The 57102-nt window shown below is 63.2% G+C and carries 49 protein-coding genes and 1 tRNA gene (2 of these 50 only partly in view); 22 read left to right on the top strand and 28 right to left on the bottom strand.

The features are described 5' to 3' along the window. From GQ59_RS03105 to GQ59_RS03090, 4 genes are all read right to left on the bottom strand, one after another. Positions 1 to 175, bottom strand: the 5' portion of a protein-coding gene (locus GQ59_RS03105) for a transglutaminase family protein (protein WP_037077257.1). 707 nt of this gene lie to the left of the window's left edge; 175 of the gene's 882 nt are visible here — the first part of the coding sequence; the start codon lies at positions 173 to 175; its stop codon lies off the left edge, out of view. Next, positions 175 to 2586, bottom strand: a complete 2412-nt coding sequence (locus GQ59_RS03100) for a circularly permuted type 2 ATP-grasp protein (RefSeq protein WP_037077255.1) — start codon at positions 2584 to 2586, stop codon at positions 175 to 177. The genes GQ59_RS03105 and GQ59_RS03100 overlap by 1 nt, the downstream gene beginning before the upstream one ends. A gap of 8 nt (positions 2587 to 2594) precedes the next feature. Further along, positions 2595 to 5921, bottom strand: coding sequence for a transglutaminase family protein (locus GQ59_RS03095; protein ID WP_037077254.1), 3327 nt, complete (start codon positions 5919 to 5921; stop codon positions 2595 to 2597). 104 nt (positions 5922 to 6025) lie between these two features. Next, entirely contained in the window at positions 6026 to 6988 is a 963-nt protein-coding gene (locus GQ59_RS03090) for a quinone oxidoreductase family protein (protein WP_037077253.1), read from the bottom strand. 61 nt (positions 6989 to 7049) lie between these two features. On the opposite strand from GQ59_RS03090, the gene GQ59_RS03085 reads away from it, so the two are divergent. Then, entirely contained in the window at positions 7050 to 7547 is a 498-nt protein-coding gene (locus GQ59_RS03085; protein WP_037077251.1) for a MarR family winged helix-turn-helix transcriptional regulator, read from the top strand. Here the strand turns inward: GQ59_RS03085 and GQ59_RS03080 are convergent. Genes GQ59_RS03080 through GQ59_RS03065 form a run of 4 tightly spaced genes read right to left on the bottom strand, consistent with a single transcriptional unit; the run spans position 7544 to position 11230 of the window. Continuing rightward, positions 7544 to 8704, bottom strand: coding sequence for an ABC transporter permease (locus tag GQ59_RS03080; RefSeq protein ID WP_051903749.1), 1161 nt, complete (start codon positions 8702 to 8704; stop codon positions 7544 to 7546). The two genes, GQ59_RS03085 and GQ59_RS03080, sit on opposite strands and share 4 nt — an antisense overlap. After that, positions 8701 to 9651: an ABC transporter ATP-binding protein gene (locus tag GQ59_RS03075; protein ID WP_037077248.1), complete on the bottom strand. Its 951-nt coding sequence runs from the start codon at positions 9649 to 9651 to the stop codon at positions 8701 to 8703. Before GQ59_RS03075 ends, GQ59_RS03080 begins: the two co-directional genes overlap by 4 nt. Continuing rightward, positions 9648 to 10613, bottom strand: a complete 966-nt coding sequence (locus tag GQ59_RS03070) for an HlyD family secretion protein (protein ID WP_037077245.1) — start codon at positions 10611 to 10613, stop codon at positions 9648 to 9650. Before GQ59_RS03070 ends, GQ59_RS03075 begins: the two co-directional genes overlap by 4 nt. Further along, positions 10610 to 11230, bottom strand: coding sequence for a TetR/AcrR family transcriptional regulator (locus tag GQ59_RS03065; protein ID WP_037077242.1), 621 nt, complete (start codon positions 11228 to 11230; stop codon positions 10610 to 10612). The genes GQ59_RS03070 and GQ59_RS03065 overlap by 4 nt, the downstream gene beginning before the upstream one ends. A 381-nt stretch (positions 11231 to 11611) precedes the next feature. Here GQ59_RS03065 and GQ59_RS03060 point away from each other — a divergent pair, with 381 nt between their 5' ends. From GQ59_RS03060 to GQ59_RS03050, 3 genes are all read left to right on the top strand, one after another. Further along, on the top strand, positions 11612 to 13390 hold the full coding sequence (locus tag GQ59_RS03060; protein ID WP_037077240.1) for an ABC transporter ATP-binding protein/permease: 1779 nt from the start codon (positions 11612 to 11614) through the stop codon (positions 13388 to 13390). A 1-nt stretch (position 13391) separates the two neighbouring features. Next, entirely contained in the window at positions 13392 to 14114 is a 723-nt protein-coding gene (locus tag GQ59_RS03055; protein ID WP_084682953.1) for a DUF1003 domain-containing protein, read from the top strand. A 167-nt stretch (positions 14115 to 14281) separates the two neighbouring features. Then, positions 14282 to 14779: a hypothetical protein gene (locus GQ59_RS03050; protein WP_037077237.1), complete on the top strand. Its 498-nt coding sequence runs from the start codon at positions 14282 to 14284 to the stop codon at positions 14777 to 14779. Between the two features lie 66 nt (positions 14780 to 14845). Here the strand turns inward: GQ59_RS03050 and GQ59_RS03045 are convergent, their stop codons facing one another. The 3 genes from GQ59_RS03045 to GQ59_RS03035 all read right to left on the bottom strand — a co-directional run bounded on the left by GQ59_RS03045 (position 14846) and on the right by GQ59_RS03035 (position 18909). Next, a complete protein-coding gene (locus GQ59_RS03045) occupies positions 14846 to 15556 on the bottom strand; it encodes an alpha/beta fold hydrolase (RefSeq protein WP_037077234.1) in 711 nt (236 codons plus the stop codon). Positions 15557 to 15674: 118 nt separating this feature from the next. Further along, the gene (locus GQ59_RS03040; protein ID WP_037078139.1) at positions 15675 to 16727 is read right to left on the bottom strand and encodes a dipeptidase; all 1053 of its coding nucleotides are present in this window, start codon (positions 16725 to 16727) and stop codon (positions 15675 to 15677) included. A gap of 112 nt (positions 16728 to 16839) precedes the next feature. Continuing rightward, positions 16840 to 18909 (bottom strand): ATP-dependent helicase, encoded by a 2070-nt coding sequence (locus GQ59_RS03035; RefSeq protein WP_037077231.1) that lies wholly within the window; start codon positions 18907 to 18909, stop codon positions 16840 to 16842. Positions 18910 to 19232: 323 nt separating this feature from the next. Here GQ59_RS03035 and GQ59_RS03030 point away from each other — a divergent pair, with 323 nt between their 5' ends. From GQ59_RS03030 to GQ59_RS03020, 3 genes are all read left to right on the top strand, one after another. Further along, positions 19233 to 20246 (top strand): iron ABC transporter substrate-binding protein, encoded by a 1014-nt coding sequence (locus GQ59_RS03030; RefSeq protein WP_037077229.1) that lies wholly within the window; start codon positions 19233 to 19235, stop codon positions 20244 to 20246. A 72-nt stretch (positions 20247 to 20318) separates the two neighbouring features. Further along, positions 20319 to 21887 (top strand): ABC transporter permease, encoded by a 1569-nt coding sequence (locus GQ59_RS03025; protein ID WP_037078138.1) that lies wholly within the window; start codon positions 20319 to 20321, stop codon positions 21885 to 21887. Beyond that, a complete protein-coding gene (locus GQ59_RS03020; protein WP_037077226.1) occupies positions 21884 to 22933 on the top strand; it encodes an ABC transporter ATP-binding protein in 1050 nt (349 codons plus the stop codon). Before GQ59_RS03025 ends, GQ59_RS03020 begins: the two co-directional genes overlap by 4 nt. Positions 22934 to 22996: 63 nt before the next feature. On the opposite strand, the gene GQ59_RS03015 is transcribed toward GQ59_RS03020, so the two are convergent. After that, a complete protein-coding gene (locus GQ59_RS03015) occupies positions 22997 to 23800 on the bottom strand; it encodes an inositol monophosphatase family protein (protein WP_051903748.1) in 804 nt (267 codons plus the stop codon). Positions 23801 to 23957: 157 nt separating this feature from the next. Here GQ59_RS03015 and GQ59_RS30890 point away from each other — a divergent pair, with 157 nt between their 5' ends. Then, positions 23958 to 24131, top strand: coding sequence for a DUF1328 domain-containing protein (locus GQ59_RS30890; RefSeq protein WP_037077225.1), 174 nt, complete (start codon positions 23958 to 23960; stop codon positions 24129 to 24131). A gap of 234 nt (positions 24132 to 24365) precedes the next feature. On the opposite strand, the gene GQ59_RS03005 is transcribed toward GQ59_RS30890, so the two are convergent. From GQ59_RS03005 to cpdR1, 3 genes are all read right to left on the bottom strand, one after another. Beyond that, the gene (locus GQ59_RS03005) at positions 24366 to 24605 is read right to left on the bottom strand and encodes a hypothetical protein (protein ID WP_037077223.1); all 240 of its coding nucleotides are present in this window, start codon (positions 24603 to 24605) and stop codon (positions 24366 to 24368) included. Positions 24606 to 24775: 170 nt separating this feature from the next. Beyond that, a tRNA-Val gene (locus GQ59_RS03000) sits at positions 24776 to 24850 on the bottom strand. Between the two features lie 105 nt (positions 24851 to 24955). Further along, positions 24956 to 25318 (bottom strand): response regulator CpdR1, encoded by a 363-nt coding sequence (gene cpdR1, locus GQ59_RS02995; RefSeq protein WP_037077221.1) that lies wholly within the window; start codon positions 25316 to 25318, stop codon positions 24956 to 24958. Between the two features lie 184 nt (positions 25319 to 25502). Here cpdR1 and GQ59_RS02990 point away from each other — a divergent pair, with 184 nt between their 5' ends. Next, positions 25503 to 26387 carry an N-formylglutamate amidohydrolase gene (locus GQ59_RS02990; RefSeq protein WP_037077218.1) on the top strand — a complete coding sequence of 295 codons (885 nt, stop codon included), beginning with the start codon at positions 25503 to 25505 and terminating at the stop codon, positions 26385 to 26387. Between the two features lie 348 nt (positions 26388 to 26735). Continuing rightward, the gene (gene hisN, locus GQ59_RS02985; protein WP_037077215.1) at positions 26736 to 27515 is read left to right on the top strand and encodes a histidinol-phosphatase; all 780 of its coding nucleotides are present in this window, start codon (positions 26736 to 26738) and stop codon (positions 27513 to 27515) included. A 19-nt stretch (positions 27516 to 27534) separates the two neighbouring features. Here the strand turns inward: hisN and GQ59_RS02980 are convergent, their stop codons facing one another. Next, complete coding sequence (locus tag GQ59_RS02980) at positions 27535 to 28503, bottom strand: alpha/beta fold hydrolase (RefSeq protein WP_037078136.1); 969 nt, start codon at positions 28501 to 28503, stop codon at positions 27535 to 27537. A gap of 251 nt (positions 28504 to 28754) precedes the next feature. Between GQ59_RS02980 and GQ59_RS02975 the strand changes: the two genes are divergently transcribed. From GQ59_RS02975 to mazF, 4 genes are all read left to right on the top strand, one after another. Beyond that, positions 28755 to 29138 carry a YciI family protein gene (locus GQ59_RS02975; RefSeq protein WP_037077213.1) on the top strand — a complete coding sequence of 128 codons (384 nt, stop codon included), beginning with the start codon at positions 28755 to 28757 and terminating at the stop codon, positions 29136 to 29138. A gap of 352 nt (positions 29139 to 29490) precedes the next feature. After that, positions 29491 to 29973: an Hsp20 family protein gene (locus GQ59_RS02970; protein WP_037077212.1), complete on the top strand. Its 483-nt coding sequence runs from the start codon at positions 29491 to 29493 to the stop codon at positions 29971 to 29973. 150 nt (positions 29974 to 30123) lie between these two features. Continuing rightward, a complete protein-coding gene (locus tag GQ59_RS02965) occupies positions 30124 to 30366 on the top strand; it encodes an AbrB/MazE/SpoVT family DNA-binding domain-containing protein (protein ID WP_037077211.1) in 243 nt (80 codons plus the stop codon). Further along, the gene (mazF, locus tag GQ59_RS02960; RefSeq protein WP_037077210.1) at positions 30363 to 30701 is read left to right on the top strand and encodes an endoribonuclease MazF; all 339 of its coding nucleotides are present in this window, start codon (positions 30363 to 30365) and stop codon (positions 30699 to 30701) included. The genes GQ59_RS02965 and mazF overlap by 4 nt, the downstream gene beginning before the upstream one ends. A 16-nt stretch (positions 30702 to 30717) precedes the next feature. On the opposite strand, the gene GQ59_RS02955 is transcribed toward mazF, so the two are convergent. After that, positions 30718 to 31719: a bile acid:sodium symporter family protein gene (locus tag GQ59_RS02955; protein WP_037077208.1), complete on the bottom strand. Its 1002-nt coding sequence runs from the start codon at positions 31717 to 31719 to the stop codon at positions 30718 to 30720. Between the two features lie 88 nt (positions 31720 to 31807). Here GQ59_RS02955 and GQ59_RS02950 point away from each other — a divergent pair, with 88 nt between their 5' ends. Continuing rightward, positions 31808 to 32662 (top strand): LysR family transcriptional regulator, encoded by an 855-nt coding sequence (locus GQ59_RS02950; RefSeq protein ID WP_037077205.1) that lies wholly within the window; start codon positions 31808 to 31810, stop codon positions 32660 to 32662. Positions 32663 to 32671: 9 nt separating this feature from the next. On the opposite strand, the gene GQ59_RS02945 is transcribed toward GQ59_RS02950, so the two are convergent. Next, positions 32672 to 33724: a threonine aldolase family protein gene (locus GQ59_RS02945; protein WP_037077203.1), complete on the bottom strand. Its 1053-nt coding sequence runs from the start codon at positions 33722 to 33724 to the stop codon at positions 32672 to 32674. 479 nt (positions 33725 to 34203) lie between these two features. Here GQ59_RS02945 and gltB point away from each other — a divergent pair, with 479 nt between their 5' ends. Then, the gene (gene gltB, locus GQ59_RS02940) at positions 34204 to 38925 is read left to right on the top strand and encodes a glutamate synthase large subunit (RefSeq protein ID WP_152564198.1); all 4722 of its coding nucleotides are present in this window, start codon (positions 34204 to 34206) and stop codon (positions 38923 to 38925) included. A gap of 64 nt (positions 38926 to 38989) precedes the next feature. Continuing rightward, positions 38990 to 40444 carry a glutamate synthase subunit beta gene (locus GQ59_RS02935; RefSeq protein ID WP_037077197.1) on the top strand — a complete coding sequence of 485 codons (1455 nt, stop codon included), beginning with the start codon at positions 38990 to 38992 and terminating at the stop codon, positions 40442 to 40444. A gap of 251 nt (positions 40445 to 40695) precedes the next feature. Here GQ59_RS02935 and GQ59_RS02930 read toward each other — a convergent pair whose 3' ends face one another. Both GQ59_RS02930 and GQ59_RS02925 read right to left on the bottom strand, forming a co-directional pair. Then, positions 40696 to 41988 (bottom strand): SGNH/GDSL hydrolase family protein, encoded by a 1293-nt coding sequence (locus GQ59_RS02930; RefSeq protein ID WP_084682952.1) that lies wholly within the window; start codon positions 41986 to 41988, stop codon positions 40696 to 40698. Positions 41989 to 42054: 66 nt separating this feature from the next. Next, positions 42055 to 43275, bottom strand: a complete 1221-nt coding sequence (locus GQ59_RS02925; RefSeq protein ID WP_037077194.1) for a lytic murein transglycosylase — start codon at positions 43273 to 43275, stop codon at positions 42055 to 42057. A gap of 200 nt (positions 43276 to 43475) precedes the next feature. Between GQ59_RS02925 and galU the strand changes: the two genes are divergently transcribed. Continuing rightward, positions 43476 to 44363: a UTP--glucose-1-phosphate uridylyltransferase GalU gene (gene galU / locus GQ59_RS02920; RefSeq protein WP_037077192.1), complete on the top strand. Its 888-nt coding sequence runs from the start codon at positions 43476 to 43478 to the stop codon at positions 44361 to 44363. A 92-nt stretch (positions 44364 to 44455) separates the two neighbouring features. Further along, the gene (locus tag GQ59_RS02915; RefSeq protein ID WP_037077189.1) at positions 44456 to 45352 is read left to right on the top strand and encodes an ornithine carbamoyltransferase; all 897 of its coding nucleotides are present in this window, start codon (positions 44456 to 44458) and stop codon (positions 45350 to 45352) included. Here the strand turns inward: GQ59_RS02915 and GQ59_RS02910 are convergent. After that, the gene (locus GQ59_RS02910) at positions 45336 to 46871 is read right to left on the bottom strand and encodes an outer membrane beta-barrel protein (RefSeq protein ID WP_037077186.1); all 1536 of its coding nucleotides are present in this window, start codon (positions 46869 to 46871) and stop codon (positions 45336 to 45338) included. The genes GQ59_RS02915 and GQ59_RS02910 overlap by 17 nt on opposite strands. A gap of 146 nt (positions 46872 to 47017) precedes the next feature. Between GQ59_RS02910 and GQ59_RS02905 the strand changes: the two genes are divergently transcribed. Then, the gene (locus GQ59_RS02905; RefSeq protein WP_037077183.1) at positions 47018 to 48013 is read left to right on the top strand and encodes a KpsF/GutQ family sugar-phosphate isomerase; all 996 of its coding nucleotides are present in this window, start codon (positions 47018 to 47020) and stop codon (positions 48011 to 48013) included. A gap of 49 nt (positions 48014 to 48062) precedes the next feature. On the opposite strand, the gene GQ59_RS02900 is transcribed toward GQ59_RS02905, so the two are convergent. Continuing rightward, complete coding sequence (locus GQ59_RS02900; protein ID WP_037077181.1) at positions 48063 to 48521, bottom strand: NfeD family protein; 459 nt, start codon at positions 48519 to 48521, stop codon at positions 48063 to 48065. A 3-nt stretch (positions 48522 to 48524) separates the two neighbouring features. Then, positions 48525 to 49562, bottom strand: coding sequence for an SPFH domain-containing protein (locus GQ59_RS02895; RefSeq protein ID WP_037077179.1), 1038 nt, complete (start codon positions 49560 to 49562; stop codon positions 48525 to 48527). A 193-nt stretch (positions 49563 to 49755) separates the two neighbouring features. Between GQ59_RS02895 and queC the strand changes: the two genes are divergently transcribed. Beyond that, on the top strand, positions 49756 to 50466 hold the full coding sequence (queC, locus tag GQ59_RS02890; protein ID WP_037077177.1) for a 7-cyano-7-deazaguanine synthase QueC: 711 nt from the start codon (positions 49756 to 49758) through the stop codon (positions 50464 to 50466). An 87-nt stretch (positions 50467 to 50553) separates the two neighbouring features. Continuing rightward, positions 50554 to 51309, top strand: a complete 756-nt coding sequence (locus GQ59_RS02885) for an MBL fold metallo-hydrolase (protein WP_037077175.1) — start codon at positions 50554 to 50556, stop codon at positions 51307 to 51309. Positions 51310 to 51362: 53 nt separating this feature from the next. Here GQ59_RS02885 and hemH read toward each other — a convergent pair whose 3' ends face one another. The 5 genes from hemH to GQ59_RS02860 form a co-directional block, all read right to left on the bottom strand. Further along, a complete protein-coding gene (gene hemH, locus GQ59_RS02880) occupies positions 51363 to 52397 on the bottom strand; it encodes a ferrochelatase (protein ID WP_037077173.1) in 1035 nt (344 codons plus the stop codon). A 130-nt stretch (positions 52398 to 52527) separates the two neighbouring features. Next, positions 52528 to 54600 (bottom strand): 5'-nucleotidase C-terminal domain-containing protein, encoded by a 2073-nt coding sequence (locus GQ59_RS02875; RefSeq protein ID WP_037077170.1) that lies wholly within the window; start codon positions 54598 to 54600, stop codon positions 52528 to 52530. A 212-nt stretch (positions 54601 to 54812) separates the two neighbouring features. After that, entirely contained in the window at positions 54813 to 55172 is a 360-nt protein-coding gene (gene omp10 / locus GQ59_RS02870; protein ID WP_037077168.1) for an outer membrane lipoprotein Omp10, read from the bottom strand. A gap of 196 nt (positions 55173 to 55368) precedes the next feature. Next, positions 55369 to 56820 carry a homospermidine synthase gene (locus GQ59_RS02865; RefSeq protein WP_037077167.1) on the bottom strand — a complete coding sequence of 484 codons (1452 nt, stop codon included), beginning with the start codon at positions 56818 to 56820 and terminating at the stop codon, positions 55369 to 55371. Between the two features lie 245 nt (positions 56821 to 57065). Next, a protein-coding gene (locus GQ59_RS02860) for a nuclear transport factor 2 family protein (RefSeq protein ID WP_037077166.1) crosses the window boundary here: on the bottom strand, positions 57066 to 57102 show its final stretch. 341 nt of this gene lie beyond the right edge of the window; 37 of the gene's 378 nt are visible here — the last part of the coding sequence; its start codon lies beyond the right edge, outside the window — the gene reads right to left on this strand; its stop codon occupies positions 57066 to 57068.

Here is a 57102-nt window from a genome sequence, read left to right as displayed (position 1 = left end):
CGAAAAAATCGATGAATGTGGTCCGCTCGTCGGCCTGCGGGCCGACGGTGATCGAGCCGGCGATCAACCGCTGCCGGTCGGGCAGGGAGAGCGGCAGGAGGCGGATCACGTGGCGGGCGCCCGAGGCCGGCACGTCGTAGGTATAACCCATGTGAAGGGAGAGATCGTAAAGCATCAGCTGAAATAAGTCTGGCCGAGGATATCGGACAGCTTCTCCATTTCCAGTTCGATCTTCTGGTAGGTATCGTCGTTCATGGCCTCCGGGGTCATCACCGCAAGGCCGGAATGCAGCCGCATCGCCTCGCGGTAGAAGGGCGACATCTGGCCGTTGACGAAGGCGTTCGGCAATTGCTCCACCTCGGTGCGGATTTCGTTCAGCTGGAACAGGATCGAGCGCGGGTTCAGGGGATCGAGCGCCAGGAGGTCGGCGACCGTCAGCCTTGCCGTATTGACGTTGTAGCGGCGTCGGTGGGTCATGACGCTGTCGCCGATCTCGAGCAGCATGTCGAGCGAGCCATCCGGCGCGTCGGGGCCTGACATGTGGCCGAGCAGCCGGGTCATGTGCATGCCGCGCTCCAGGTGGCGGCCGATCGACAGGAAACGCCAGCCGGTGAAACGGTACATGTTTTCATGCACCAGACCGGCAAAGCCGGCAAGCTTGCGCAGGAGCACGGTCATCGCATGCGAGGCGTCGTCGCCCGCATGGACGATTTCGTGGAAGCGGCGGGCGGTCTTGGCAAGGTCGGTCAGCGCCAGCCAGCCGTCCGGGGAGAAACGGTCGCGAATGTTGCTCGCCGAATAGATGGCGCTGTCGATGTTGCGCAGAAGCGATGCCGGCACCGCCTTGGTCATCTCGACATCGATGCCCTTCAGGTAGCGGGTGACATCGGCCAGAAGCGGTGCGTTGGGATCGGCAGACTCCGCATACCGCAGGTGCCAGGCGCGCAGAATGCGCAGGGCGCCTTCGGCCCGCTCGATATACCGGCCGAGCCAGTAGAGATTGTCGGCCGCGCGGCTCGGCAGGCTGCCCGGCATGTTGCGGGTGAAACTTTCCTCGGGCGGCAGGAGCGTCGCCCTTGCGACCGGCTTGTCGCTGACGATCCAGACGTCGGCGGCGGCCCCGCCCGACTGCATGGCGATCGCCGCCACGTCGTCGCCGGCGCCGATGCGGGCAAAGCCGCCCGGCATGATCTGCCAGCCGTGTTCCGTGCGGGCGGCAAACACCCGCAGCGACATCGGCCGAGGAGTGAGCTTGCCGTTGACGTAAGCGGGCGTGGTCGAAAGCGTCACGACCTCCTGGCCGACCAGCTTGGCGCCTTCGGTCGCAAGCCAGTCGCCGACCGTGTCCCTCGCCGTCTTGCGCAGCGACGAGCCGAGTACCGACTGGCCGTTGTCGTCGAAGAAGGGCAGCCGGGAATAGGCAGGCCCGATGACCATGCGCTCGATATTCTTGGCGACGTGCTCGCGTTCCTTTTTCTGCCCGCACCACCAGGTGGCGATCGAGGGCATGATCAGGTCCTCGCCGATCAGCCGCCGACAGACGGTCGGCGCGAATGCCAGCAGCGCGCGGGTCTCTAGAATGCCGGAGCCGAGCGCGTTGACGAAGGTGAGCGCGCCGGCACGCAGCGCCTGCACCATGCCGGGGGTGCCGATATGGGAGTGCTGGTTGAGCTCGAGCGGATCGGCGTAAGCCGCGTCGAGGCGGCGCCAGAGTACGCCCACGGGCTTGAGGCCGGCCACGGTGCGGACCATGACGCGGTCGTTGACGACGGTAAGGTCTTCGCCTTCGAGCAGCATGAAGCCGAGATAGCGGGCGATATAGGCGTGCTCGAAATAGGTCTCGTTGGCAGGGCCCGGCGACAGGACCGCGATGCGGTCCTCCGGGTTCTGCTTGTGGGATTGCAGCGCATCGCGGAAGGCGCCGAAGAAGGAGGCGAGGCGGTGGACATGCGATTCGGCATAGATGTCCGAAAAGGCGCGGGTGGTGGCGACGCGGTTTTCGAGCGCGAAACCGGCGCCGGACGGCGCCTGGGTGCGGTCGGCAAGCACCCACCAGTTGCCGTCCGGTCCGCGGCCGATCTCGAACGAGCAGAAATGCAGGTAATGGCCGCCGACCGGCTTGACGCCCACCAGCGGGCGGAGGAATTCGGCGTTTCCGGCGATCAGCGCCGGCGGCAGGAAACCCTCCTGCACCAGCTTGTTGTCGCCGTAGATATCGGCGATCAGCGCCTCCAGAAGATCGGCGCGCTGGGTCAGGCCCTTGCAGACAGTCTCCCATTCTCGGCCGTCGATGAGGACAGGCACGTGGCTGATGGGCCAGTTGCGCTCGCCGCTGCCCTGGGCGCCGTACGTGCGGTAGAAGACGCCCGCATCGCGCAGGTAACGGTCGGCACGGGCGAAACGCTCGCGGCGCTCGTGCTCGGTCATGCGGCCGAGATGGGAGATCAGGTTGCGCCAGACCGGCCGGATCTGGCCGTTCGCATCGAGCATCTCGTCGGCAACGCCGGGCAATGCGGCATAACCGAGAAGGGGATCGCCAGCGATCCCCCCTTTTGCCTTGCGTTCGGTTGCCGGTGCCTTGGACATCGGGCGTTTCAGACTCCTTGCGGCCGGCGCAGATCGAGCGTCAGCGGAAATTCGGGCGAGGGCGTTTCGGCCAGAAGCGTATAACTTCCAGCGGTATGACCCCATGGTTCAAACCGGGCGAGTCGGCGTGCTTCCGCCTCGTTGCCGTTGACCGGGAAGGTGTCATAACTACGCCCGCCCGGATGGGCAACGTGATAGATGCAGCCGCCGATCGAACGGCCGGACCATGTATCATATATGTCGAATGTCAGCGGCGTATTAACCGGCAGGACCGGGTGCAGGCCGGCCGACGGCTGCCAGGCCTTGAAGCGGACGCCGGCAACCGAAACGCCGGACGTGCCGGTGCTCTTGAGCGGCACGGCGCGGCCGTTGCAGGCGACGGTGTAGCGGGACGGATTGGCGGTTTCGAGCCGAACCTGGAGGCGTTCGACCGACGAATCGACATACCGCACGGTGCCGCCAATCGCACCCTGTTCGCCCATCACGTGCCAGGGCTCGAGAGCCTGGCGAAGTTCCAGCTTTGAGCCTTCGTATTCGACCTCGCCGAAGAAGGGGAAGCGGAATTCGAGTTGTGCCTCGAACCATTCGGGACGCAGGTCGAAGCCGTTTTCGCGCAGGTCCTGAAGGACGTCCATGAAGTCGGCCCAGACATATTGCGGCAGCATGAAGCGGTCGGCGAGCGCCGTGCCCCAGCGCACGAACCGGCCCTGCAGCGGGTTCTTCCAGAAGCGGGCGATCAGCGCCCGGACCAGCAATTGCTGGGCAAGCGACATGCGGGCATTCGGCGGCATCTCGAAGCCGCGGAACTCGACGAGGCCGAGGCGGCCGGTCGGGCCGTCCGGCGAGAACAGCTTGTCGATGCAGATTTCCGACCGGTGGGTATTGCCGGTGACATCGGTCAGAAGGTTACGGAAGAGCCGATCGACCAGCCATGGAAGCGGTGGCACGCCCTGGCCGGGGGCCGGCACCTGGGCGAGCGCGATTTCCAGCTCGTACATCGAATCGTGGCGGGCCTCGTCGATGCGGGGCGCCTGGGAGGTCGGGCCGATGAACAGGCCGGAGAACAGGTAGGAGAGCGACGGGTGGCGCTGCCAGTGGAGCACCAGGCTCTTCAACAGGTCGGGGCGGCGCAGGAACGGGCTGTCGTTGGGATTGGCGCCGCCGACCACGACATGGTTGCCGCCGCCGGTGCCGGTGTGGCGGCCGTCGATCATGAATTTGTCGGCGCCGAGGCGGCTCTGGCGGGCCTCCTCGTAGATCGCGGTGGTGGTCGCCACCGTTTCCTTCCAGCTCGCGGCCGGATGGATGTTGACCTCGATGACGCCCGGATCGGGCGCGACGCGGATGACGTTGATGCGCTCGTCGTGGGGTGGCGCGTAGCCCTCGATATGGACGGCGAGACCGAGTGCGGTCGCGGCGTTTTCGGCAGCGGCGATCAGTTCGAGATAGTCCTCGATCTTTTCCACCGGCGGCATGAAGACGCAGAGCCGGCCGTCGCGGGCTTCGACCGAAATTGCGGTGCGCACCGCGCCGCCGATCTCGCCGAGGGTTTGTTCGACGCGGCCGGGATTGGCCGCGTCACCCGCCTTGAAGGAGGATTCGGGCATGGCGCGGCCGGCCGGGACGATCACGTCCGGCAGTGGCTGGCGGGGGATGGAGGGGTCGGCCTCGTGGATATAGGGAAATTGCGAGGGCGGGACGTAAGGCAATGTGCCGAGCGGCAGGCGGTAACCGACCGGGCTGTCGCCGGGCACCAGGAAGATGCGGCCGCGGCGGGTGCGCCATTTCTCGCTGATCCAGCGCTTGCCGGTCGCCTTCGCGTTCCAGGCCTGGACCGGCAGGACATAACCGCTCGGGCTGGTCAAGCCGCGTTCGAAGACGCGGGCGATGCGGTTGCGCTCTTCCGGGTCCTTGAGCTTGGAGTTGGACGGATCGACATTGTCCGGCAGCGAGCCTTCCTTGATGATCCATTCGGCCGGGTCCTCATAGGCCGGCACGACCATGTCGGGGGTGATGCCGAGTTCGGTGGCGATGCCGGTGAGCAGCCTTTCCGAATCCTGCTCGCCGACGCCGTAATTGCGGCCTTCCTCGGCGACGAGGTCCGGATTGCTCCAGATCGGCCGGCCGTCCTTGCGCCAGTAGAGCGAGAAGGTCCAGCGCGGCAGGCTTTCGCCCGGATACCACTTGCCCTGGCCGTAATGCAGGAAGCCGCCCGGCGCGAAACGCTCGCGCAGCTTGCGAATCAGGATGTCGGCCTTTTCGCGCTTGGTCGGGCCGACTGCATCGGTGTTCCATTCGCCGGATTCGAAATCGTCGATCGACACGAAGGTCGGCTCGCCGCCCATGGTCAGGCGCACGTCCTGCGCCTTCAGCACGCGGTCGACCTGTTCGCCGAGGTCGTTCAGCGCATCCCAGGACTCGTCGGAGAAGGGTTTGGTGATGCGCGGATGTTCGGCGACCCGGTTGACCTTCATGTCGAAGGCGAAGGAGGTTTGCGCCTCGCCGAAATAACCGCCGGAGATCGGCGCCGCGTTGCGGAAATGCGGCGTGGCTGCCAGCGGGATATGGCTTTCGCCGGTCAGAAGCCCGGAGGTCGGGTCGAGGCCGACCCAGCCGGCGCCGGGAAGATAGACTTCCGCCCAGGCGTGCAGGTCGGTGAAATCGACTTCGGTGCCGGAGGGGCCGTCGAGCGCCTTGAGGTCCGGGGTCAGCTGGATGAGGTAACCGGAGACGAAGCGGGCGGCGAGGCCGAGATGACGCAGGATCTGCACCAGCAGCCAGCTGGTGTCGCGGCAGGAGCCTAGTGCCGAGGTCAGCGTCTGTTCCGGCGTCTGCACGCCGGGTTCCATGCGGATGACATAACCGATCGCCTGCTGCAGGCGGGCGTTGATGCCGACCACCATATCGACCGTCGGCTGGCCGGGGGACATGTCGAAGGTCTTCAGGTAATCGACCAGCGCCGGTTCCGGCGGCTCCGGCACCATGTAGATCGACAGGTCCTCGACCAGTTCCGGCGGATAGCTGAACGGCCATTTCATTGCATCCTCTTCGACGAAGAAGTCGAAGGGATTGTAGACAGTCATGTCGGCGACGAGATCGACCTCGATCTTGAACTCGGTGACCGGATCCGGAAAGACGAATCGGGCGAGGTAGTTGCCGTAGGGATCCTGCTGCAGGTTCACGAAGTGGTTGGACGGCGTCACCTTCAGCGAATGGCTGAGCACCTTGGTGCGCGAATGGGCGGCCGGTTTGAGGCGGATGATCTGCGGTCCGAGACGGACGGGCTTGTCGTACATGTAATGGGTAAGGTGGTAGATACTCGCCTTGATCGACATACTGCCCCTTTGGCTGCCCCTTGCCGGCCTTTACGCTGGCCGATCGATGATCGTTGCACGGATTTTGTGCGCTGCACGAGAATAATGCAAGGCGGATTTGGAGCTTATCCTGCACCCGCGATCAACACGGTGCGTGCATTGCTGTCGTTCCACGTCCAGGCCTGCGCGACGTCGGACAGGGCAGCCGTCCTCGTTGCGATGCGGAAGCCGCCGGTCAGGGTGGCGCCGAGCAGCCCGTCGATCGAAGCGAAAAGGCGGTCGAGCGGAATGCTGCCGATGCCGCTGCCCATCAATTCGATCGCCGACGAGCGCAGGACGGCGCTCGGCAGGGTGATGTCCGAGCCGCTGACGGAGCCGACCTGGACGAAACGGATCGGTACCGACTCCGCTCCCGCCTTGGCTGCGGCAGTCAGCAGGGTTTGCGCACTGAGGCCCCAGAGATAGTCGATGACGATGTCCACGCCTTGCGCGAATTCCTGCTTGAAGGCCTTCTCCAAGGCCGCGTCATCCTCGACGAGCGGGATCGTCACATCGGCACCGATATCTGCGAGCTCGCGCAGTGCTTCGGTATTGCGGCCCGTGGCGATGACCTTCTTTGCGCCCAGATATTTGGCGATCTGCACGGCAAGACGTCCGGACGCACCGGTGGCGCCGTTGACCAGCACGGTTTCGCCGGGCTGGAGGCGGGCGCGTTCCTTATAGGCGGCCCAGGACGACATGCCGGGATTGGCGATGGCCGCCGCCGTCACGTCGTCGAGATCGTCGGGCAGCACCAGGCACTGGCCGGGCGGGACAAGCGTCTTTTCAGCCATGCCGCCGTAGGGCGCCGAGGGCATGACGAAATAGACCCGCTCGCCGCTATCCAGCCGCCCAACGCCATCGATACCGGGAATGAAGGGGAAAAGGCCGGAGGAACTGTAATGTTTGCCCGAGGCCCGGCTTCGAGTGACCTGGCTGATGGCCGAGGCGGTGACCGTCACGCATTTCCTGTCCGATGACGGTACCGGTTCTGCGAAGTCTCCATAGACAGGCGCTTGCCCGGATGCTTGTACGATGGCCGCTTTCATGGCGGTTTTCCTTTCGATGTCAGAATTTATGTGTATAATGCACATATATAAGGAGACAATGATGCCGTCAACAAACAATGTGCAAAATACACATATTGGGGCGCAGCTTCGCGAGTTGCACGGCGCGGTGCTCGATATTCTGAGCGTGATGAACCAACCGCAGCGCGACGACGTGCTGATCAGCGAGGCGGGAATCAAGCTTGACCGGGCGCTGTTTCCGCTGCTCGTCGTCATCGAGCGGTTCGGACCGATCGGCGTGGTGGATCTGGCTGACCGGGCCGGGCGCGACTACACGACCGTCAGTCGCCAGGTCGCGAAGCTCGAAAGCTTGGGGCTGGTGAACCGGCAGGGAAACATTTCCGACAAGCGCGTGCGCGAGGCGGTCATCAGCGAAGCGGGCAAGGCGATGACGGACAGGATAGATGCGGCCCGCGAGAGGCTCGGCAGCGGCGTTTTTGCAGACTGGGAGCCGGATGAGATCGGCGACCTCGTGCGGCTGATGCGCAAGTTCGCCGACGCGATCAAGGCGGGGCCGTTAGCGCCCGGCAAGCCGGACTAATCCAGCGTGCGGCGGAAACGGCGGACCGCGATCAGCATGGCGACGGCCATCAGGCCGGCGAGGGCCAGCGTGTCATAGGCCAAGGTCTCGATACTGGCGCCCTTCAGCATCACCGCCCGGACGATGCGGATATAGTGGGTGAGCGGCAGCGCCTCGCCGATCCATTGCGCCCAATTGGGCATGCCGGCGAAGGGGAACATGAAGCCGGAGAGGAGGATGTTCGGCAGGAAGAACATCATCGCCATCTGCATGGCCTGCAGCTGGTTGGCGGCAATCGTCGAGAACGTGTAGCCGATCGACAGGTTGGTGAGGACGAAGAGGGCGGTCGCGGCGGCCAGCGACAGCGGATCGCCGAGGATCGGCACACGGAAGACCAGAATGCCGACGCCGATGATGACCAGCGCCTGGACGAGGCCGATCAGCACATAGGGCGCGATCTTGCCGAGCATGATCTCCAGCGGCTTGATCGGCATGGACAGCAGGTTCTCCATCGTGCCGCGTTCCACCTCGCGGGTAACGGAGAGGGCGGTGAAGATCAGCAGCGTCATCGTCAGGATCGTGCCGAGCAGGCCGGGGACGATGTTGAGCGTCGAGGAGCCGGCCGGATTGTAGCGGCGGTGCTGGACGATCTGGAACGCGGGCTTCACGGGCTCGGCGAAGGTGACCTGGCGGTCGTTTTCAAGCGCCGTCGAGATGATGCCGGAGAGCGCGCCGAGCGCGGAGCTTGCGGCGACCGGGTCGGTGGCGTCGGCCGCGACCAGCAGCGAGGGCGAATCGCCGCGGCGCAGCGACCGCTCGAAACCTTCGGGGATCTCGACGACGAACAGCACCTTTCCCGATTGCAGCAGCGCGTCCATGTCCTCGGCGCGGAAAACGACCGACCTGATCTCGAAGAAATCGGTGTTCTTCAGGGCGGCGAGGATGGAGCGGCCGACATCGCTGTCTTCGCGCATCAGCACGGCGGTCGGCAGGTTGTGCGGCGTGGTGTTGATCGCAAAGCCGAACAGGAAAAGCTGCATGATCGGCAGCATGACCATGGTGGCGAGCGTGATGCGGTCACGGGTCATCTGGATGAATTCCTTGACGGTCATCGCCCAGAAGCGGCCGAAGGAGCCGCCATTTCCGTTGCCGTTCATGCTGTCTGGCGCCGGGGTCATTTGAAATTGTCCTCCGAGCGGCGCATCAGGTCGATAAAGGCGTCTTCGAGCGTCGGTTCGCCCTTTTCCCATGTGAGGCCCGGCCGATCGCGATAGGGGGCGATCGCCTCTTCCAGCGCCGTCGCGTCGCGGCCGGCGACATGCAGGCTGGTGCCGAACGGGGCGATCATCTCGATGCCGGGCCGGTCTTCGAGTTCGGATTGCAGATGGTGGACGTCCGGGCCGGAGACCGTGAACGTGACGAGGCCGGTGCCTGCGATCACCTCGTCCACAGTGCCTTCGGCCAGCAGCTTTCCGTAGGCGATATAGGCGATCTCGTGGCAGCGCTCGGCCTCGTCCATGTAGTGGGTGGAGACGAGCACGGAGAGGCCATCGGCGGCAAGCGCGTGGATCTCGTTCCAGAAATCGCGGCGGGCCTTCGGATCGACGCCGGCGGTCGGTTCGTCGAGGAGGAGGAGCGCGGGTTCGGGCAGGATGCAGGCGCCGAGGGCGAGGCGCTGTTTCCAGCCGCCGGACAGCTCGCCGGCCAATTGTTTCTCGCGACCCTTGAGGCCGAGGCGTTCGATGGCCGCACCCGCCTTGCCGCGCGGATCGGGCAGGCCGTAGACGCGGGCGACGAATTCGAGGTTCTCGCGGATCGACAGGTCTTGGTAGAGCGAGAATTTCTGGGTCATGTAACCGACCCGGCGGCGGATGCGGTCGCTTTGCGTGAGGATGTCGAACCCGAGGCAGGTGCCGTCGCCGCTGTCGGGCGTCAGCAGGCCGCAGAGCATGCGGATGGTGGTCGTCTTGCCGGAGCCGTTGGGGCCGAGAAAGCCGTGGATGCGGCCCTTCTTCACCGACATGGAAACGTCGTCGACCACCTTTCGGCCGCCAAAGCTCTTGGTGAGGTGGTGGACGTCGATGACCGTTTCGGGGGCGTCGACCGTCATGGTGGCGTCGGTCATGGGCGTGGTCCGGGCAGGACGTCGACCGGCTGGCCGGGGCGCAGCGCCTTCGGATCGGCCGGGATCGCCTCCACGCGGTAGACGAGTTTGGCTCGTTCCTCGAGGCTGTAGATTTCCGGCGGGGTGTATTCGGCGGTTTTGGCGATGAAGCTGACCTTTGCCTCGGTCGGCCGGCAGGCGTCGCAGGTGACGCGGATCGGCTGGCCGAGTGAGAACCGGGCAATTTCGGTTTCGGGTACGAAGAAACGGATGCGGAGGTTTTCGGGCGGCAGAAGCGCCACGATCGGCCGGCCCGCCGGGACGACCTCGCCGGCGCGGTAATAGAGCGTCTCGATGCTGCCGGTGGCCGGTGCCGAAACCGAGCGGCGGGCAAGGGCTGCCTGCGCCGACGCGAGCTCGGCCTGGGCGGTGGCGACGGCTTCGCGCGTCTGGCGCAGCGTTTCGTCGCGGGCGGGGAGGGCGGCGAGGATGATCTGGCTGCGGACGTTGTCGAGGGCGGCGCGGTTGGCGGCTTCGGTGGCGGTCGCGGTGTCGAGATTGGCGCGGGTGGAGGTGCCGCGCTCGACCAGCACGCGGGTGCGGTCGAGATCCTGTTCGGCAAGCTCCAGCCGGGCGGAAGCCTCCCGTTCGGAGGCGCGCAGCACGTCGATCTCCTCCGGACGCTTCTGGGCGGCCTGCGCAAGATCGAGTGCTGCCTGCGACTGGGCAAGCGTTGCACTGGCTGCTGCGACGGCGGCCTCTTCGCTCAGGGAGTCGAGTTTGAAGAGCCGCGTACCGGCTTCGGTGGCCTGGCCTTCGGCGACGTCGAGTTTCGTCAGGCGGCCGGTGGTCTCAGTGCCGATGAACAGCGTGTCGGCCTCGATCCAGCCCTGATAGGGGCGCAGAGCCCGGTCTGCGAGGAGAAAGGGCAGGGCGGCGAGGGTGGCGCCAGCGAGGACAACGATGACGAGGATGCGTCTCATGGCGCGCTTGCCTCCGGCACGAACAGGGTATCGAGGAAGGTGTCGAAGAGCTTTTGCGTGTTGAGGTGTTCGTAACGCTCGAAAAGCGTCGCCCAGATGATCGACAGCAGCGCGGGCGACATGATGATCTGCGGCATTTCTGCGAGCGCCGGGTTGCGCAGCTCGCCGCGCTCGGCCGCCCGCTTGAGGAGGATGCGCAGGACGCCGAGGCCCTTCGAAATGATCTCGCGGTGGTAGAATTCGGTGACAGCCGGGAACATCGGGCCTTCGGCGAGAATGAGGCGCAGCAGGTGGCGGCGATCGGTCTCCAGCACCTCGCGCTTGAAGAGCGTGTAGAACATCGAGACGGCGAAACGCGGCCGGATCGCCTCGTTGGCCGCCAGCCCGTCGATCTGGCCGAGAATGGGAGAGACGGTGCCGGAGACGAGCTCGGTGAACAGCGCCTCCTTGTCCGGGAAATGCAGGTAGACGGTGCCCTTGGCGATGCCGGCACGGGCCGCAACATCCTCCATGCGGGTTGCGGCAAAACCGCGCTCCGAGAAACAGGCAAAGGCGGCGGCCAGGATTTCGGCCCGACGCTGCTGCGGATCGCGTTTCTTTCTCTTCCTCTCGGCCATCGGGTGTTCTCGATTATGACTGACTGGTCGGTCATTAACATTCTGTTGCAAAAATTGCAAGGGATTTTGGGATGCGTGGAGGCTGGCGGGGGGCAGTCCGTAGAGTCCCTCCCTCTTGTGGGGGAGGGTTGGGGACGCCACCGCCACTTTACATTCCGGATGCGATTGTCCTGCCGTATCAACGGGATAGGGAATGCCGCGCACTCCCAGGATCATCCCTGCTGCGGACTCCGCGGAGACGAGTTGCTCAATTTTGGTGGGGCAGGGTGAGGAATTGCGATTGCGTCATCATATAGGGGGAGCCGATCCCCTTGAAGCTGCGCAAGCCGCAAACGCATGCTAAGTTGAGGGTGACGAGGGTGTTTGCAGGAGTCGCAGTAGATGTCGCAGAATTCCGAAGGTGTAGTGCCGGCCTTCGAACTTTCCCTGGGTGGTCAGCTCCGCATGATGGGCAGAGCATTCTGGAATGCGCCGGTGCGCAATCGCGTCCTCGTGCTGACGGTGGCGCTGCTCCTGGTCATCTTCGCCACCACCTATGCGACATACCGATTGAACGAGTGGAACGGGCCGTTCTACGATGCGCTGGAACGGCGCGACATGCCGGAATTTCTCAATCAGCTCGTCGTCTTCGGCGTCATCGCCTTTTCGCTGACCCTGCTCAACGTCGTCCAGCAATGGCTCAACCAGATCACCGCCATGCGGATGCGCGAGGGATTGGCGCGCGATCTCGCCGACGTCTGGCTGAAGCCCGGCCGGGCGCTTAAGCTCGCCGGGGCCGGCACGATCGCCAGCAATCCCGACCAGCGGCTGCATGAGGACACGCGCATCCTGGCGGAAAACACCACGGCGCTGGCGATCGGGCTCGTCAACTCCACCATACTGCTCGCGAGCTTCATCGGCGTGCTCTGGGCGATCTCGTCGGATTTCGTCTTCCATTTCGGCGGCCGTGCCATTTCGATCCCCGGCTACATGGTTTGGACGACGATCCTCTATGCTCTGCTGGGCTCGGTGCTCAGCAACGTGGTCGGCAACCTGCTGCCGCGGCTGAACGCGGAGCGTTATGCGCGCGAAGCGGACCTGCGCTCGGCCCTGGTGCGTGCCAACGAGAACCTGAAACCGATCGCGCTGGCGCGCGGCGAGGCGAACGAGCTCACCCGCGTGCATTTCGCGATCGACGGAGTGCTGGGCATGCTGCGCAAGCTTGCCTGGGCGCTCGCCAATCTCACCTGGGTGTCGGCCGGGTTCGGCTGGCTGGCGCTGGTGGCGCCGATCATCATCGCCTCGCCGATGTATTTTTCGGGCGAGCTTTCCTTCGGCGGGCTGATGATGGCGGTCGGCGCCTTCAACCAGGTCAACCAGGCGCTGCGCTGGTATGTCGTCAATTTCAGCGTCATCGCCGACTGGCGCGCGACGCTCAACCGCGTCTCCTCTTTCCGCAACGCGCTGCTGCTCATGGATACGCCGACCAAGAAGGGCGGGGTGATTACCTATCGCGAGGCGGAGCAAGGCGAGGGCATCAGCCTTTGCGGGGTGACGGTCTATGGCGAGCCCGAGCTGGCCGAGGCGGGGCACGGGGTGCGCGTGGTGGAAGGCGATTGCGCCATCAATCCGGGCGAACGGGTGATGGTCAACGGCGATCCGGGCGCCGACCGGCATCTGTTCTTCCAGGCGCTGGCCGGCATCTGGCCCTGGGGGCGCGGCGAGATCGGCCTGCCGCCGGTGGACAGCATGATCATGATGCCGCAGGACGGATACCTGCCGACGGCGACGCTGCGCGAGGTGATGATCTCTCCCGCCGGGCTGACCGGCGCCGATGACGTGGCGCTGACGCAAGCGCTCGAAAAGGTCGGGCTCGGCCGTCTCGTGGGCAGGCTGGACGATGTGGAGCGCTGGGACCGGCTGCTCGACAAGGACGAGGAGGCATCGCTGGCGATCGCCAACGCGGTGCTGCGCAAGCCGGCCTGGCTGATCATGGACGACGTATTGGAAGGCCTGGAGCCGGAAACCCAGGAACGGCTGCTGAACGTGCTCGGTCGTCTCGACGGCGTGACGCTCATCTATATCGGCCGTTCGGAAGAGTTCCGGGCGAAATTCTCGCCGCGGCTCTTCCACCTGTCGCCGCTTCACGCGCATGCGAAGAAGACGAAGGAAGAGGCCTGACATGGGCAGGCACATGACGTCCGCCAAGACCGGACAATGCATCGTCTGCAGCCGCACCTTTCCACTCTCGAAAATGCACAGGACCGGATATCTGCGGCCGCATCTTGCCGAGATGATCGTCGAGGAGGTGAAGGACTGCAATGAGAACAGCCTGATCTGCGACGAGGACCTCGCCCGTTTCCGCCGCCGCTACGTGGAAAAGCTTCTCGACGAGGAGCGCGGCGAGCTTTCCGATCTCGACAGGCGCGTGCTCGACAGTTTCGAAAAGGGTGCCTCGACGGTGCAGAAGAGCGCCGCCGGCCTGCTCGAGCGCAACCCCACCTTCGGCGAGCGGGTGGCCGACAAGGTCGCCTCCTTCGGCGGCTCCTGGACCTTCATCCTGAGCTTTCTCAGCGTGCTGGTCGTGTGGATGGCGGTGAACGTCGTCGGCCTGTTCGCCCAGCCTTTCGACCCCTATCCGTTCATCCTGCTCAACCTGGTGCTCTCGTGCCTGGCGGCGCTGCAGGCGCCGGTCATCATGATGAGCCAACGGCGGCAGGAGGAAAAGGACCGGATGCGCTCCGAGAACGACTACATGATCAACCTGCGCGCCGAACTGGAAATCCGCCAGCTGCACGAGAAGATCGACCACCAGATGGCGCATCAATGGGAGCGGCTGGCGGAAATGCAGCAGATCCAGATCGAGTTGCTGGAACGGCGCGGCGGCGGGCGGGAGGCCAACTAGGCCAGCCCTCAGGGCCGACGAGGACGGCTGTAACCCCAGCGGCAATTTTGGCGGAATTCACCGGCTTTTTGAGTGTTTGCTCCACCCATTCTTAAAGGGCTGTGTGCTAAACGGGTTTTCGCCGCTGGTAGAAGCATCTGCGGTCCCCATCTCTTTAGGATTCACAGATGAAAAAAGCTCTCCTGATTGCCATGCTCGTCATGGCCGCTCCCATGCTGGCTGAGGCGAAAACACTCAAGTTCCCGAGCGACGCTCCGATCGCCAGCATCAAGATCCCCGACAGCTGGAACCCGAAGGAAACCGACACCGGCGTCGATGCCACGTCCAGTGACGATGCCGTCTATCTTTCCGCCGATGTCGCGGAGCTGAAGTCGATGGACAAGACCGTTTCGGAAGCCATCGATTTCCTGAAGGAGGTTGGCGTCACCGTCGATCCCAAGACGCTGAAGGAAACTCCGGTCGAGGAGTTCAACGGCATGCAGATGACCACGCTGGATTGGGACGGCAAGGACGAGAGCGGCCCGGTGAGCGTCGGGCTTGCACTGATCCAGACGTCGCCGACCAAGGGCCTCGTGGTTACCTATTGGGGAACCAAGGGCGACGAGGAAAAGCACCAGAAGGAACTGGTCGACATCCTGTTGTCGATCAAGCCGATCGTAAAGTGACACCGAGTGCGGCGGCGGTTGTTTTCGCCGCCGCTTTCGGTTTCGTCGGACTGATCGGGCGCAAAGTCAGCCGATGAAGTCGTGGATGATGCCGGCGACCTGTTCCGGCATTTCGAGCTGCAGCATGTGGCCGCTCGGCACTTCCATGGATGCCCAGGACGGATCGGCGCCAACCTTGGCGTATATGCCGGAAAAGATCTTCGACTGGTCGATATTGGCCGAGACGTAAAGCCTTTTCGTGATCTTTTGATAATCACCCGACAGCTTGATCTTCTGGATCATCGTCGCGAAAGGCTGCGGCGAGCGGCCGGTCATGTAGTGGCGCAGATCTTCCGGCACGCGGTTCGCGTGACGGGCGGGGGGCGGTACCGCGACGCCGCCGAGTTCGCCGGCCATGGCAAGGTTGGCCATCGCCACTTCCGGACCGAGCAGATCGAGCGCCGACTGGCCGTTTTCCGGCAGGAAAGCGTCGAGATAGGTCAGCGTGCGGATGCGGGCCGCGAAACGGTCGGCGACGCCTGTGATCACCATGCCGCCATAGGAATGGCCGACGAGATCGAATTTTTCGAGGCCTTCCGCTTCGATGAGGCCGCAGACATCGCCGATATGGGTATCGAGATTGATGGCGCCCGAAAACAGATGGGTGCGCTCCCCGAGCCCGGTGAGGCTCGGTACGAAGACCTGATGGCCCATGCCCCGGAGGATGTCGGCGACCGGCGTCCAGCTCGCGCTCGATCCCCAGGCGCCCTGAACCAATACGATTTTGCGGCCGGTCATCGGTTCTCCTCCCGTCTGAATGACGCCGGTTGTTTCCCACCCGGTTCCGGTCGAGTCAATGCGACAGGCGAGGGGACAAGCCCATTGCGACGTGGCCGCCGTCCGGCGTGTGTCCCGATCAGGACGGCCAGGTCAGACCGAAGACACGGAGCCAGTTGTCGAAGGCGAATTTTCTTAACGTCGGCTCGTCAAATCCGGCCTTGCGCATGGCATCGAAGAGATGCGGCAGGCCGCTCGCGTCCCTGATGTGGCGGGATATGACGGTGCCGTCGAAGTCCGAGCCGAGGGCGACCCTGTCCGCCCCCATGCGGTCGATGAGATATTCAATGTGGCGGACCACAATATCGAGCGACGTATTCGCGTCGAGATGGGCGTCGGCGCGTATGTCGTAGACGGCGAGGTTGAAGCCGATGACGCCATCCGTGTCGCGGATGGCGTCGAGCTGCCGGTCGGTGAGATTGCGGGTCGAGGGACATATGGCATGGGCGCAGGCATGGGTAGCGACGAGGGGAGCGGTGCTCAAGGCCGCGACGTCCCAGAATCCGCGTTCGTTCAGATGCGCAAGGTCGATCATGATGCCGAGAGCGTTGCAGGTCCTGACGAGGTTCCTGCCGAGATCGGTCAGTCCGGGGCCGGTGTCGGGAGACCTTGGATAGGCAAAGGGAACGCCGTAACCGAAGATGTTCGGTCGACTCCAGACCGGGCCGAGGGACCGGAGCCCGGCTTCGTGCAAGCGATGGAGATAATCGAGGTCCGGGTCGATCGCTTCGGCGCCCTCCATGTGAAGGACAACGGCAAAAGCGGATTCAGCCCGGGCTGTCCTGATGCCATCGAGATCGGTCGCCAGCCGCATCCGGCCGTTCGAACGCCGGATCAGTCCGCCGATTGCGGAAAGCTGCGCGTCGATCTGAAGGCGGGCGTGGTCCAGAGGCACGGCGGCGGCGTAGCGGACCTCGTATCCGTCGCTGGTGACGATCAGGTCGTTTTCCGGTTTGTGTTCCGGGGAGGCGTGCAGGGCGAACAACCCGCCCATCAGGCGTCCTTCGATCGCGCGAGGAAGATCGAGATGGCCTTCCTCAGAGCGGGCCAGAAAATCGCGGCCGGTTGATTTGTAGTCCACCATGAACTGGACCGCATCGTTATGCCCGTCGAAGACTTCGATACTGTCCATGGGAATTCGGTCCTCGATATCCGGCTGGTCGGCGGCATGTTGCGGCTGCGATCGTCCGCTCATCCCACAGTCGAGTTAGAAGCTCATGACAAGAGGCGCGCCTCCGGCCCGCCTATCGCCACATGCCGCGCATGCGGGCGGTGACATCGATGCGGACCTGGTGGCGGGCCTGGCGTTCGGCGTCGGTCATCTGGGCGACGACCGGCCAGGCGGCGGTTTCGAAGAATTGCAGGAGCGTCGCCGGGATGAAGCGGCTGCGGGCGGCATAGACGTGGCGGTCGCCCTGCGAGGCCTGGCCGTGAACGAAGAAACGTTGCGGCGTCATCAGGTGCAAATGGTCCTTCGCCCGCGTCATAGCGACGTAGAGAAGCCGGCGTTCCTCCTCGATCTCGGCGGTCGAGCCGACGCCGAGGTCGGAGGGAATGCAGCCGTCTACGCAGTTCAGGAGGAAGACCGAGCGCCATTCCTGGCCCTTCGACGAATGGATGGTCGAGAGGATCAGGTAATCCTCGTCGAGCAGAGGCGTGCCGGATTCGGCGCTGGTCGCATCCGGCGGGTCGAGGGTCAGTTCGGTAAGGAACCGTTCGCGCGACGTATAACCGGAGGCGATCTGTTCGAGCTGCAGCAGGTCAGCCTTGCGGGTCTCGGCGTCCTCGTGGATGCGGATGAGATGCGGCTCGTACCATTGGCGGGCAAGGCCGATTTCGGACGGCCAGCCCGCGCCCCTTCGGACGGCCGCAAGCATGTCGACGAAGGCGGGCCAGTCGGCGCCGGAGCGCGGTGGGGCCGGGATTTCCTGGAGCGCTGCCAGCGGTTCCGGATCGGCGGAGATGGCATCGAGAATTTTTCCAGCCGTCTGCGGGCCGATGCCGGGGATGAGCTGCATCAGCCGGAAACCGGCGACCCGGTCGCGCGGGTTCTGGGCGAAACGCAAGGCGGCCAGCATGTCCTTGACATGGGCGCTGTCGAGGAACTTCAGGCCGCCGAATTTCACGAAGGGGATGTTGCGGCGGGTGAGCTCGACTTCGAGCGGGCCGGAATGGTGCGAAGAGCGGAACAGCACGGCCTGCTGTTTGAGCGTCATACCGGTTTCGCGGTTTTCGAGGATTTTTTCGACGATGTAATTGGCCTGTTCGGTCTCGTCCTTGACGGCCACGAGGCGGGGGCGTTCCTCCGACTGGCGTTCGGTCCAGAGGTTCTTGGTGAAGCGTTCGCGGGCGAGATCGATGACGCCGTTGGCGGCGGCGAGGATCGTGTTGGTCGAGCGGTAGTTGCGGTCGAGCGTGACGATATTGGCCGGCGGATCGAAGGTGTTCGGGAAATCGAGGATGTTGCGGATCGTCGCGGCGCGGAAGGAATAGATCGACTGGGCATCGTCGCCGACCACGGTGAGGCCTATGCCGCCAGGTTTCATCGCCATCAGGATCGATGACTGCAGGCGGTTGGTGTCCTGGTATTCGTCGACGAGGACATGGTCAAAGCGGCCGCCGACATCCTGCGCGATCGCCGGTTCGCTCATCATCTGCGCCCAGTAGAGCAGGAGGTCGTCGTAATCCAGCACGTTCTGGGCCTGCTTGGCTTCGACATAGGAGGCGAAGAGTTCGCGGAGCTGCGGTTCCCAGGCCGAGCACCAGGGGAAATGGAGTTTCAGCACCTCGTCCAGCGGCGTCTCCGAATTCACGGCACGGGAATAGATCTGCAGACAGGTGCCTTTGGTGGGAAACCGGCTCTCGGTCTTCGAGAAGCCGAGTTCGTGGCGCACCAGGTTCATCAGATCGGCGGAATCTTCCCGGTCGTGGATGGTGAAGTCGTGGTCGAGGCCGATCTGTTCGGCATAGAGGCGGAGCAGCCGTGCGCCGATGCCGTGAAAGGTGCCGGCCCAGGCAAGGGCGTCGGTCATGATGCCGGCATTTGCGCCCAGCACCTGCGCGCAGATGCGCTCGACGCGGCGGCCCATTTCCGATGCCGCGCGGCGGGAAAAGGTCATCAGCAGGATGCGGCGCGGGTCGGTGCCCGAGACGATGAGGTGCGCAACGCGATGGGCGAGCGTGTTGGTCTTGCCGGAACCGGCGCCGGCGATGACCAGCAAAGGCGCGGCCGGACCGCCGTTCGGCACGTCCGAGCCGTGCTCGACCGCACGTCGTTGCGCATCATTCAGCTTTTCCAGATAAGCAACAGCCATGCCCGTTCCCGATGTGTTCGAATTAGCCATAGCTGATTCGTGTGCCTGCGCGGAAATCCGCGTCGGCACGCATGCGGCAACTCACCAACTTGTCCGCGCGCGGGAAGATTGCGACGATGCCGCTGGCGGCAATTTCCGCCCAAGTACAATTTGCATGCCACGAACCGGTGCCGCGATCAATTCGTGCCGCCTGCTGTATCCGTTTGTATTTTAAGCGTAAATCACGCTTTTGTTACGCCTGCCATGGAAATAAAGTTGACCACAAATCTCTGCTTTGGTTATGACGGGCGCGTCAAATTCCTGACTCTCTTGCGGAGGCGATCTTGAAGACTTCATTCACCGTGGCTGCGGGCGTTGCCCTGGCTTTTTCCGTTCTGTCCCTGTCGTCGCCGGCTTCGGCGCAGGTGGCAGACAGTCTCACCATCTATAATGCCCAGCACGAAGGGCTGACCAAGGAGTGGGTGAAGGCCTTCACGGAAGAGACCGGCATCGCGGTCACCATCCGCCAGGGCAGCGACCTCGAAATTGCCAACCAGATTGTCCAGGAAGGCGCCAATTCGCCGGCCGACGTGTTCCTGACCGAAAATTCGCCGGCCATGGTGCTGGTCGATGGCAAAGGTCTTTTCGCGCCGGTCGACAAGGCGACCCTCGACCAAGTTCTGCCGGGTTTCCATCCGGCCAACGGCAACTGGGTCGGTATCGCCGCCCGCTCGACCGTTTTCGTCTACGACAAGACCGAGCTGACGGAAGACAAACTGCCGAAGTCGATGCTCGACCTTGCCAAGCCGGAATGGAAGGGCCGCTGGACGGCATCTCCGTCGGGCGCCGATTTCCAGGCGATCGTCGGTGCGCTGCTGCAGCTCAAGGGCGAAGAAGCGACCGCCGCCTGGCTGAAGGGCATGAAGGAAAATGCGACGCCGATCCGCGGCAACTCGACTGCCATGAAGGCGGTCAATGCCGGTCAGTTCGAAGGCGCGCTGATCTATCACTACTACTATTTCGGCGACGTCGCGAAGACCGGCGAGAACACCAAGAACATCGGCATGCATTATTTCAAGAACCAGGATCCGGGCGCCTTCGTGTCGATCTCGGGCGGCGGGGTCCTTGCGTCCTCCAAGCACAAGGAACAGGCGCAGGCATTCCTGAAGTGGGTGACCGGCAAGGGCGGCCAGAAGATCTTGCGCGACGGCACTTCCTTTGAATACGCCGTCGGCAAGGGCGAGGCTTCCAACAAGATGCTGACTCCGATCGCCGACTTGGCAGCCCCGAAGGTCGAGCCCTCGACCCTCAACAACGCCAAGGTCACCGACATGATGACCGCCGCCGGCCTGCTCTAACAAGCGACCGATAACAGTTGCATGGAGACATCGCAGGGCGTACCTGCGATGTCTCGTATTTTCGGACCGGCAATGACTTCCACCACAGATACCAGGATCTCCATCGCGCCGCGACACCGCCTGCCGGCGGCGTCGTCCTGGACGCTGACGATTGCGATCCTGGTAGCCTTGCTGGCGCTCCTGCCGCTCGGCTTCGTGTTATGGGCAGCGGTGGTGACGGGTTGGGAGACGGCCTCGCAGCTGATTTTCCGCTCGAGGGTCGGCGATCTGCTGGCCAATACGATCCTGCTCGTCGTCTTCACCATTCCCATCTGCGCGGTGCTTGGCGTCGCGCTCGCCTGGCTTACTCAACGCAGCGACCTGCCGGGCGCGCGGTTCTGGTCCTGGCTCTGCGTCACGCCGCTTGCCGTGCCCGCCTTCGTGCATTCCTACGCCTGGATCGGGATGTGGCCCGGTTTCAACGGCCTTCCCGCCGGCGTGGCGATCTCGGTCGTCGCTTACTTTCCCTTTCTCTATCTACCGCTTTCCGCCGCCTTCCGGCTGCTCGATCCGGCTCTGGAAGACCAGGCGGCTTCGCTGGGGCTGGCGCCCTTCGCCGTCTTCCGGCGCGTCGTACTCCCGCAGCTCCGGCTTGCCCTCTGCGGCGGCGCGCTGCTGATCGGCCTGCATCTGCTGGCCGAATACGGTCTGTTTGCGATGATCCGCTTCGATACGTTCACGACCGCCATTCTCGACCAGTTCCAGTCGACCTATAACGGTGTCGCCGCCTACATGCTGGCGCTCGTGCTGGTGTTCTGCTGTTTCGTGCTGCTCGGCCTCGAAGCTTCGCTGCGCGGCCGCAGCCGCTATGCGCGGCTCGGATCCGGCGTCGCCCGCCGGCCGAAGATTGCCCGGCTCGGCCGATGGAAATACGTCGCTCTTCTTCTGCCGGCTGCGACCGCCGCCTTTGCACTCGGCGTTCCGGTGCTGACGCTCGGTCGCTGGCTGATCGCCGGGGGTGCCGGCGTGTGGCGGATCGACGAGGTGGGGCTTGCACTGTGGCAGACGCTGGTCATCTGCCTGGTCGGCGGGCTTGCGACGACCGCCGCCGCCGTGCCGATCGCCTGGCTCTCCGTGCGCCGGCCCACCCGAGCCAGCCGGTTCCTCGAAGGCTGCTATTACCTCGCAAGCTCGATGCCCGGCGTCGTGGTGGCGCTGGCGCTCGTGACCATCACCGTGCGGGTCATGCTGCCGCTCTACCAGAGCGTTGCGACGATCGTGCTTGCCTATGTGGTGATGTTCCTGCCACGGGCGCTGGTGAGCCTGCGGGCCAGCATCGCGCAGGTGCCGGTCGAGATCGAACAGGCGGCGGCGAGCCTCGGGCGTTCGCCGGGCAACGCGCTGCTCGCGACGACGATCCGGCTTGCGGCGCCGGGGGCTGCGGCCGGCGTCGCGCTTTCCTCGCTCGGCATCATGAACGAACTCACCGCCACCCAGATGCTGGCGCCGAACGGCACCCGCACGCTCGCCATGGCCTTCTGGGCGCTGACCGGCGAGATCGACTATGCCGGTGCAGCGCCTTATGCGGTGCTGATGGTCGCCTTCTCGCTACCGCTCACCTTTCTTCTCCATCACCAATCGAAAAAGATCGCCGGGCGATGACGTTTCTTACCCTGACCTCCCTGCGCAAACAGTATGGTTCCGTCGCAGCCCTCGACGGTGTCGATCTTTCGGTCACCGCGGGCAGCCGCACGGCGATCGTCGGCCCGTCCGGATGCGGCAAGACCACGCTTCTGCGCCTGGTCGCCGGTTTCGACGCGCCGGATGAGGGCCGCATCGTGTTCGCCGGCCAGCAGCTTGCCGATGGTCGTTCCCAGGTGCCGGCCCACAAGCGCGGCATCGGCATCGTGGCGCAGGACGGCTGCCTGTTTCCGCATCTGACGATCCGGCAGAATATCGGGTTCGGGCTGGAGGCGGAGGCCTCGGTGAAGAATGCCCGCATCGCCAAGCTGATGGACATGGTCGGGCTCGACCCGGCCATGCTCGCCCGCAAGCCGGACCAGCTCTCAGGCGGCCAGCAGCAGCGCGTAGCGCTCGCGCGAGCACTTGCCCGCAGCCCGAGGCTGATGCTGCTCGATGAGCCTTTCTCGGCCCTGGATACGGGACTCAGGGCCACGACCCGCAAGGCGGTGACCGACGTGCTGACCGCAGCCGGCATCACCACGCTGCTGGTGACCCATGACCAGGGCGAGGCGCTTGCCTTCGCCGACCAAGTGGCGGTGATGCGGGCAGGAAAATTCGCGCAGGTGGGAAGCCCGCGCGAGGTCTATTCGAAGCCGGTCGATGCGGCGACGGCCGCCTTCCTCGGCGAGGCGATCGTGCTGCCCGCCGATGTCGCCGACGGACGGGCGCAAAGCCCGCTCGGGGTCCTGCCGGTCGATGACGTCGCCTATCGCGGCCGGGCGGAGATCATGCTGCGGCCGGAACAGATCACCGTCACCCAGGCAGGGGTTCGGGAGAGCGGCGAGGGGGCTTCCGGGACGATCGCCGAGATCAACTTCTGCGGCCCGACCTCGGACGTCCGGATCACGCTCGGCGGCGGTCCGCAGGGCTTCTCCTTCCGGCTCGACATCCCGAGCCGCGAGACGCTGGTCTCAGGGGATCGCGTGACGATCGGCGTGGCGGGAACGGCGCACCTCTTCCAATAGCCCTGGATACCGCAACGAAGCCGCGTGAAAAAGTTCCGTGGCTTTCAGGATTGTGCGGGATCTTCATCGCCGAAGGTGTGCCGCAATCTCATCGTGAATGGCAGGCGAGGAGAACAGGACCGCGTTTCCGGATAGATCAGGCGGAACGTTTTCAGAAACGCCTGCAAGGTGGCTGCGGGTTGCGCCAGCCTCCGTCGCGATAAGCCCCGCGGCTGCGACGTCCCACGGGAACAGCGTTTCCGTGTGGGCATCCAGCCGTCCGGCCGCGACATAGGCGATATCCAGAACCGGCGACGCGCCGCGCCGGATGTCCTGGCACATCGACAGAATTATCCGCACCCGTTCCAGCAGCGGACCCGGATCGCTTTTTTCATGCGGGAAACCGGTGCTGACGATCGAACGCGCCAGGCTATCCGGCGAGGACGTCCGGATCGGGCGGCCGTTCAGAAAGGCGCCCTGGCCCTTCGCTGCGGTGAATGTTTCGCCTAAAGCCGGCGCATGGACGCAACCCGCCAGAACGTTACCATCCATGGCGAAAGCGACCGAAATGCCGAAATAGGGATGTCCCCTTGCGTAATTCGCGGTTCCGTCGATTGGGTCGATGATCCACAAGGGACCAGAGTAATCGAAGCGGTGGCGGTCGGCGTCTTCTTCCGAGAGAATGCGGTGGAGGGGAAACTCGGCCTTGATCGCCGCCTGGATAATCTCGTCCGAGAGCAGGTCGGCGCTGGTCACCATATCGCTTGGCCCCTTGAAGCGGACCTTGCAGCGGGATGCTTCCCACTGTTCGATCACTGCATTCCCGGCCGCGACGGCGGCTTTATTGGCAAGAGACAGCATCCGGTCGTATTCGGTGCTCAATATCATGTGTCGCAATCCAATTCGCGTTTCGCGGATATCGCGCAGCGGCAGGGAGATATTGGAGATTCCCCGCTTCGCAGTCGAGGCTTCCGGGTGGCACGTTTATGGAACTCGGGAACATTTCTTCGCGTTATCGGACCATCAACGTGAAGGAAAAAATTCCATGCTGAAATGGGCTCTCATCTTTCTGGTCATCTCGCTGATTTCCGGTTTCCTCGGCTTTTCGGGTGTTTCCGCCGCGACGGCAGGGATCGCGAAAATCCTGTTCTTCATCTTCCTCGTCGTTTTCCTGATTTTCGTCGTGCTCGCCTTTGCGGCCGGCAACGCGATTCTCTGATTCCCCTGGCATCCCCGGGCGTCAAGCGCGGGGCGTCGTGCCGCTGAAACAAAAAAAGCCCCGCCGAAGGTCGGGCGGGGCAAATTGGGGAAAATCCGCATCAATGACGCGGTGGGTCGCATTTGGCATATTCGATGTCGTGTTGCGAGGCGGGTTAGGGCCGATTCGGTACGCTCCGGCGAAAAAAGAGACCGGTCTCGAAACGGCGGCAACCGTTCTGCGCAGATGCGGAGGTCAGGGGCGCGACGGATGTTTCTGGGCGAAAACGAGCAGCTTCCAGATTACCGGTCCAAGGACCGTATGCTCGTGGTGGATCTGCGGGATGGCCGCGTCCTTGTGCACGACGATTTCGTCGCCGCAGGTCTTGCACCGGTATATGCCCGCATTCGGCACCTTCTGCCCCGGCATCCAATCCTTCTCGAAGGCGGGTGCTTTCGTCTGGACGAGATGCTCCGAATTCTTGAACTGCGCCATCTACACCTCCTTGATGTCGTAACACCATAACAGGCGCAGATGACCAAATCGCCAGCAAGGCTGGTGAAGGATTTCGGGCGCAAGTGCACCGTTTTGAAACGAATAGATTAAGGGAAGGATCAGAAACGAAGAAATCCGCCGAAGCGGATTTCTCAACGTTTTGAACTGGATGGTGGGCGTGACAGGGATTGAACCTGTGACCCCTACGATGTCAACGTAGTGCTCTCCCGCTGAGCTACACGCCCATCCGTGGCGGCGCATAGACCATAGACTGGTCGGGCCGTCAACAGGTTTTTGCCATGAAATGCGAAGGTTTTTTGAAGGCCTTGCAGATCAGGGCTTTCGGGGCCTCAGGCCGCCAGAAGCTTGTTCACTTCGTCCACCAGATCGCGCAGGTGGAAGGGCTTCGACAGCACCTTGGCATCCTTCGGCGCCTTGGAATCGGAGTTCAGCGCGACGGCCGCAAAGCCGGTGATGAACATCACTTTCAGGTCAGGATCGAGTTCCGTCGCCCGGCGGGCAAGTTCGATCCCGTCCATTTCCGGCATGACGATGTCGGTCAGGAGCAGCGAGAAGGGCTCTTCGCGCAGGCGATCGTAAGCGCTCGCGCCGTTGTCGAAGGACGCGACCTTGTAGCCCGCCTTTTCAAGCGCCTTCACCAGGAAACGACGCATGTCGTTATCGTCTTCGGCGAGAAGGATTTTCTGAATCATCTCCAGGACCGTTATCCAATGCAAATTTTTAGAGTTGTCGGTATCTCTTACACTGCCTACGCGCGGTAAACATCCGTTTAATGAGGGTGTAAGAGGATTTGGTAGGGTATAGATAGTATGGACTTCGCCTCGGGCAACTGGCAACATGAGTTCCTGAACAAGTTCGTGACATGGTAAAGGCAGGATGGATTGCAACGCAGGTGATTTTGAACATTTCGAAGTGAGGGAGCCCGCCACGCAGACTATCCCCTTCGTTTTCAATTCGCCTCACAGCGGCAGCTTCTACCCGCCTGAATTTCTTGCCGAGAGCGGCCTCGATTCGCTCGCCATCCGCCGCTCCGCGGACCACTATGTCGACGAGCTTTTCGCCGACGCGCCGGAACTCGGCGCACCGCTGCTCCTGGCCCATTTCCCGCGCGCCTATCTCGACGTCAATCGCGAGCCCTACGAGCTCGATCCGCGCATGTTCGACGGGCCGTTGCCACCTTTCGTCAATATCGGCTCCATGCGTGTCGCGGGCGGGCTGGGCACCATTCCGCGGATCGTCGCCGAAAACATGGAAATCTACCGCCGCCGGCTGCCGGTCGACGAGGCGATGTCCCGCATCGAAACGATCTACAAGCCTTACCACGCCTGCCTTCGCAAACTGATCGCCCGCACCCATGCCCGCTTCGGGCTCGCCATCCTGATCGACTGCCATTCGATGCCGGGCAATATCCGCCTTTCCGGTTCGGACGTGCGGCCCGACTTCATCATCGGCGACCGCTACGGCACCAGCGCGTCTGCCGAGCTCTCTCGGGCGGCGATGCAATTCCTCGACGGCATGGGTTTTTGCGCCGTGCGCAACAAGCCCTATGCCGGCGGTTTCATCACCGAACACTACGGCCGGCCGGTGCGCGGTCTGCATGCGCTGCAGATCGAGGTCAACCGCGCGCTCTACGTGGACGAGATGACGCTTGCCAGACGACCGGAATTCCCGATGGTCGCGGCTGCACTTTCCACCTTCATGCGGCAGATGGCGGAATTCGTCATCGACTTCGCAGGCGACAGCGCGCTCGCAGCCGAATAACGTTCACAAAGTTTTCCACAGGTTTGGTCTGTCGCCGGCGGAATTGCCGACTTGTCGGCTCGATCGCGGGCAAAAAAAACCGCGCTTGTGGGCGCGGCTAAGTCTAGGGAGGAAACACCCAAGGAGGGTATTTACAGTCAAAGACTGTGCATTGAAGCTACGAGTGCGCTGCACAAATGTCAAGCAACTTTTTTAGTTGCTTAAATATGCGCCATTTTTAGGCGGATTGCCGAGATTTGCGGCAGCGAAAGATCATTTTTTGAATTTCTGCGCATTCGGCTCGAATCCGGTTCCATGCTTCGGGCGGGTGTTTTAGAACAGGTCTTCATTCCAACAGCGGATTTCCCCATGCTTCCCGATCGCGATTTCTTCCATGCGCTTGCCGATGCTGCCAAGGCCGAGACCCTGCCGCGCTTCCGGACCGGACTTTCCGTCGTCAACAAGGAGCAGGGCGGGTTCGACCCGGTGACCGAGGGCGACCGCGCCGCCGAGACGGCGATCCGGGCTCTGATCACCGCACGCTTTCCCGAACACGGCATTCTCGGCGAGGAGCATGGGAATGTCGGCCTCGACCGCGAGCATGTCTGGGTGATCGATCCGATCGACGGTACGCGCGCCTTCATTTCCGGCCTGCCGGTCTGGGGCACGCTGATCGGCTTCCAGTCGAACGGCCGCGCCGCCATGGGGCTGATGGACCAGCCGTTCATCGGCGAGCGTTATTTCGCCGACGGCACGAATGCCTGGTATTCCGGCCCGGACCTCGAGCGGCAGCAGATTTCGGTGCGCGACTGCGGCAGCCTTGCCGCCGCCACCCTTTTCACCACCTCGCCGCATATCTTCGGCGGCGACGATCTGGCGAAATACCGTTCTGTCGAGGAGAAGGTGCGGCTGTTCCGCTATGGCTGCGATTGCTACGCGTATATGCTGCTCGCCTCCGGCCATGTGGATATCGTCGTCGAGAACAACCTGAAGCCCTACGACGTCGGTGCGCTGATTCCGATCATCGAGCAGGCGGGCGGCATCATCACCACCTGGGACGGCGGGCGCCCGGAAAACGGCGGCAATATTCTTGCGGCGGGCAGCAAGGCCGTGCATGCGGAAGCCATGAAGCTGCTTTCCGGCAAGTAGGTCACCAAGCGGAGAAGGATCACGCGGCGGTCTCGGAGAGCCCGAAACCGCCATCCTGGCCGGGCATGAAGGCCTCGATCGCCGCCAGCGCCTGGGCGCGGTAGATATCCCTGTCGTGAAACAGTTCGTGGCGCGCGCCGTTGATGGTGATCAGCTGGCCGGCGCGGAAATTGCGCGACAGTTCCTCCTGCGCCGCATAGGGGACGATGGCATCGAGAACGGGAGCGAGGATCAGGGTCGGAATGGTGATCCTGGTCAGATGCGACTGGGAGGATATGCGGCGAGCGGCCTTGAACGTCTCGTGCAGCCAGCGGGCCGTCGGCGGGCCGATCGTCAGCTCCGGATGGGCGGCGCCGATCTCAACGTTGCGGGCGAAACGCTTCGGATCGGAGGTCAGCGGATTGCCTTCGAAGGCGCGGTTGCTGCGGTCGGCGCCCATCGAGACGCGGCCGAAACCGGTCCAACTCGCAATCCCGGCAAGTGTGCGGATGAAGCCTTCCGGGACACCCTGACCCGAGAGCGCGATATAGGGGGCTGCAATTGCCATCCGGTTGATGCGGTTCGAAAGGCGCGGGGCAGCCGAGAGCGCGATCAGGGCGCCGGTCGAGTGGGCAACCAGGAAGAAGGGCAGGCGGGCATCCGGAAGCACGATATGTTCGAGGAAGATCTCGAGATCCCGCTCGTAGTCGGAAAAGCGGCGGACATGGCCCTTGCGCGGATTTTTCGTCAGCCGCTGCGATCCGCCCTGGCCGCGCAGGTCGAAGGTCGCGACCCACAGGCCCATGGCGTTCAGATCCCGGATCGTCTCGAAATATTTCTCGATGGATTCGTTGCGGCCCTGCATGAGCACGACGGTGCCGGCCGCCGGCGACATCCCGGAGCGGAACAGGCCGTAGCGTAACCGGGTGCCTCGATGACCGGTAAAATAGCCGGCCGTGCAATTGGCCGGAGCCGGATTGCCGGGCGTGGGGTGGAGAATGTTGTCGATGGAATCTGCCGCTTCGCTCATGCCGGCAGGGTCAGCCAGCGGCGGCGGGACGTCAAGGAAAAAGCGCGGCTGGCGCCAGCCGGTGGCGTGCCAGACGATGTCGAAGACATCGGAGGGCTTGCACGCTGCCGGTCTAACATGTGTATTCAACCGCATTTGAAGATTTCTGGATGTCCGTCGGCCCGCCGGAGCACGGGAGTGTGCGAGGAGGATGGTTGGCGTCAGTCGAGGTATAAGGAGGGAGACAAGCCATGTATTACGCAATCCTTGCCTATCACGAGGAGGGAGTGGTCCAGTCCTGGACCGAGGAGGAGGATCAGGCGCTGATGACCGAGCTGCTGGAGGTCAATGACCGTCTGGTTGCGCAGAAATCCCTGGGACCTGCCGCTCGACTCGGGCCGACGGAACAGGCCGTAACATTGCGGGGCAAGGGCGAGGGGATGGTTATCGACGGTCCGTTTGCCGAAACCAAGGAGCAGCTGCTCGGCCTCTACGTGGTGGATTTTCCGACGATCGATGGAGCCATTGCGGCGGCACGAGATCTGCGCCGTGCCAATCCGACGGCGGTCTACGAAATCAGGCCGATCCTGCTCTATTTGCCGGGCGCGCCGCTGGAGACGCGGGCGGAGGACTGAGGGAGTAGTTCGGCAGGAAAAAGAAGCCGGAATCGCGGGGTCTAGGGATACCCCAAGCGATTCCGGCAATTGATGACCGAAGCGAAGGGACGAATGGAGCTTCGGTCGAGAGAGACAGTCTGCCTTCCACTGTTACTTCTATCAAAACGCTCCTGAACCGGCTCGAAACGGGCTGTTCATCTCAGGTTCACTCGTAAATCGCGCCGCGAACCGGGGCCTTGAAGCCGCGAAAACCAATCCCCATTTGAACTCTGCGGACGCCAAACGGGTCCGCGGAACGGGACCGCATCGCCAATGAAGGGATGCGCAAACCCAGATGAAAACCGCAACGTCGCTTCCCAAGGAGGACTCCATGCGTCACGTCGATTTTACCCCCCTTTACCGCTCCACCGTCGGTTTCGACCGCCTTTTCAACCTGCTCGACAATCGCGGGCCGGCTGACCAGACCCCGAGCTATCCGCCCTACAATATTGAGCGGACCGGTGAAAACACCTATCGCATCACCATGGCCGTTGCCGGTTTCGACGAAAAGGAACTCAGCCTCGAAGCCCATGCGAACGTGCTGACCGTGAAGGGTGAAAAGAGCGAAGACGAAACCGCTGCCGAACAGAGCGAATATCTCTATCGCGGCATCGCCAAGCGCGCCTTCGAGCGCCGCTTCCAGCTTGCCGATCATGTCGAAGTGCAATCCGCTTCGCTGAAGAACGGCCTGCTCCATATCGACCTCCTCCGGAACATTCCGGAAGCCATGAAGCCCCGTCGCATCGCGATTGCCGCAGACGCAGTCGCTCCGAAGACGATCGAGGCCCAGGTTACCCCGCAGCAGGTCAACTAACCCGCTGCCGGGTTTCCGGTCGATATAGTCGAGCAAGCCCAATGCGGCCCTTCCTCTTGGGGGAAGGGCCGTTTTTCGTTCTGTAGGTTCATTGACCGGTGCGGCTTGTGCCCCCACTGTATCAACAATGTTTCTACATGGGAGAGGCTCATGCGCGTCACCGTCAAGAAATGGGGAAACAGCGCCTCGGTGCGCATCCCCGCCGCCGTCATGGAGGCGGCTCAGCTGCAGATCGATACGGTCGTGGACGTGTCGGAGGAAAACGGCCGGATCATCATTGAGGTGGTGCGGGACGCGGAGCTCGATCTCGATCAGCTCATTGCAGGCATGACACCGGACAACCTCCATGAGGAAATTGATTTTGGAGCGCCTGTCGGCAAGGAAGCGCTATGACGCCTGCGTCCTATGTTCCGGAGGCCGGCGATATCGTCTGGCTGGAATTTTCACCGCAAGCGGGACATGAGCAGGCCGGGCGCCGGCCCGCCGTCGTGTTGAGTCCTCAAAGCTACAATCGCTTCGGCTTGATGCTGTGCTGCCCGATGACCACCAAGCGGAAGGGGTATCCTTTCGAAGTGGCGATCGGTGACGACGGAGACAGCACGGTCCTTGCCGACCAGCTGAAGAGCCTCGACTGGAAGGCGCTCAATGCGCAGCGCAAGGGCCGGGTTTCCGCCCGGGAGCTTTCCCAGATCAGGGCGAGAGCAGCTGCGCTGATCGGCAAGCCCTGATCGACGCCGCCGGCCCTCAAGCCGCAGCCGGGGCCGCGACGGCATCCTTCTTCACCTTCAGGCGGTTCGCATATTTCTGGGCGATGACGGCGCAGGCCATGAGCTGGATCTGATGGAAGAGCATCAGAGGCAGGACGATGGCGCCGATCGAGGAGGACTGGCCGGCGAAGATGGCGTTGGCCATCGGCACGCCGCTTGCGAGCGACTTCTTCGATCCGCAGAAGGTGATGGTGATTTCGTCCTCCTTGTTGAAGCCCAGCGCCCGGCTGCCGAACATGGTGATGCAGAGCACGACTGCCAGCAGCACCATGTCGACCAGGATGACGACGCCGATATCGAGCGCCGAAAAGGTGTGCCACAGGCCTTCCATCACCGCCTCCGAGAAGGCGAGATAGACGACCATCAGGATCGAGCCGCGGTCGACGGGGACAAGGATCTTCTTCTTCGAACGGATCCAGTTGCCGATCCAAGGCTGCAGGATCTGGCCGAGGACGAAGGGGGCGAGCAACTGAAGCAGGATGCTTTCGAGCGCATCCCAGGAAAAGCCCGCGTCGCCCGTGGTCGAGAGCAGGATGCCGGCGAGAAGCGGCGTCAGGAACATGCCGAAGATGTTGGAGCCGGAAGCGGCGCAGATCGCTGCGGGCACGTTGCCGCCGGCGATCGAGGTGAAGGCGATCGAGGATTGCACCGTCGAGGGCAGCACGCAGAGGAAAAGGATGCCGGCATAGAGCGGCGGCGCCAGGATGTCGTCCGGAATGAAGCCGATCATCAGCCCGAGGATCGGGAAGATCGCAAACGTCGTCAGCAGGATCGTCAGGTGCAGGCGCCAGTGCAGGATGCCCGCCACCACGACATCGCGCGAGAGGCGCGCGCCATGCAGGAAGAACAAGAGACCGATGGCGATGTCGGTCGCGACGTTGAACCAGTCGGCGTAGACGCCATGGATCGGCAGGACCGAGGCGAGAATGACGGTGCAGACGAGAAGGACCGTGAAGCGGTCCGGCAGAAAACGGCTCATGGGCGGATTCCTCGGATTTGAGGATTTACTCTTCACTTATCATGAAGCAGAATGCAAACACTAATAGTTATCATGATTTCGGATAGCCATGCTCAACCTTCACCACTTGAACAGTTTCGTCATGCTGCAGCAGACCGGCAGTTTTACCGAGGCCGCGGCGCGTCTTGGCATCGGCCAATCCACCGTGACGCAGCATATCCAGCGGCTGGAAAAGTCGCTCGGACGGCAGTTGGTGTTTCGCGATACGCATCAGGTGAAGCTGACCGCGGAGGGCGAGGCATTGCTCGGTTATGCGCGGGGCATGCTGGACATGAACGGCAAGGTGGCCTCGCTGTTCGGGGAGAGCCGGTTGCGCGGGCGGCTGCGGCTCGGGGTTTCGGAAGACGTGGTGGCCAGCCGGCTGACCTCGATCCTCGAAGATTTCATCCGGCTTTATCCGCTGGTCGACCTGGAGCTGACCGTGGCGCTCTCCGCGGTGCTTTATCAGATGCAGGATATCGGCGATCTCGACCTGGTGCTCGCCAAGCGGCATATCGGCGAGACGAACGGCCGGCTGCTTTATCGCGAGCCGCTGGTCTGGCTGGCGCGCGACCCGGATCTGGCGCTGCGCGGCGATGTGCTGCCGCTGATCGCCTTTCCGCCGCCGAGCATTACCAGGCGGGTGGCGCAGGAAGCGCTCGACCGGGAAAAGAAGGCGTGGCGGATCGTCTGCACCTGCGGCAGCTTGAGTGGGCTCACCGCTGCGGCGCGGGCCGGCATGGGCGTGCTGGTCCAGCCGCGCAGCATGGCGCCGGCGGGGCTGAAGGAGATCCCGGCAGACCGGCTGCCGGTGCTGGAAGACGTGGAGTTCGTGCTGGTTCCGCGGCGCGGCGCCGATGCCGCGCTCACGGAGGCGCTGTCGAGCCTGATCGTGGCGCAGATCGCGCCACAGCATCAGGCGTAGGCTGAGGCTTCAGCCCGCCGAGCAGATCGACAGGAACTGGTCGATGTCCTCTTCGGTGGTGGCAAACGAGGTGACGAGGCGGATCAGGGTTTCGTCCTCCCTGACCGGCTCCGGCATGTTGGTCGGCACCGGCCAGCCGTAGAATTTCGCGCCCTTGGCTTCTGCGGCTTCGGCGGATGCCTTGTTGAGCACGGCAAAAACCTCGTTGGAGGTGGTGTGCCAGGCAAGCCTTGTGCTGTTCAGCGAGCCGATGCCGGCGCGCAGCCGGTCTGCCATGCTGTTGGCGTGGCTTGCCATGTTGAGCCAGAGGCCGTCCTGAAGATAGGCATCGAACTGGGCCGAGATGAAGCGGGTCTTCGAGAACAGCTGGGCGGCGCGCTTGCGGATGAAGGCGAAGTCTTTTGCGAGTTCCGGATTGAAGAAGACGATCGCTTCCGCACACCAGCAGCCGTTCTTGGTGCCACCGAAGGAGAGGATGTCGATGCCGCGTTTCCAGGTCATTTCAGCGGGCGAGACGTCGAGCGAGACCAGAGCGTTGGCGAAACGGGCGCCGTCCATGTGGACCGGCAGGCCGTTCGCCTTGGCGATCCTGGTGATCGCGTCGATTTCGTCAAGCGTATAGATGGTGCCGGTTTCGGTCGCCTGGGTGAGGGTGACGGCGGCGGCGCGGCCGTGATGCAGCGAATCCTGCGGGAAGCCGGCGATGCGGGCGCTGAGCTTTGCCGGCTCCATCTTGCCGTCTTCGCCTTCGACCGGCACCATGCGCATGCCGGAAAAGAAGTCCGGCGCGCCGCATTCATCCTCGATCACATGGGCTTCCGAATGGGAAAATGCGACGCCGCCGACCCGTGCGATGCTGGCGAGCGACAGCGAATTGGCGGCCGTGCCGGTGGAGACGAAATAAACGGAGACGTCCCGTTCGAAAATCTCGTTGAACCGGGCCTCGACCGCCTTGTCGAGGTCGCTGTTGCCATAGGCGGCGGCAAACCGGGTCGACTCCCTCGAGAGGCGTTCGTTGATGGACGGATGGGCGCCGGCCCAGTTGTCAGAAGCGAAAAACATTTTGAAAAATCACCCTGGAAGCTTTGTCTTGGAAGGCGTGCGGAGATTAATCTTTTTGAACCGGTAATCAATCGGCGAGGTCTGCCGAAAGGCCAAAACGGTTAGGTCAGCAAGTGGCACGCTTTAAAAACCGCCCGAACGTAATTAAATTTCGACATCTACGGCATTTGGCGTAATCTTCTGTCGCCAAAAGGGGCAGATTTTTAGCAAGCGCTCTTGTCGCCGATTAACTTCTATGGCATAAATTTTGAAAATTAGGACAGAAGTGCTGTCCTAATTTCTGGAAATGAAGCGATGATGGACGCGTCTTTTTCCGCTGACGCTCACGCCGATCCGGGTTATGTTGCACTGCAAGGCTGCAACTGACGCTGGAGCGGCGCCATCGCATGAAGCACGGGATGGAGCTTGGCTGTCATCCCCAAGAGATATTTGAAAGCCACTTTGCCCGCTGCCGAAGGCGGCCAACAGGAGGAATGACGATGACGAAGACCATCTCCGAGATGTCAGGCGCTGAAGCCCCGATGTCGGCCGAGACGACAGTTCGCGTTCCATTTGTCGCCGGCGGTTTGCCGATGGCCCAGGGCCTCTATCACCCGCGCAACGAGCACGATGCCTGCGGCGTCGGCTTCATCGCCCATATGAAGGGCAAGAAGTCGCACCAGATCGTCAAGGACGGCCTGTTCATCCTCGAAAACCTGACGCATCGCGGTGCCGTCGGCGCCGACCCGCTGATGGGCGATGGCGCCGGCATTCTGGTGCAGATACCCGACCGCTTCTTCCGCGAGGAAATGGCGGCCCAGGGCGTCACCCTGCCGAAGGCCGGCGAATACGCCGTCGGCCACATCTTCATGCCGCGCAAGGCGGATGAGATCGAGCACTACAAGAAGGTGATCGCAGACGTCATCGCAGAGGAGGGGCAGCAGTTCCTCGGCTTCCGCGATGTGCCGGTCGACAACTCTTCGCTGTCGAAGGCGCCTGATATCGCCGCCACCGAACCGCATCACGTTCAGGTCTTCATCGGCGCCGGCAAGGATGCTGCGACCAACCACGATTTCGAGCGCAAGCTGTTCCTGATCCGCAAGGTGATCTCCAACCGCATCTATGACGCATTCGGCGGCGTCGACATGGGCTTCTATCCGGTGTCGCTGTCGTCCTCGACGATCGTCTACAAGGGCATGTTCCTGGCCTATCAGGTTGGCGCCTATTACAAGGACCTGGCCGACCCGCGGTTCGAGACGGCGGTGGCGCTGGTGCACCAGCGGTTCTCGACCAACACCTTCCCGTCCTGGAAGCTCGCGCACCCTTACCGCATGGTGGCCCATAACGGCGAAATCAACACGCTGCGCGGCAACGTCAACTGGATGGCGGCGCGCCAGGCGTCGGTCTCTTCGCCGCTGTTCGGCGAGGACATTTCCAAGCTCTGGCCGATCTCCTACGAAGGCCAGTCGGACACCGCCTGTTTCGACAACGCGCTCGAATTCCTCGTGCGCGGCGGTTATTCCATGGCGCATGCCGTGATGATGCTGATCCCGGAAGCCTGGGCCGGCAACCAGTCGATGTCGCCGGAGCGCAAGGCCTTCTACGAATACCACGCCGCCCTGATGGAGCCGTGGGACGGCCCGGCCGCCGTTGCCTTTACCGACGGTCGCCAGATCGGTGCGACGCTCGACCGCAACGGCCTGCGTCCGGCCCGCTACATGGTCACCGACGACGACCGCATCATCATGGCGTCGGAATCGGGCGTTCTACCGGTGCCGGAAGAGAGCATCATCAAGAAGTGGCGCCTGCAGCCGGGCAAGATGCTGCTGATCGACATGGAAAAGGGGCGGATCGTCTCGGACGACGAGTTGAAGTCCGAGCTTGCGACCAAGCATCCCTACGGCAAGTGGCTGGACAAGACCCAGCTCATCCTCGAAGACCTGAAGCCGGTGGAGCCGCGGGCGCTGCGCCGCGACGTGTCGCTGCTCGACCGCCAGCAGGCCTTCGGCTACACCTCGGAAGACACCAAGATCCTGATGTCGCCGATGGCGACGACGGGCCAGGAAGCCGTGGGCTCGATGGGCACCGACACGCCGATCTCGGCCATGTCGGAAAAGTCGAAGTTGCTCTATACCTATTTCAAGCAGAACTTCGCGCAGGTCACCAACCCGCCGATCGACCCGATCCGCGAGGAACTGGTCATGAGCCTCGTGTCGTTCATCGGCCCGCGTCCGAACATTCTCGACCACGAGGGTGCGGCGAACGCCAAGCGTCTGGAAGTGCGCCAGCCGATCCTGACCAACGGCGATCTGGAAAAGATCCGCTCGATCGGCCACACGGAAGACCGGTTCGACACCAAGACGCTCGATTTCACCTATGACATCGAGCGCGGCGCCGAAGGCATGCCGGAAATGCTCGATCGTCTCTGCGAACGTGCGGAAGCGGCGGTCAAGGGCGGCTACAACATCATCGTGCTTTCCGACCGTCAGATCGGTCCGGACCGCATCGCCATCCCGGCGCTGCTGGCGACCGCTGCCGTGCATCATCACCTGATCCGCAAGGGGCTGCGCACCTCGGTCGGCCTCGTCGTCGAATCCGGCGAGCCGCGCGAAATCCATCACTTCTGCTGTCTGGCCGGTTACGGCGCCGAGGCGATCAACCCCTATCTCGCCTTCGACACGCTGACCGACATGCACGCGCGCGGCGAATTCCCGAAGGAAGTGGATTCCTCGGAAATCGTCTACCGCTACATCAAGGCGGTGGGTAAGGGCATCCTCAAGGTCATGTCCAAGATGGGCATCTCGACCTACCAGTCCTATTGCGGCGCCCAGATCTTCGATGCGATCGGCCTGTCGTCCGGTCTGGTCGAGAAGTATTTCTTCGGCACGGCGTCCAACATCGAAGGCGTCGGCCTCGAAGAGATCGCGGAGGAGACCGTCGCCCGCCATCATGCGGCCTTCGGCAAGGACCCGGTCCTGGCGACGACGCTCGATATCGGCGGCGAATATGCCTACCGCATGCGCGGCGAAAGCCATGCCTGGACGCCGGATGTGGTCGCGACGCTTCAGCATGCGGTGCGCGGCAACAGCCAGGAGCGCTACCGCGAATTCGCCGAGATGGTGAACGAGACGGCGGTCCGCATGAACACCATCCGCGGCCTGTTCAAGATCAAGTCGGCGGTCGATATCGGCCGTACGCCGGTTTCGATCGACGACGTGGAGCCGGCGGTCGATATCGTCAAGCGGTTTTCGACCGGCGCCATGTCGTTCGGCTCGATTTCCCGTGAGGCGCATACGACGCTTGCGATCGCCATGAACCGGATCGGCGGCAAGTCGAACACCGGTGAGGGCGGCGAGGAGAGCGACCGTTACATGCCGCTGCCGGACGGTTCTCAGAACCCGGAACGCTCGGCGATCAAGCAGGTCGCGTCCGGCCGCTTCGGCGTCACGACGGAATACCTGGTCAACGCGGACATGCTGCAGATCAAGGTGGCGCAGGGTGCAAAGCCCGGCGAGGGCGGCCAGCTGCCCGGCCACAAAGTGGATGCGACGGTCGCCAAGACCCGTCACTCGACGCCGGGTGTAGGCCTCATCTCGCCGCCGCCGCACCATGACATCTATTCGATCGAAGACCTGGCGCAGCTGATCTACGACCTGAAGAACGTCAACCCGACCTCGGACATTTCCGTCAAGCTCGTCTCGGAAGTGGGCGTCGGCACGGTTGCCGCAGGTGTCGCCAAGGCGCGCGCCGACCATATCACGGTCGCCGGCTTCGACGGCGGCACCGGCGCTTCGCCGCTGACCTCGCTGAAGCATGCGGGTTCGCCTTGGGAAATCGGCCTTGCCGAAACCCAGCAGACGCTGGTGCTGAACGGGCTTCGCTCGCGCATCGCCCTGCAGGTCGATGGTGGCCTGAAGACCGGCCGCGACGTCATCATCGGCGCGCTGCTCGGTGCCGACGAATTCGGCTTCGCGACGGCTCCCGTCATCGCCGCCGGCTGCATCATGATGCGCAAGTGCCACCTGAACACCTGTCCGGTGGGTGTGGCGACGCAAGACCCGGTCCTGCGCAAGCGCTTCAAGGGTACGCCGGAGCATGTCATCAACTACTTCTTCTTCGTTGCCGAAGAAGTGCGCGAGATCCTGGCCTCGCTCGGCTTCACCCGCTTCGACGAGATCATCGGCATGGTCGAGCTTCTGGAAAAGGACGAGATGATCGCTCACTGGAAGTCCAAGGGCCTCGATTTCTCGAAGATCTTCCACAAGGTGGAGGCTCCGAAGGAGGCGACCTACTGGACGCAGCGCCAGAAGCATCCGATCGACGACATTCTCGACCGCAAGCTGATCGAGAAGTCGCAGGCTGCGCTAGAAAACAAGGAGCCTGTGGTCTTCGAAGTGCCGATCAAGAACGTCGACCGTTCCGTCGGCGCGATGCTCTCGGGTGCGCTCGCCAAGCGCTGGCGCCACAAGGGCCTCAAGGACGACACGATCCATGTGACGCTGCGCGGCACGGCCGGACAGTCGTTCGGCGCGTTCCTGGCGCACGGCATCACCTTCGATCTGGTCGGCGACGGCAACGACTATGTCGGCAAGGGGCTGTCGGGCGGCCGCATCATCGTGCGCCCGCCGGAGAACTCTCGGATCGTCGCGGAGAACTCCATCATCGTCGGCAACACCGTGCTCTACGGCGCGATTACCGGCGAGTGCTATTTCCGCGGCGTTGCCGGCGAGCGCTTTGCGGTTCGCAACTCCGGTGCCATCGCGGTCGTCGAGGGTGTCGGTGACCACGGCTGCGAATACATGACCGGCGGCATCGTCGTCGTGCTCGGCGAAACGGGGCGCAACTTCGCGGCCGGCATGTCCGGCGGCGTCGCTTACGTGCTCGACGAGAGCGGCGATTTCGCCAAGCGCTGCAACATGGCGATGGTCGAACTCGAGCCGGTTCCGGAAGAGGACGACATGCTGGAGAAGCTGCACCATCACGGCGGCGACCTCATGCACAAGGGACGCGTCGACGTTTCCGAGGACATGACGCGCCACGACGAGGAGCGCCTCTACCAGCTGATCTCCAACCACCTGCACTACACGGGCTCCAACCGCGCCAAGGAAATCCTCGACCGCTGGAGCGAATACCGCCCGAAATTCCGCAAGGTCATGCCGGTCGAATACCGCCGTGCGCTTGTCGAGATGGAGCGGATGCGGATGGGGGTCGCTGCGGAATAAGTTTCGCGCGGTTTGTTAGGTTTTAACCGGCTGCCAGAGCGCAGGACGGATTGAGGGTTTAAACATGGGCAAGGTAACGGGTTTCCTGGAAATCGACCGGCAGGTGGGCAAGTATCAGCCGGCTTCCGACCGCATCCGCCATTTCCGTGAATTCACCATCCCGATGTCGGATGCGGAAATTACCAAGCAGGCGGCGCGCTGCATGGACTGTGGCATTCCCTATTGCCACGGCCCGACCGGCTGTCCGGTTCACAACCAGATCCCGGACTGGAACGACCTCGTCTACAACAACAAGTGGGAGGAGGCGATCCGCAACCTCCATTCCACCAACAACTTCCCGGAATTCACCGGCCGCGTCTGCCCGGCCCCCTGCGAGGAAGCCTGCACGCTGAACCTCGAGGATGCGCCGGTCGCGATCAAGACGGTCGAGCAGGCGATCGCCGACAAGGCATATGAGCTCGGCTTCATCGCACCGCAGCCGGCAACGGTCCATACCGGCAAGAAGGTGGCGATCATCGGCTCCGGTCCTGCCGGTCTGGCGGCTGCCCAGCAGCTCGGCCGCGCCGGCCATGAAGTGCATGTCTATGAGCGCGAGTCCAAGGCCGGCGGCCTGCTTCGCTACGGCATCCCCGACTTCAAGATGGAAAAGAACTTCATCGACCGCCGCGTCGAGCAGATCACCGGCGAGGGCGTGACCTTCCATTACGGCGCCAATATCGGCGTCGACATCCCGGTCGAGAAGCTGATCGCCGAGCATGACGCCGTGCTTTATTGCGGCGGTTCGGAAACCCCACGTCCGGCCGGCATTCCCGGCGTCGAGCTACATGGCGTCTATGACGCGATGCCCTATCTCGTGCAGCAGAACCGCCGCCTCGGCCGCGAGAACATCGAAAGTGTCGCCTGGGCGGCCGATCCGATCCTGGCCGGCGCCAAGCATGTCGTCGTCGTCGGCGGCGGCGATACGGCGTCGGACTGCGTCGGCACGGCCTTCCGCCAGGGCGCCGTCAAGGTGACCCAGCTCGACATCCGCCCGCAGCCGCCCGAGAAGGAAGACAAGCTCGCCGTCTGGCCCTTCTGGGCCACCAAGATGCGGACCTCGTCCAGCCAGGCCGAAGGTGCGGTGCGTGAATTCCAGGTGGCGACGCTCGAATTCGTCGGCGAAGACGGCCAGCTCGTTGGCGTGCGCTGCTGCGAAGTCGATGAACGCCGCAAGCCGATCGCCGGGACGGATTTCATCATCAAGGCCGATCTCGCCTTCATCGCCATCGGCTTCTCCGGTCCGCTGACTGACGGTGTTCTGAACGAGCTCGAAGGCAAGCTGACCCTGAATGTCGACCGCCGCGGCTCGACCAACGTGGTCGCCAACGACAAGGACTACAAGACTTCGGTCGACAAGTTCTGGACCGCCGGCGACGTGCGCCGCGGCCAGTCGCTGGTCGTCTGGGCGATCCGCGAAGGCCGCCAGGCGGCACGGGCGATCGACGAGGCGCTGATGGGAAGCTCGGTTCTGCCGCGGTAAGGTGGCGGGAATTTCGCTGGGCAGACGATTGATGTGAGCCGGTGCAGCAAGCTCCGCTAATCTCCCCCCTTGTGGGGGAGATGTCACCGAAGGTGACAGAGGGGGGCGCCGCGAATTCGACTGTCGAAGAGTATGCCGCAGCACCCCCCTCTGCCCTGCGGGCATCTTCCCCACAAGGGGGAGATTGGATGTGGCGCGGTTTCGCTCCTATCCGACGCCGTGCGTGACCCGTCACTCGCTAATGGGTATCCCTAGCGCGCCGCACTCACGGCCGGGACCCGATAATCATCAATCCGCCCGGCCGGTGCCGGTGCGAGTTCGCCGCGCCTGACCAGTTTGTCGCGCGGCGTTTCGGCGAGGACGGAGGGGAGCGGGGCGGCGCCGAGAAGGTCCTTGCCGCCGTCGAGCTCGGGGTCGGAGAGGCTGATCGGATGGGTGGGCACGGCCTGGCCGGGCGATGCGGGAAGGGTGGATAGAGCCGGCAGGTTGGAACCGTCGAGCTTGACGACATCGGGGCTTGCCATTTCGCCGAGATGCCGGCGGGCCAGTTTTTCCACGTAGAAGGCGAGCTTCTGCTTGCCGGCCTTGGTGAAGGTGATGCCGTCGGAACCGCGCAGGCGCACTTGCTGGCCGTTGACGTCCGAACCGGTGATGACGAACTTGCCGTCCTCGTCGACGAAACCTTCCCAGATATCGACGAATTCGCCGCCGGCCTTTTCCACCTGGTTGCGGTAAATGGCGTTGAGCGTCACGGCGTCTGCGGTCGCCGTCGGCGACTGGAAGGAAGGCAGGCCGACCCAGAGGAGCGGCAGCTTGCGGGAGGCGACTATGCCGACGAGTTCGGTCACCCGCCGCTCGTATTCCTTGAACCAGGCGTCGCTGCGGAACTTTTCCTTCGTACTGCCGATCGTCATCTGCTGGCGGTCGTTGGCCCCGAGCATGATCACGACCACGGCGGGTTTCACCTCGTCGATCATGGCGGGAAGCTCAGTCGCCCAGTCGAGATGATCTTCGCGCACGAGACCGGAGGAGCCGTCGCTGCGCTCGGTGATCGCGACGCCGGGAGCGGTCGCAAACGCCGTTTCCAGTTCGCTGCCGATGCCGCCGGCCATAAAATCGCCGACCACCAAAACCTGCTTGGCATTATCGATTTTGGCGACCGGTTCCGGCGCCGGCGGCGCGATCGGCTGCACCGGGCGGGGAGCGGCGGCTCGTCCCGTGCTGCGGCGGGGCCGCGGTTTCATCTCGATGATCGAGCCGTCGCGTTCGTAGCGGCGGCGGCTGTAGGGGGCGGGCCGCTCATAGCGGTCGTCGCGCTCGTAACGCGGGCCGCCGAACAGGTAATCGAAGAGATTACGGCGCGGGATGGGCTCCTGGGCGGCCGCCGGAGGCGAGGCGGCCGGCAGGGCGACCAGCACCGCGAGCAGGAGAAGGGCCAGGCGCACCCATCCCCAGTTTCGCACGCCCTTGTTTCGTCGAGGCCTGTTCCGCCAGGCACCGTTCTCGACGGTCTCTTTTTGCCCGGATTTATGCAAAGCCTTCATGCCTCCGCCGCCCCGCAAGTCTCGCGGGAGATTCCCTTAAACGATGTGGCGCGAAGCACCTTCTTGTCAACGCAAAGCTTCGAGAAGCGACTTTGACGGCTCGCCGTTCTGCTGCATGCCGAGGCGTTTCTGAATCGCCGAAATCGCCGCCTTCGAGCCGGAGCCGAAATTGCCGTCGACTTCGCCGTCGTAATAACCGAGCTGCTTCATGCGGTTCTGCAGTTCGAACTTCTGCTTGATGTCCAGTGTACCTTCGGGGCGCGGCCAGCTCTGCTGGACACCGCCGAATCCGGCAATCTCGTCGGCGAGCAGACCGACCGCCAGCGCGTAGCTGTCGGCGGCGTTGTATTTCTTGATGGTGAAGAAATTGCCGAGCATCAGGAAGGCCGGGCCGCTCTCGCCGGCCATCAGCTTCAGCGTCGCCCGGTCGGTGCCGCGCGGGAAATTCTTGCCGTTCGCGCGGGTAAAACCGAGCTTCGCCCATTCGCCGAGCGTTTTGGTCTGGCCTTCGTGACGGGCGCCGTTGGCCGGGAGCACCGTTTCATAACCCCAGGTCTTGCCGCTCTGCCAGCCGTTCTTGGCAAGAAGGTTGGCGGAGGTGGCAAGCGCATCCGGGATCGAATGCCAGATGTCACGCTTGCCGTTGCCGTCGGCATCGATCGCGTAGAGCAGGTAGCTGGTCGGGATGAACTGGGTATGGCCCATGGCGCCGGCCCAGGAGCCGGTCAGCTGTTTGGGCGTGATATCGCCCGACTGCAGGATCTTCAGTGCGGCGATGAGCTGGTTGCGGGCAAACTTGGCGCGCTTGGGGTCGCCCCAGGCAAGCGTCGCCAGAGCCTGCGGCACGTGGTGCAGGCGGTCGGGATTCTCCAGTGCTGCACCATAATTGGATTCCATCGACCAGATGGCGAGCAGGATGTTCTTGTCGACGCCGAAATGGCGTTCCAGGGAGGCGAGCGTCGAGCCGTGCCTGGCGGCCATCTCGCGGCCGATCTTGACCGTATAGGGGTTTACGCGGCTGTCGAGATAGTCCCAGATCCTGGACTTGAATTCCGGCTGGAAATTCGCCTTTTCAAGCACGTCCTGATCGGGTTCACTGATGCCGGCGAAGGCTCGGTCATAGGTGGAACGGCTGATACCGCTTTTGGCTGCAGTGTCGTAGAATTTTGCGATCCACGTCTTGAAACCGGCGTCTGCCTGAGCATCTATCGGCATGGCCGCGGCGGCGAGCCCGGCGATCAGAGAGAAGGCAAACCCACGAAAGAGGTTGGTGCGAAGCGTCTTCATCGGCAGTCGGGTCCATTCTTCTTTTACCAAGCCTGACGGCAAGAGTGGCATGCGGCTTAACGATGTAATAACAGGATTGGGTCAACAAATTCTTTACCATAGAAACCGGACCCGCGGCAGTCTTTGCGAAACAGTAGCAATTCGTCATTAGATGCCGAGATTTGAATATTCGCACAATGACGTGCTTTCAGGAGGCATGAGTGGCACAACAACAAAAGATCCGTAAGGCAGTGTTTCCGGTAGCAGGTCTGGGCACGCGCTTCCTCCCCGCGACCAAGGCGGTGCCGAAGGAAATGCTGACCGTGGTCGACAAGCCGGTCATCCAGTATGTGGTGGATGAGGCGGCCGAAGCGGGCATCGAGCACTTCGTTTTCGTGACGGGTCGCGGCAAAGGGGTTATCGAAGATTATTTCGACATCCAGTACGAACTGGAGCAGATGCTGCGCGAGCGCAACAAGAATGCCGAGCTGACGCTGCTCGCCGGCCTTCTACCGGTTGCCGGCACCGCCAGCTTCACGCGCCAGCAGGTACCGCTCGGCCTCGGTCATGCGGTCTGGTGCGCCCGCGATATCGTCGGCAACGAACCTTTTGCGGTCCTGCTTCCCGACATGATCATGGCCGGCGGCAAGGGTTGCCTCAAGGGCATGGTCGATCTCTATGCAGAGAGTGGCGGCAACGTCATCGCGGTTCAGGAATGCGATCCGGAACAGGCGCATAAATACGGCATCGTCGGCATCGGCGCACCGGTCGGGGAAGGCTTCAAGATCACCCAGATGGTCGAAAAGCCCGCCAAGGGAACGGCTCCGTCCAACCTCTACATCAACGGCCGCTACATCCTGCAGCCGGAAATCTTCAAGATCCTGGAAACCCAGGAACGCGGCGCCGGCAACGAGATCCAGCTTACCGACGGCATGTTGGCGCTCCTGAAATCCCAGGAATTCGCGGCCTATCCGTTCAAGGGCGATACGTTCGACTGCGGCGCCAAGGATGGCTTTATCCTGGCCAACCTCGCCTTCGCGCTGCAGCGTCCCGACATTCGCCCTGCGATCGAAGGGCCGATGAAGGCACTGCTCGCCTCGCTGAAGTAAAATTTTCCGACCGGCAGTCTGCCGGTTAGACGTCACGCAAACCCCTCATGGTCCTGCTATGAGGGGTTTTCTTTTTCACGGTGCCGAGTGACATGGCTGTCTCTGCGAATCTCGATTTTCTGGAATTCCACGATCTTTCGGCGGGTGCCATAGCGGCGATCCTTGATCGTGCCGGCGCGCTTGGGCAAGCGTGGCGGGAGCGGCGGATGCCGAAAAGTCTCGAGGGCAGGCGGATCGCCCTGATCGTCGACGATGGCGGCTGGCGCAATACGACGGCCTTCGATCTCGGAATCCAGGCGATGGGCGGCATTTGCACGCATGTGCCGGCCAGCCTCGGCGGGCGTGAGGCGATTGCCGATCTGGCGGGTTACCTCGACAACTGGTTCGACATGATCGTCATCCGAACGCCCGACCTCGCCGCGCTCCGGGAACTTGCGGCAAATGCCCGAGCCCCTGTCATCAATGCCCGGACGCGGTCCAATCATCCGTGTGAGACCCTCGGAGACCTCGCCTATGTCGACAGCAAGCGTGGCGGCATCGAAGGGCTGAAGATCGTCGGCGTGGCGCCGGACGCCAATATTCTGCGGTCCTGGGTGGAGGCGTCGATCTCGCTGCCGATCGAGGTGGTGCAGGTCTATCCGGACGTTTGGCATGTCAACGATCCCGCACTCCTCAATCCCAATTTCCGGCTGAGTACGGATATGCGCGAGCTTGAGGATGCGGACGTCATCTTCACGGATAGCTGGCCGGGTGGCGCGCCGGAAGGCGAAGTCGCCGACTACCGCATATCGGCCGAGGTTCTCGATCGCTGCCGTCAGGATGCGATCTTCATCCCCTGTCCGCCTGTGGCGCGAGGGCAGGAAGTGACCGCGGAGGCGATGACGCATCCCGCCTGCCGGAGCACAGCGGCGAAAGCCTTCCTGCTGCACGCGCAGAACGCGCTGATGGAATGGATCGCCGCCCGACCGGAGCTTAACGCTTCAAGGTGAGGCCGACCCCGGCGCGGACGATCTTGTCGTCTGCGCCGCCGCCTTCCGCCTGCTCGTATTCCACGTCGCCGGTCAGGTCGAGATAACGGTTGATCGCCCAGGTGAGGCCGGCGCCGCCGATCCAGACCGTCTCGTCGCTTGGACCGCCGCTCGGGAAATCGCGCAGGGTCGAACTGCCCGTCAGCCGGGCGATGAGGTTGTCGCGCATCTCGTGCGTCAGCGCTGCCGTCGCCTGGTATTCCACCCAGCCGCTCTGGCCGGGCGTGGTCGAATCCTGCACCGTGGTGCGCAGGCCGAGATCGACATTGGTGCCGCGCTGCGGCGACCAGGTGGCGCTGCCGTTGAAGGTGACCGCGCCGACCGATTTCAGGCGGTCGTCCTCGTAGTCGACAATCTCGTAACCGGTGCCGATTTCGCCGCGCAGTTTCTCGCCGAGATCGAATTCGACCCCGGTGCGCGCCGCATAGCTCTGCGAGGAACGGGCATAACCGGAATTGTCGCGCCTGAGGTCGTAGAAGGTGCGGCCGGTTGCCACTTCCACATAGGGGACGAGCGCCGGGGAGAGTTCGTAGCCGAGCCGCAGACGGCCGTCGATGCCGGTGCGGTTGCGATCCTCGGTGCTGACGATCGTGCCGTCGGAGAGTTTCGCATCCGTATAGGCCGCGCGGGACAGATCGAGTGCGGCGGTGCCGCGGATCTTGCCGAAGTCGCGCTGGACGGAGGCGCCGCCGGTAAATTCATGGACACCCGGTTGGGTGGACGCGCCGCCGAGCGCATTCGGGTCGTAGTCGTCCTCGCGGGAGAACCGGTAGCCGCCGGTGATATGGGCGACCGTATCGTTGGAGAGATCGAGCCGCAGGTCCGCATTGATGTTCGCTTCCGGCTGCTCGCCCTGGCTGCTGCTGCCGAGATTTCGCTCCAGCGTGCCTTCGCCGGTAACCGTCAACGAATGGCGCGACCAGTCGGAGGTCAAGCTGCCGCGGATCGCTGTCGACAGGTAATCGCGGCGGATCTTGGTGCCGTTCGAGCGCCGGGTCTCGGTGTCGATGCTCTGGTTGATAGAGGGGCGGAGCAGGAAGCTGCCCATCCGAATGCCGGTCGGGTCGCCCGGCTCGCGGGGTTGTTCCTGGGTTTCGACAGGCTCGGCGCCACGGTCGAGCGGCTCTTCGCGCGGCTGGTTCAGGTCGTCCTCGTAGGGAGGCTCCTGGTTGGCTGCCTGGTTGCGGCCGGGCGTGGTGCCGGTGGCGACATTCGGATCGTCCTGGTTCTGGTCGTCGACAGCATTGGTGGCGTTGGTCGCCGGCTGCGCCGAGGTGCTGCCTCTCAATGCTGTGTTGGAGGCCGTGTTCGAAGTCGGCGACGTGGTGTTCGCGACCGAGGGAAGAGAGCCGTTCTGCGGCGGAAACACATTGCGGGTCTGGGCGGCCGCGGGCGAAACAAGCGCCGAACAGGCCAGCAGAAGGCCGAGTGCCGTCCGGCGCCTCTGGCGCGTTCCGCCTGTCGTTGTGGTGATCTTCATAGGCCTGCCCGGGCAATCGCAAATGCTTACCCAAACGTAAAGCCATGTGGTTAACGTTTGGTTGCGACGCCATGGGCGGCGGCCAACTTAGTGGTCCCGTGCCAAAGCCGATAGACTTGAGGTGTGAAAAGAGTTAAGGCTTGCCCATGATCAAGAGAGCTTTGCAACTGGTCGAGAACGACCTCGTCGATTCCGCCTTGAGGACAATTTCCTTCGGGAAACAAGGACTTAACGCGCTGGAGCTGGCACTTCAGAACGGCCTCGGAGACGCCTTCCGAAAGGCCGCGGAACTGATCGGCGATATCGACGGCAGGGTCGTCGTGACCGGCATCGGCAAGAGCGGACATATCGGCCGCAAGATCGCCGCCAGCCTCGCCTCGACCGGCACACCTTCCTTCTTCGTCCATCCCGTCGAAGCCAACCACGGCGATCTCGGCATGATCGGCTCGGGCGACGTGGTGCTGGCGCTCTCCTGGGGCGGCGAGACCGCCGAGCTCCAGGGCATCGTTTCCTTCACCCGCCGCTTCTCCATTCCGCTGATCGCCATGACGTCGGGCGAGATTTCGACGCTTGCCCGCGAAGCCGATGTCGTTCTGCTGCTGCCCAAGGAACAGGAAGCCTGCCCGCACGGTCTGGCGCCGACCACCTCCACGCTGATGCAGCTTGCCCTGGGCGATGCGCTTGCCGTGGCGCTGCTCGAAGCGCGCGGTTTTTCGGCAACCGATTTCCGCGTCTACCATCCGGGCGGCAAGCTCGGGGCGATGTTGAGCCATGTCGGCGACCTGATGCATACCGGTGATCGCATGCCTCTGGTCAAAAAGGGCGTCCTCATGCTGGAGGCGATCGAGGAACTGTCGCGAAAACGCTTCGGTTGCGTCGGTATAGTCGATGAGGATGGCAGCCTCTGCGGCTTCATCAGCGATGGCGATATTTCCCGGCACCTTCATCTCGATCTGCGCGAAACGCTGGTCGACGACGTGATGACGCTCAACCCGAAGACCGTCAGCAAGGAAACGCTTGCCACGAAGGCCATGGCGCTGCTCAACAAGCACAGCATCGGCGCGCTGCTTGTCGTCGATGAGGAGCGCAAGCCGGTCGGCATCGTTCATTTCCACGATCTGCTGCGCGTTGGCGTCGCCTGATATTCCGTCAGGCTCCAAGCCGCTTTAAGCCGCTTTCCGACCGGAAGAACTAAGCCGCTTCGACCGTCAGGTCGCGGCCGCTTGCCGCCACCACCTTCACCTGCGTGCCGGCCGGCAGGTCCGGTCCCATCACCGACCACCATGTATCGTCGAGCCGGATGCGGCCGCGTCCCTCGGCGATCGGTTCGTGGAGAGTTGCGGTGCGGCCGACGAGGCTTTCGCCGCGCCTGTTGAGATTGGGCTCGTCCGTCGCCTGGTTGCGGCTGGAATAGAAACGGCGGCCGGCCAGTGCGAAGGCGCCGGAAAGTACCGCGAAGAGCAGAAGCTGAACCTGCCAGCCCCAGAAGGCCGCGTCCCAGAGCGCCAAAGACAGGACGCCGATGACGATCGCGGCCGCGCCGATCCAGATCAGGAAGACGCCGGGTGCCGCAAGCTCGGCACACAAGAGCACGACGCCCAATATCCACCAGCTCCAGGGACCGAGATTGACCACAGCATCATGCAGCATGGCTCAGGTCTCTGAGGAATTCGGGTTGAACGGATTGAGCACCGGCGTGGTGCGCGGGCCGGGCTGGGGACGCGGGCCGGCCGGCGGGCGCGGCGGTGCGGCGGGACCCGAACCATCGCCAAAAACCTCCTTGGCGATGGCGCCGATACCGCCGAGCGAACCGATGATCGACGAAGCCTCCAGCGGCATCAGCACGATCTTCGAATTGGGCGCTTTGCCGATCGCCGCCAGCGCCTCGATGTATTTCTGCGCCACGAAATAGTTGATCGCCTGCACGTCGCCGGCGGCGATCGCCTGGGAGACGGACTGGGTCGCCTTGGCTTCGGCTTCCGCCAGACGCTCGCGAGCTTCCGCCTCGCGGTACGCGGCTTCGCGCTTGCCTTCGGCTTCGAGGACGGCCGCCTGCTTGGCGCCTTCGGCGCGCAGGATCTGGGCGCTGCGGGAACCTTCGGCCTCGAGGATCTGGGCGCGCTTCTCGCGCTCGGCCTTCATCTGGCGTCCCATCGATTCGACGAGGTCGGCCGGCGGCTGGATGTCCTTGATCTCGACGCGGGTGACCTTGATGCCCCAGGGGCCTACCGCCTCGTCGACGACGCGCAGCAGGCGCTCGTTGATGACTTCGCGATTGGAGAGCAGCTCGTCGAGATCCATCGAGCCCATGACCGAGCGGATGTTGGTCATGGTGAGGTTCTGGATGGCGTTCTGCAGGTTGGAAATCTGGTAGGCGGCCTGGGCCGGATTGAGCACCTGATAGAAGGCGACAGCATCTGCGGAGACGCTGGCATTGTCCTTGGTGATGACTTCCTGGGTCGGGATGTCGAGTACCTGCTCCATGACGTTCATGCGCACGCCGATGCGCTGGATGAAGGGCGTCAGGATGTTGAGGCCGGGCTCCAGCGTACGGGTGTAGCGGCCGAAACTTTCCACGGTGTAGCGATAGCCCTGCGGAACAGTTTTGATGCTGGCGAACAAGATCGCGACGGCCAAAACGACCAAGGCAATCACGGTAATATCGAAGCCGCCCAAGCCGCCCAAGTTCATGACATTCCTCCATTGCAGGCGGTAAGTCCGCCAGATCACACGTGATGAGTTAGCACGTTCTTTACAGGGAAGAAATGACAGCTCGACCGCTGTCGATGTCGCCCGGGTTATTCACAAGGACGCGTTGCCGGTCTAGGAAGCGGGTTCGAACTCCCGGTCGCAGCCTACCCGGTCAAAACAAGGATGAAAGCCCATGAAAACCATCGTCGTCTGCTCCGGCGGACTGGATTCCGTTTCGCTCGCCCACAGGATTGCCGCCGAACGGCAGCTGCTGGGGCTGATCTCCTTCGACTATGGCCAGCGGCACCGCAAGGAACTCGATTTCGCGGCCGCCTGCGCCGCGCGGCTCGGGGTCTTCCACGAGATCATCGACATGCGCGGGATCGGCAGCCGGTTGACCGGCTCGGCACTGACCGACGACGTAGAGGTGCCGGACGGGCATTATGCCGAGGAGACGATGCGGGTGACCGTGGTGCCGAACCGCAATGCGATCATGCTGTCGATCGCCTTCGGGGTGGCGGCGGCGCGAAACGCCGATGCGGTGGCGATCGCCGTGCATGGCGGCGACCATTTCATCTATCCCGACTGCCGGCCCGGTTTCATCGACGCCTTCCAGGCGATGCAGGATCATGCGCTGGACGGCTACGCGTCGGTCCGGCTGCTTGCGCCTTATGTCCATGGAGCGAAGGCGGATATCGTCGCCGACGGCGCCCGTCACGCTACGCCGTTTGCCGAGACATGGTCCTGCTACAAGGGCGGTGCCCGCCATTGCGGCCGCTGCGGCACCTGTGTCGAGCGTCGAGAGGCTTTCCATCTCGCCGGCATCGCCGATCCGACGGATTATGAAGATCCTGACTTCTGGAGGGCGGCGACGGTAGGATTCAGGGCCGAGGAGACGCGTTGATAAAGTGGCTGTCTCATCTAGAACAGTCATTGGATCATCACGGCCAACCGGCCTAGGCTTCGCATTCTCCCCGTACGAGGTGCCTCGATGAAGCTTCAATTGATCCGCAATGCGACGCTCAAGCTTTCCTATGCGGGCCGCAGCATCCTGATCGATCCTTATTTCGCACCTCGTCACAGCCTGCCGTCCTATACCGGGAAATCCGCCAACCCGTTGACGGACCTGCCGCTTTCGGTGGAGGAGGTCTTGGAGGGTGTCGAACTGGTGATCGTCTCCCATCTCCATACGGACCATTTCGATTCGGTGGCCAAACAACGTGTCCCGAAACATCTGCCGCTGATCTGTCAGCCCGGCGACGAGGCGGCAATCGCGGCAGAAGGTTTTATCGATGTGGCGCCGCTCGAGGGGGAGCTCGTCTGGCAAGGCATTACGATCACGCGCTGCGAGGGCAGCCACGGGCTTGGTCCGGTCCGGGACAAGATGGGGTCGGTGATGGGACTGACGCTTGCCGCGCCCGGTGAGCCTCTCATTTATTGGGCGGGCGATACGGTTCTTTATCCGCCGGTATTGGAGACGGTGAAGCGCGTCGTGCCCGATGTCATCGTCAGCCATTCCTGCGGCGCCCTCTGGGATGGCGACCTCATCGTCATGAATGCGGCGGAAACGATCGAACTCTGCCGGTCCGCGCCTGAGGCCACGGTTGTCGCCACGCATATGGAGGCGCTCGATCATGCCACCGTTTCGCGTGCACATCTGCGCGAGGCCGCTCACTCGGCCGGAATCGGCCCATCGCGCCTGCTGATTCCGGCAGACGGCGATGTGATCGACCTGCCGGCCCGCTGAAAACGCTGAATCCGGAGAGGCAATAAAATCAGGGGCGGCTGGAATGAGCCGGCTTACACCCAGCCCTGAAGTTCGCGGCGGACGACTTTTTCGAGCACCGTCATGCCGCCGGGGCTGTCGTTCAGACAGGGGATATGGGCGAACTTTTCGCCGCCGTGATGCAGGAAGATCTCGCCCGCCTCGCCGGCGATCTCTTCCAGCGTTTCCAGACAGTCGGAAACGAAACCAGGATTCATCACCGCGATCCGCTTGACGCCGTCATGGGCGAGTTTTTCGACCGTCTTGTCGGTATAGGGCTGCAGCCACTCCTCCGGCCCGAAACGGGACTGGAAGGTGATCATGAAGTTCTTGTCCGTGAAGCCGAGCGCCTCCTTCAGCAGTCGCGCCGTCTTCTGGCAATGGCAGTAATAGGGATCGCCCGCCTTGAAATAGGATTGCGGGATGCCGTGGAAGGAGGCGATCAGCATTTCCGGCTCCCAGTCGAGCGCCGCATATTTCGCCCTGACGGAATCCGCCAGCGCCTCGATATAGGCCGGCTCGTCGTGATAGGGCGGCACGGTGCGTAACGCCGGCTGCCAACGCAGCTTCATCAGGTGCTCGAAGGCCTTGTCGTTCACGGTAGCGGTGGTGGAGGCCGCATATTGCGGATAGAGCGGGAAGAGGAGGATCTTCTCGCAGCCCTTTTCCTTCAGCGCGTCGATGCGCTCGGCGATCGACGGCTTGCCGTAGCGCATCGCCCAGTCGACCGCGACATTTGGCAGGTCCTTCAGCCGCTCGGCCATCAGCTCGCCCTGGCTGCGGGTATAGGTGCGCAGGTAGCTTTCGTTGCGATCCTTGTTCCAGATCGCCTCATAGGCCTTGCCGACTTTCTGCGGCCGCTTGTTCAGCACGATGCCGTAGAGGATCGGATACCAGTAGAGCCGCGACCATTCGATCACCCGCTTGTCGGACAGAAACTCCGCCAGGTAGCGCCGCATCGGCCAGTAGTCCGTACCGTCCGGCGTGCCGAGATTGACGAGCAGGACACCGACCTTGCCGAAGCTCACCTTCGGATGATCGGAGGGCATGGGAGCGGAATGGGAGGTCATGCGGACACTTTCGGGTTGAACGATAGCCAGGCGCTTCATCTGCGGAATACTTAGGAAGAAAAACCGGCCCGGGAAACCCCGGGCCGGTTGAAGAAACGAGACAAATTGTCCTTGTCGGCGATGCCGCGGCTTATTTTGCCGGCAGTTCCAGCTCGGCGCCGACCTGGATGACATTCGGATGGCGCAGCGCGTTGAGCTTGGCGATCTCGGTCCACTTCTCGCCGTCGCCATAGGTGGCTTCAGCGATCTTCCACAGCGAGTCACCCTTGACGACCGTGTACTTGGTCGGGCCGGCCGGCTTTGCAGCGGCGGGTGCCGCTGCCGTAGCAGGCTTTGCCGGAGCTGCGGCCATCGTGTTGGGGGCCGGCGCGGCAGGTGCAGGCGTTGCTGCCGGAGCAGGGGCCGCCGGTGCGGCCGGTGCCGCTGCCATCGTGTTCGGTGCCGGCGCTGCGGGTGCTGCTGCCGTGGGGGCAGGTGCGGCAGGTGCAGCGGGAGCCGGAGCCGGGGCAGCAGGAGCGGCAGCCGTCGGAGCCGGAGCAGCTGCCGGCGGAGCGGCGGGCGCGGGCTTGGGCGGCGGCGTGTAGCTTGCCGGGGTCAGGTCGGTGATACGGCCGTCCGTATACGGCTTGTAAGGGTTGCGGGCAGCGACGAATTCCGCCGTCACGTCGGCGAGGTCCGGACCGTAGTCATAGGCGTTCTTGCCGCCGGTCTTGAAGATGGCGTAACCGTCGCCACCTGCACGCATGAAATTGTTGGTGACCACGCCGTAGCTCTTGGCCGGGTCGATGGCGACGAACTTATCGCCGTCCTTGACCTGCACGTCGCTGACCTTGGAGCCGACCGGCTTCGACTTGTCGAAGGAATATTTGAGACCCGCGACCTGCGGGAAACGGCCTGCTCCGTCATCGATCTGGCTGACGCCGTTTTCCAGCGCCTTGACGACATCGGCGCCGGTGAGCTGGAAGGTGGCGAGCGTGTTCTGGAAGGGCAGGACGCTGACGACTTCGCCCTGGGTGACTTCGCCGGCGTCGATCGAGGCGCGCAGGCCGCCGCCGTTCTGGATGGCGATGGTGATGCCCTGGCCCTTGGTGCGGTCGAGCATGGCATCGGCGACCAGGTTGCCCATCGAGCATTCCTTGGCGCGGCAGACGCGGCGGTCACCGTCGATCACGGCTTCGGAGGCGCCGACGACCTTCTTCTTCATGTCCTCGATCGGCTTCTTCAGTTCCGCGACGCGGGCCAGGAAGGCCGGGTCCGGGGTGATCGACTTGTCCATGAGGATCGGCTCGCCCTCGGCCGACTTCACGACACCGCTGTCATCGAAGACGATTTTGATGTCGCCGAGATACTTCGAATATTGATAGGCTTGGACGACCGGGACCTTGTAGCCGCCCGGGTTGTCCGACCAGGTCGGGTAGGGCCCTTCGGCGCCCTTGGCGGTGTTCGACAGCAGCGTGTGGGTATGGCCGCCGACGACGACGTCGACATCCGGGATCTTGGCGATCATGGTAAGGTCGCGCGGATAACCGACATGGGTCAGCGCGATGATCTTGTCGACGCCCTGAGCCTTCAGGGACTGGACGGCTTCGGTGATCTTGGCGACGTCGTCTGCGATCGTGATGTTCGGGCCAGGATTGGCGATTTCAGGGGTGTCGTTGGTGACGGCGCCGACGATGCCGATCTTCTGGCCACCGACGGTCAGTACCAGCGACGGCTTGATGCGGTTGCCGATCTTGGCGGCGGCGCTGGGCACGACGTTGGCGGTGACGACCGGGAACTGGATCTTGTCGAGGAAGGTGGCGAGCACGTCGTCGCTATCGTCGAATTCATGGTTGCCGACGGTCATGGCGTCGAACTTCATGGCGTTCAGCGCTTCGGCTTCGGCCGCACCCTTGTAGGTCGTGTAGAAGAGAGAGCCCTGGAAGTTGTCGCCGCCGTTCAGGAGAATGACGTTCCTGTTCTCAGCCTTCAGCGCGTCGCGGGTCTGGTTGATCGCGGTCAGCAGGCGGGCTGCGCCGCCGAAGCATACGCCCTTGCCTTCATCCTCTGCCGAGCACGTGGAATCGGTCGCATTGATGGATTCGAGACGCGAATGGAAGTCGTTGATGTGCAGGATATTGAGCTCGAAATCGGCAAATGCCGCGCCGCTTGATAGAGCCATGACCGACGCGGTCAGCAGCCCGAGCCCCAATGTCTTCTTCATCTGATCTCTCCTCTTTTTAATTGGGACGGCTGTGCCGCCCTTTTATCTGTTCTAGTTTTGCAATGTGACAACCGTTCCGGCGGGCATGTTTTCATCAACCGATGGTGGGTTCAAGGGAAATGTGACGATAGTGTATTCGGAAGTGAATGCGCGCAAAACGCGAAAACCCCGCCGAGGCGGGGTCGCGATGATCGTGACGAGGATGTGTCGTCTCAACTGCGGCGGGCGAGCGAGAACTGGGCGCCGCTATCCTGCGTGCAGTTGAGCTGGTTGATGCTGACCAGCGAGCAGTTGACGCGCGACTGGGTCTTGCGCACCAGCGAGGTCATGTTGATCTCGACCAGCGTCGGCGAGAGGCTGGTATAGGTGCCCGAGGCGAGCAGCGTATTGCTGTCGCTGGAGCGGGTGTTGAACGTGCCGGCCTGGAACGAGGAAACGATGCCGTTCGGATCGACCCAGCTTCCTTCGACGCCCTGCGGCTGCACGGCCGCCATCTGTTGCGGCGGAGGGGAAGAAACGCAGGCCGTCAAGCTGGCTGCGGCGATGAGCGCGAAGCTCACTTTGAATTTCATGATCTGTCTCCCGCGATTCGGTCCGGCGTCGGTTGAGAAACCTTGCCGCCATCGCCCTATGTAACGCAAGATGTGGCCTTGAAAAGGCAAGAGCTTTCAACATGCAAAAAACCGCCTGCGGAAGGGCAGGCGGTTTCCACTGTGCTTTATTGGATCAGCGAACCCGTTCGCGAAATCAGCGAACCCTTTCGCGAGACTAGCGAACCAGGATGTTCTTGAACTGCCACGGATCCTTCTCGTCGATCTCTTCCGGGAAGAGACCCGGGCGGCCATCGAGCGGGGTCCAGTCGGTGTAGTGACCTTCGACCGGGCCGAGATAGGGCAGCTGTACTTCGAGGCAGCGCTTGTAGTCGATCTCGTCGGCTTCGACGATGCCGGCGGTCGGGTTTTCGAGCGCCCAGACCATGCCGGAGAGAACCGCCGACGTCACCTGCAGGCCGGTGGCGTTCTGGTAAGGCGCGATGCGGCGGGTTTCTTCGAGCGACAGGCGCGAACCGAACCAGTAGGCATTCTTCTCGTGGCCGTAGAGCAGGACGCCGAGTTCGTCGATGCCGTCCTCCAGCTCGTCCTCGTTGAGAACGTGGTGGACCGGCTGCGGTGTGCCGCCGTTGCCGAACATCTCGTGAAGCGACAGAACCGCGTCATTGGCGGGATGGTAGGCGTAGTGGCAGGTCGGGCGGAAAGTCACTTCGCCGTCCTTGTCGCGCACCGTGAAATAGTCGGCGATCGAGATCGATTCGTTGTGGGTGACGAGGAAGCCGTACTGCGGACCCGGGGTCGGGCACCAGCTGCGGACGCGGGTATTGGCGCCCGGCTGTTCGAGATAGATGGCGGCCTTGCTGCCCTTCTTGTGCTTCTTGGCGTTCTTCGGCATCCATTCCTCGTGGGTGCCCCAGCCGAGTTCGGCCGGCTGCATGCCTTCGGAGATGAAGCCTTCGACCGACCAGGTGTTCCAAAAGACGTTGAGCGGCTTCGGGTGCTTGGTGCGCTGCGTGTCGCGCTCGGCGATATGGACGCCCTTGACGCCGAGCTTCTTCATCAGCTTGGCCCAGCCTTCGCGGTCGTGCTGATCCGGTTCGTCGAACTTCAGGCCGGTGTCGTTGGCGAGGTTGACCAGCGCCTGCTTGACGAACCAGGAAACCATGCCGGGGTTGGCGCCGCAGGTGGAAACGGCGGTCGCGCCGCCCGGGTTCTTGGCCTTTTCCTTGCGCACGGTTTCGCGCAGCGCATAGTTCGTGCGCTCGGAGTTCTTCATGTTCTTGTCGAAATAGAAGCCGAGCCAGGGTTCGACGACCGTGTCGATGTAGAGGACGTCGAGCTTGCGGCAGAGCTTCATCAGGTCGAGCGAGCCGGTGTCGACCGACAGGTTGACGCAGAAGCCCTGGCCCTTGCCTTCGGTCAGAAGCGGCTTCAGGAGTTCCTTGTAGTTCTCCTTGGTCACGTATTCCTTGATGTGACGAACGCCGTGCTTCTTCAAGATCTCCATGTCGGAGGGTTCTTCGCGCGGGTCGATGACGACCATCCGGCTCTTGTCGAACTTGAAATGGCGTTCAATCAGCGGCAGCGTGCCGCGGCCGATCGAGCCGAAACCGATCATCACGATCGGACCGGTGATTTCGCCATAAACCGGATAGGTAGTCTCTGACATGTCTTTCTCCTTGATCGCGGCCCGGTGGGCCGCTGCCCCGCTTATTCGGCAGTGGAATGGAAATTAAAGGCTGCACTCGGGCAATTCGCGGCGCTCTAGATCATAAAACTTCGTCACAATAAAGAGCCTGTCGATTTTCGGGGGATGAATCGCGGTCGTTATTCGAGGAGGCGTGCGTCGCTGCGGATTTCCTGAGAGCTGCGACAAGCTCGGCGCGAGCCCCTTTTATTCGGTCTGGGCCAAGGTTAGGGCTTCGAGGCCGTACCCTGGTGGAAAACCATG

Source organism: Neorhizobium vignae, from assembly GCF_000732195.1.
GTDB classification, from domain to species: domain Bacteria; phylum Pseudomonadota; class Alphaproteobacteria; order Rhizobiales; family Rhizobiaceae; genus Neorhizobium; species Neorhizobium vignae.
The sequence above is the reverse complement of the archived record's forward strand: the minus strand, read 5'-3'. Positions and strand labels throughout refer to the sequence as shown.

Bases quoted from the DNA above. Each gene is read 5' to 3' on its own strand.
- GQ59_RS30890 (WP_037077225.1), top strand. From the start codon at position 23,958: ATGCTGAAATGGGCTCTCATCTTTCTGGTCATCTCGCTGATTTCCGGT.
- GQ59_RS02970 (WP_037077212.1), top strand. From the start codon at position 29,491: ATGCGTCACGTCGATTTTACCCCCCTTTACCGCTCCACCGTCGGTTTC.
- GQ59_RS03090 (WP_037077253.1), bottom strand. From the start codon at position 6,988: ATGAAAGCGGCCATCGTACAAGCATCCGGGCAAGCGCCTGTCTATGGA.
- GQ59_RS03020 (WP_037077226.1), top strand. From the start codon at position 21,884: ATGACGTTTCTTACCCTGACCTCCCTGCGCAAACAGTATGGTTCCGTC.
- GQ59_RS03065 (WP_037077242.1), bottom strand. From the start codon at position 11,230: ATGGCCGAGAGGAAGAGAAAGAAACGCGATCCGCAGCAGCGTCGGGCC.
- GQ59_RS03095 (WP_037077254.1), bottom strand. From the start codon at position 5,921: ATGTCGATCAAGGCGAGTATCTACCACCTTACCCATTACATGTACGAC.
- GQ59_RS02915 (WP_037077189.1), top strand. From the start codon at position 44,456: ATGGCTGTCTCTGCGAATCTCGATTTTCTGGAATTCCACGATCTTTCG.
- omp10 (WP_037077168.1), bottom strand. From the start codon at position 55,172: ATGAAATTCAAAGTGAGCTTCGCGCTCATCGCCGCAGCCAGCTTGACG.
- GQ59_RS02955 (WP_037077208.1), bottom strand. From the start codon at position 31,719: ATGAGCCGTTTTCTGCCGGACCGCTTCACGGTCCTTCTCGTCTGCACC.
- GQ59_RS02925 (WP_037077194.1), bottom strand. From the start codon at position 43,275: ATGAAGACGCTTCGCACCAACCTCTTTCGTGGGTTTGCCTTCTCTCTG.
- GQ59_RS02935 (WP_037077197.1), top strand. From the start codon at position 38,990: ATGGGCAAGGTAACGGGTTTCCTGGAAATCGACCGGCAGGTGGGCAAG.
- GQ59_RS03070 (WP_037077245.1), bottom strand. From the start codon at position 10,613: ATGAGACGCATCCTCGTCATCGTTGTCCTCGCTGGCGCCACCCTCGCC.
- GQ59_RS03035 (WP_037077231.1), bottom strand. From the start codon at position 18,909: ATGGCTGTTGCTTATCTGGAAAAGCTGAATGATGCGCAACGACGTGCG.
- GQ59_RS03045 (WP_037077234.1), bottom strand. From the start codon at position 15,556: ATGACCGGCCGCAAAATCGTATTGGTTCAGGGCGCCTGGGGATCGAGC.
- GQ59_RS03025 (WP_037078138.1), top strand. From the start codon at position 20,319: ATGACTTCCACCACAGATACCAGGATCTCCATCGCGCCGCGACACCGC.
- cpdR1 (WP_037077221.1), bottom strand. From the start codon at position 25,318: ATGATTCAGAAAATCCTTCTCGCCGAAGACGATAACGACATGCGTCGT.
- GQ59_RS03075 (WP_037077248.1), bottom strand. From the start codon at position 9,651: ATGACCGACGCCACCATGACGGTCGACGCCCCCGAAACGGTCATCGAC.
- GQ59_RS02990 (WP_037077218.1), top strand. From the start codon at position 25,503: ATGGATTGCAACGCAGGTGATTTTGAACATTTCGAAGTGAGGGAGCCC.
- GQ59_RS02975 (WP_037077213.1), top strand. From the start codon at position 28,755: ATGTATTACGCAATCCTTGCCTATCACGAGGAGGGAGTGGTCCAGTCC.
- GQ59_RS03055 (WP_084682953.1), top strand. From the start codon at position 13,392: ATGGGCAGGCACATGACGTCCGCCAAGACCGGACAATGCATCGTCTGC.
- GQ59_RS03060 (WP_037077240.1), top strand. From the start codon at position 11,612: ATGTCGCAGAATTCCGAAGGTGTAGTGCCGGCCTTCGAACTTTCCCTG.
- GQ59_RS02895 (WP_037077179.1), bottom strand. From the start codon at position 49,562: ATGAACTTGGGCGGCTTGGGCGGCTTCGATATTACCGTGATTGCCTTG.
- GQ59_RS02930 (WP_084682952.1), bottom strand. From the start codon at position 41,988: ATGAAGGCTTTGCATAAATCCGGGCAAAAAGAGACCGTCGAGAACGGT.
- gltB (WP_152564198.1), top strand. From the start codon at position 34,204: ATGACGAAGACCATCTCCGAGATGTCAGGCGCTGAAGCCCCGATGTCG.
- hisN (WP_037077215.1), top strand. From the start codon at position 26,736: ATGCTTCCCGATCGCGATTTCTTCCATGCGCTTGCCGATGCTGCCAAG.
- GQ59_RS02900 (WP_037077181.1), bottom strand. From the start codon at position 48,521: ATGCTGCATGATGCTGTGGTCAATCTCGGTCCCTGGAGCTGGTGGATA.
- hemH (WP_037077173.1), bottom strand. From the start codon at position 52,397: ATGACCTCCCATTCCGCTCCCATGCCCTCCGATCATCCGAAGGTGAGC.
- GQ59_RS02885 (WP_037077175.1), top strand. From the start codon at position 50,554: ATGAAGCTTCAATTGATCCGCAATGCGACGCTCAAGCTTTCCTATGCG.
- GQ59_RS02905 (WP_037077183.1), top strand. From the start codon at position 47,018: ATGATCAAGAGAGCTTTGCAACTGGTCGAGAACGACCTCGTCGATTCC.
- GQ59_RS03050 (WP_037077237.1), top strand. From the start codon at position 14,282: ATGAAAAAAGCTCTCCTGATTGCCATGCTCGTCATGGCCGCTCCCATG.
- GQ59_RS03040 (WP_037078139.1), bottom strand. From the start codon at position 16,727: ATGGACAGTATCGAAGTCTTCGACGGGCATAACGATGCGGTCCAGTTC.
- GQ59_RS02950 (WP_037077205.1), top strand. From the start codon at position 31,808: ATGCTCAACCTTCACCACTTGAACAGTTTCGTCATGCTGCAGCAGACC.
- GQ59_RS02945 (WP_037077203.1), bottom strand. From the start codon at position 33,724: ATGTTTTTCGCTTCTGACAACTGGGCCGGCGCCCATCCGTCCATCAAC.
- GQ59_RS03080 (WP_051903749.1), bottom strand. From the start codon at position 8,704: ATGACCCCGGCGCCAGACAGCATGAACGGCAACGGAAATGGCGGCTCC.
- GQ59_RS03100 (WP_037077255.1), bottom strand. From the start codon at position 2,586: ATGTCCAAGGCACCGGCAACCGAACGCAAGGCAAAAGGGGGGATCGCT.
- GQ59_RS03005 (WP_037077223.1), bottom strand. From the start codon at position 24,605: ATGGCGCAGTTCAAGAATTCGGAGCATCTCGTCCAGACGAAAGCACCC.
- GQ59_RS03085 (WP_037077251.1), top strand. From the start codon at position 7,050: ATGCCGTCAACAAACAATGTGCAAAATACACATATTGGGGCGCAGCTT.
- GQ59_RS03015 (WP_051903748.1), bottom strand. From the start codon at position 23,800: ATGATATTGAGCACCGAATACGACCGGATGCTGTCTCTTGCCAATAAA.
- GQ59_RS02875 (WP_037077170.1), bottom strand. From the start codon at position 54,600: ATGAAGAAGACATTGGGGCTCGGGCTGCTGACCGCGTCGGTCATGGCT.
- mazF (WP_037077210.1), top strand. From the start codon at position 30,363: ATGACGCCTGCGTCCTATGTTCCGGAGGCCGGCGATATCGTCTGGCTG.
- GQ59_RS02910 (WP_037077186.1), bottom strand. From the start codon at position 46,871: ATGAAGATCACCACAACGACAGGCGGAACGCGCCAGAGGCGCCGGACG.
- queC (WP_037077177.1), top strand. From the start codon at position 49,756: ATGAAAACCATCGTCGTCTGCTCCGGCGGACTGGATTCCGTTTCGCTC.
- GQ59_RS02865 (WP_037077167.1), bottom strand. From the start codon at position 56,820: ATGTCAGAGACTACCTATCCGGTTTATGGCGAAATCACCGGTCCGATC.
- GQ59_RS02965 (WP_037077211.1), top strand. From the start codon at position 30,124: ATGCGCGTCACCGTCAAGAAATGGGGAAACAGCGCCTCGGTGCGCATC.